At 45.5% G+C, this 57671-nt stretch carries 48 protein-coding genes and 1 pseudogene (2 of these 49 cut by a window edge); 17 read left to right on the top strand and 32 right to left on the bottom strand.

Annotation, left to right across the window (positions count from 1 at the left end):
* The 4 genes from KXJ80_RS13135 to KXJ80_RS13120 all read right to left on the bottom strand — a co-directional run.
* Positions 1–428 carry the 5' portion of a GIY-YIG nuclease family protein gene (locus KXJ80_RS13135; RefSeq protein ID WP_259474444.1) on the bottom strand. Its footprint begins 229 nt before the window's first position, so the window shows 428 of its 657 coding nt (coding positions 1–428); the start codon lies at positions 426–428; its stop codon lies beyond the left edge, outside the window.
* Between the two features lie 154 nt (positions 429–582).
* Positions 583–930, bottom strand: coding sequence for a hypothetical protein (locus tag KXJ80_RS13130; RefSeq protein WP_218738485.1), 348 nt, complete (start codon positions 928–930; stop codon positions 583–585).
* A gap of 94 nt (positions 931–1024) precedes the next feature.
* The gene (locus tag KXJ80_RS13125) at positions 1025–1402 is read right to left on the bottom strand and encodes a DUF6896 domain-containing protein (RefSeq protein ID WP_218738486.1); all 378 of its coding nucleotides are present in this window, start codon (positions 1400–1402) and stop codon (positions 1025–1027) included.
* 137 nt (positions 1403–1539) lie between these two features.
* A complete protein-coding gene (locus tag KXJ80_RS13120; protein ID WP_218738487.1) occupies positions 1540–1965 on the bottom strand; it encodes a DUF7832 domain-containing protein in 426 nt (141 codons plus the stop codon).
* A gap of 321 nt (positions 1966–2286) precedes the next feature.
* Between KXJ80_RS13120 and KXJ80_RS13115 the strand changes: the two are divergent.
* From KXJ80_RS13115 to emrD, 3 genes and pseudogenes are all read left to right on the top strand, one after another.
* Positions 2287–3246, top strand: a pseudogene (locus KXJ80_RS13115) (integron integrase).
* Positions 3247–3872: 626 nt separating this feature from the next.
* Positions 3873–5003: a class C beta-lactamase gene (gene ampC, locus KXJ80_RS13110; protein ID WP_256931133.1), complete on the top strand. Its 1131-nt coding sequence runs from the start codon at positions 3873–3875 to the stop codon at positions 5001–5003.
* A 339-nt stretch (positions 5004–5342) separates the two neighbouring features.
* The gene (emrD, locus tag KXJ80_RS13105; RefSeq protein ID WP_218738489.1) at positions 5343–6587 is read left to right on the top strand and encodes a multidrug efflux MFS transporter EmrD; all 1245 of its coding nucleotides are present in this window, start codon (positions 5343–5345) and stop codon (positions 6585–6587) included.
* Positions 6588–6649: 62 nt separating this feature from the next.
* Here emrD and pssA read toward each other — a convergent pair whose 3' ends face one another.
* Together pssA and KXJ80_RS13095 are read right to left on the bottom strand one after the other, a co-directional pair.
* The gene (pssA, locus tag KXJ80_RS13100; RefSeq protein WP_218738490.1) at positions 6650–7963 is read right to left on the bottom strand and encodes a CDP-diacylglycerol--serine O-phosphatidyltransferase; all 1314 of its coding nucleotides are present in this window, start codon (positions 7961–7963) and stop codon (positions 6650–6652) included.
* 11 nt (positions 7964–7974) lie between these two features.
* A complete protein-coding gene (locus KXJ80_RS13095; RefSeq protein ID WP_011072371.1) occupies positions 7975–8307 on the bottom strand; it encodes a tautomerase family protein in 333 nt (110 codons plus the stop codon).
* A gap of 378 nt (positions 8308–8685) precedes the next feature.
* On the opposite strand from KXJ80_RS13095, the gene KXJ80_RS13090 reads away from it, so the two are divergent.
* Positions 8686–8862, top strand: coding sequence for a hypothetical protein (locus KXJ80_RS13090; protein WP_037418920.1), 177 nt, complete (start codon positions 8686–8688; stop codon positions 8860–8862).
* Positions 8863–8887: 25 nt separating this feature from the next.
* Positions 8888–10408, top strand: coding sequence for a D-alanyl-D-alanine carboxypeptidase/D-alanyl-D-alanine endopeptidase (dacB, locus tag KXJ80_RS13085; protein ID WP_218738491.1), 1521 nt, complete (start codon positions 8888–8890; stop codon positions 10406–10408).
* Between the two features lie 61 nt (positions 10409–10469).
* Here dacB and KXJ80_RS13080 read toward each other — a convergent pair whose 3' ends face one another.
* The 10 genes from KXJ80_RS13080 to aroA form a co-directional block, all read right to left on the bottom strand.
* A complete protein-coding gene (locus KXJ80_RS13080) occupies positions 10470–12227 on the bottom strand; it encodes an acyl-CoA dehydrogenase family protein (RefSeq protein WP_037428085.1) in 1758 nt (585 codons plus the stop codon).
* Positions 12228–12450: 223 nt separating this feature from the next.
* Positions 12451–12993, bottom strand: a complete 543-nt coding sequence (locus KXJ80_RS13075) for a DUF2058 domain-containing protein (RefSeq protein ID WP_037428086.1) — start codon at positions 12991–12993, stop codon at positions 12451–12453.
* A gap of 48 nt (positions 12994–13041) precedes the next feature.
* Positions 13042–13866 (bottom strand): SDR family oxidoreductase, encoded by an 825-nt coding sequence (locus KXJ80_RS13070; RefSeq protein ID WP_259474443.1) that lies wholly within the window; start codon positions 13864–13866, stop codon positions 13042–13044.
* Positions 13867–13941: 75 nt separating this feature from the next.
* On the bottom strand, positions 13942–14637 hold the full coding sequence (gene pyrF / locus KXJ80_RS13065) for an orotidine-5'-phosphate decarboxylase (protein WP_259474821.1): 696 nt from the start codon (positions 14635–14637) through the stop codon (positions 13942–13944).
* A 42-nt stretch (positions 14638–14679) separates the two neighbouring features.
* Positions 14680–15840: a lipopolysaccharide assembly protein LapB gene (gene lapB, locus KXJ80_RS13060; protein ID WP_259474442.1), complete on the bottom strand. Its 1161-nt coding sequence runs from the start codon at positions 15838–15840 to the stop codon at positions 14680–14682.
* Position 15841: 1 nt separating this feature from the next.
* Positions 15842–16117 (bottom strand): LapA family protein, encoded by a 276-nt coding sequence (locus KXJ80_RS13055; RefSeq protein WP_037418900.1) that lies wholly within the window; start codon positions 16115–16117, stop codon positions 15842–15844.
* A 123-nt stretch (positions 16118–16240) separates the two neighbouring features.
* On the bottom strand, positions 16241–16528 hold the full coding sequence (gene ihfB, locus KXJ80_RS13050; protein WP_037418898.1) for an integration host factor subunit beta: 288 nt from the start codon (positions 16526–16528) through the stop codon (positions 16241–16243).
* Positions 16529–16600: 72 nt separating this feature from the next.
* Positions 16601–18268, bottom strand: coding sequence for a 30S ribosomal protein S1 (gene rpsA, locus KXJ80_RS13045; protein ID WP_011072381.1), 1668 nt, complete (start codon positions 18266–18268; stop codon positions 16601–16603).
* A 103-nt stretch (positions 18269–18371) separates the two neighbouring features.
* Positions 18372–19064, bottom strand: coding sequence for a (d)CMP kinase (gene cmk / locus KXJ80_RS13040; protein ID WP_037418896.1), 693 nt, complete (start codon positions 19062–19064; stop codon positions 18372–18374).
* Positions 19065–19247: 183 nt separating this feature from the next.
* Complete coding sequence (gene aroA, locus KXJ80_RS13035) at positions 19248–20528, bottom strand: 3-phosphoshikimate 1-carboxyvinyltransferase (RefSeq protein ID WP_047537813.1); 1281 nt, start codon at positions 20526–20528, stop codon at positions 19248–19250.
* A 433-nt stretch (positions 20529–20961) separates the two neighbouring features.
* Here aroA and KXJ80_RS13030 point away from each other — a divergent pair, with 433 nt between their 5' ends.
* The 3 genes from KXJ80_RS13030 to KXJ80_RS13020 all read left to right on the top strand — a co-directional run bounded on the left by KXJ80_RS13030 (position 20962) and on the right by KXJ80_RS13020 (position 24996).
* Positions 20962–22152, top strand: a complete 1191-nt coding sequence (locus KXJ80_RS13030; protein ID WP_259474441.1) for an amino acid aminotransferase — start codon at positions 20962–20964, stop codon at positions 22150–22152.
* A 401-nt stretch (positions 22153–22553) separates the two neighbouring features.
* The gene (locus KXJ80_RS13025; RefSeq protein ID WP_259474440.1) at positions 22554–24113 is read left to right on the top strand and encodes a YjjI family glycine radical enzyme; all 1560 of its coding nucleotides are present in this window, start codon (positions 22554–22556) and stop codon (positions 24111–24113) included.
* On the top strand, positions 24085–24996 hold the full coding sequence (locus tag KXJ80_RS13020) for a YjjW family glycine radical enzyme activase (RefSeq protein ID WP_170919386.1): 912 nt from the start codon (positions 24085–24087) through the stop codon (positions 24994–24996). Before KXJ80_RS13025 ends, KXJ80_RS13020 begins: the two co-directional genes overlap by 29 nt.
* Here KXJ80_RS13020 and KXJ80_RS13015 read toward each other — a convergent pair.
* The 3 genes from KXJ80_RS13015 to gyrA all read right to left on the bottom strand — a co-directional run bounded on the left by KXJ80_RS13015 (position 24993) and on the right by gyrA (position 30124).
* Complete coding sequence (locus KXJ80_RS13015) at positions 24993–25913, bottom strand: LysR family transcriptional regulator (protein WP_037418889.1); 921 nt, start codon at positions 25911–25913, stop codon at positions 24993–24995. The two genes, KXJ80_RS13020 and KXJ80_RS13015, sit on opposite strands and share 4 nt — an antisense overlap.
* A 245-nt stretch (positions 25914–26158) precedes the next feature.
* A complete protein-coding gene (gene serC / locus KXJ80_RS13010; protein ID WP_069454979.1) occupies positions 26159–27256 on the bottom strand; it encodes a 3-phosphoserine/phosphohydroxythreonine transaminase in 1098 nt (365 codons plus the stop codon).
* A gap of 105 nt (positions 27257–27361) precedes the next feature.
* Positions 27362–30124, bottom strand: coding sequence for a DNA gyrase subunit A (gene gyrA / locus KXJ80_RS13005; RefSeq protein ID WP_259474439.1), 2763 nt, complete (start codon positions 30122–30124; stop codon positions 27362–27364).
* 384 nt (positions 30125–30508) lie between these two features.
* On the opposite strand from gyrA, the gene ubiG reads away from it, so the two are divergent.
* From ubiG to KXJ80_RS12975, 6 genes are all read left to right on the top strand, one after another.
* Positions 30509–31219 (top strand): bifunctional 2-polyprenyl-6-hydroxyphenol methylase/3-demethylubiquinol 3-O-methyltransferase UbiG, encoded by a 711-nt coding sequence (gene ubiG / locus KXJ80_RS13000; protein ID WP_037418885.1) that lies wholly within the window; start codon positions 30509–30511, stop codon positions 31217–31219.
* A 1-nt stretch (position 31220) separates the two neighbouring features.
* Positions 31221–31895, top strand: a complete 675-nt coding sequence (locus KXJ80_RS12995) for an HAD family hydrolase (protein ID WP_055648352.1) — start codon at positions 31221–31223, stop codon at positions 31893–31895.
* Positions 31896–32340: 445 nt separating this feature from the next.
* Positions 32341–34629, top strand: a complete 2289-nt coding sequence (nrdA, locus tag KXJ80_RS12990) for a class 1a ribonucleoside-diphosphate reductase subunit alpha (protein ID WP_218738499.1) — start codon at positions 32341–32343, stop codon at positions 34627–34629.
* A 61-nt stretch (positions 34630–34690) separates the two neighbouring features.
* Positions 34691–35821 (top strand): class Ia ribonucleoside-diphosphate reductase subunit beta, encoded by a 1131-nt coding sequence (nrdB, locus tag KXJ80_RS12985; RefSeq protein ID WP_037418877.1) that lies wholly within the window; start codon positions 34691–34693, stop codon positions 35819–35821.
* A 33-nt stretch (positions 35822–35854) separates the two neighbouring features.
* Positions 35855–36274: a class I ribonucleotide reductase maintenance protein YfaE gene (gene yfaE, locus KXJ80_RS12980; protein WP_037428098.1), complete on the top strand. Its 420-nt coding sequence runs from the start codon at positions 35855–35857 to the stop codon at positions 36272–36274.
* Positions 36275–36471: 197 nt separating this feature from the next.
* Entirely contained in the window at positions 36472–36927 is a 456-nt protein-coding gene (locus tag KXJ80_RS12975) for a nuclear transport factor 2 family protein (RefSeq protein WP_256931102.1), read from the top strand.
* A gap of 100 nt (positions 36928–37027) precedes the next feature.
* Here the strand turns inward: KXJ80_RS12975 and KXJ80_RS12970 are convergent, their stop codons facing one another.
* Positions 37028–39046: an oxidoreductase gene (locus KXJ80_RS12970; protein WP_218738501.1), complete on the bottom strand. Its 2019-nt coding sequence runs from the start codon at positions 39044–39046 to the stop codon at positions 37028–37030.
* A 165-nt stretch (positions 39047–39211) separates the two neighbouring features.
* Between KXJ80_RS12970 and sppA the strand changes: the two genes are divergently transcribed.
* Positions 39212–41056 carry a signal peptide peptidase SppA gene (gene sppA, locus KXJ80_RS12965; protein ID WP_218738502.1) on the top strand — a complete coding sequence of 615 codons (1845 nt, stop codon included), beginning with the start codon at positions 39212–39214 and terminating at the stop codon, positions 41054–41056.
* A gap of 110 nt (positions 41057–41166) precedes the next feature.
* Positions 41167–42180, top strand: coding sequence for an asparaginase (gene ansA, locus KXJ80_RS12960; protein WP_218738503.1), 1014 nt, complete (start codon positions 41167–41169; stop codon positions 42178–42180).
* A gap of 68 nt (positions 42181–42248) precedes the next feature.
* Here ansA and KXJ80_RS12955 read toward each other — a convergent pair whose 3' ends face one another.
* The 12 genes from KXJ80_RS12955 to KXJ80_RS12900 form a co-directional block, all read right to left on the bottom strand.
* Positions 42249–42530, bottom strand: coding sequence for a YeaC family protein (locus KXJ80_RS12955; RefSeq protein WP_037418861.1), 282 nt, complete (start codon positions 42528–42530; stop codon positions 42249–42251).
* A complete protein-coding gene (locus KXJ80_RS12950; protein WP_037418858.1) occupies positions 42527–42844 on the bottom strand; it encodes a hypothetical protein in 318 nt (105 codons plus the stop codon). Before KXJ80_RS12950 ends, KXJ80_RS12955 begins: the two co-directional genes overlap by 4 nt.
* 8 nt (positions 42845–42852) lie before the next feature.
* Complete coding sequence (locus tag KXJ80_RS12945; RefSeq protein WP_047540009.1) at positions 42853–43980, bottom strand: M14 family metallopeptidase; 1128 nt, start codon at positions 43978–43980, stop codon at positions 42853–42855.
* Positions 43981–44160: 180 nt separating this feature from the next.
* The gene (ssoR, locus tag KXJ80_RS12940; RefSeq protein ID WP_218738504.1) at positions 44161–44844 is read right to left on the bottom strand and encodes a response regulator transcription factor SsoR; all 684 of its coding nucleotides are present in this window, start codon (positions 44842–44844) and stop codon (positions 44161–44163) included.
* A gap of 206 nt (positions 44845–45050) precedes the next feature.
* Positions 45051–45485, bottom strand: a complete 435-nt coding sequence (gene tnpA, locus KXJ80_RS12935) for an IS200/IS605-like element ISShes8 family transposase (RefSeq protein WP_039978090.1) — start codon at positions 45483–45485, stop codon at positions 45051–45053.
* A 165-nt stretch (positions 45486–45650) separates the two neighbouring features.
* Positions 45651–48158 (bottom strand): TonB-dependent receptor, encoded by a 2508-nt coding sequence (locus KXJ80_RS12930; protein ID WP_055648357.1) that lies wholly within the window; start codon positions 48156–48158, stop codon positions 45651–45653.
* 785 nt (positions 48159–48943) lie between these two features.
* Positions 48944–49948: a Holliday junction branch migration DNA helicase RuvB gene (gene ruvB / locus KXJ80_RS12925; RefSeq protein ID WP_037418848.1), complete on the bottom strand. Its 1005-nt coding sequence runs from the start codon at positions 49946–49948 to the stop codon at positions 48944–48946.
* A gap of 123 nt (positions 49949–50071) precedes the next feature.
* Positions 50072–50689, bottom strand: a complete 618-nt coding sequence (gene ruvA / locus KXJ80_RS12920) for a Holliday junction branch migration protein RuvA (RefSeq protein WP_218738505.1) — start codon at positions 50687–50689, stop codon at positions 50072–50074.
* Entirely contained in the window at positions 50686–51207 is a 522-nt protein-coding gene (gene ruvC / locus KXJ80_RS12915) for a crossover junction endodeoxyribonuclease RuvC (protein WP_037418845.1), read from the bottom strand. The genes ruvA and ruvC overlap by 4 nt, the downstream gene beginning before the upstream one ends.
* A 190-nt stretch (positions 51208–51397) precedes the next feature.
* A complete protein-coding gene (locus KXJ80_RS12910) occupies positions 51398–52144 on the bottom strand; it encodes a YebC/PmpR family DNA-binding transcriptional regulator (RefSeq protein ID WP_011622670.1) in 747 nt (248 codons plus the stop codon).
* A 216-nt stretch (positions 52145–52360) separates the two neighbouring features.
* On the bottom strand, positions 52361–54136 hold the full coding sequence (gene aspS, locus KXJ80_RS12905) for an aspartate--tRNA ligase (protein ID WP_144345025.1): 1776 nt from the start codon (positions 54134–54136) through the stop codon (positions 52361–52363).
* Positions 54137–54320: 184 nt separating this feature from the next.
* Positions 54321–57134 carry a transporter substrate-binding domain-containing protein gene (locus KXJ80_RS12900; RefSeq protein WP_218738506.1) on the bottom strand — a complete coding sequence of 938 codons (2814 nt, stop codon included), beginning with the start codon at positions 57132–57134 and terminating at the stop codon, positions 54321–54323.
* A 150-nt stretch (positions 57135–57284) separates the two neighbouring features.
* Here KXJ80_RS12900 and cmoA point away from each other — a divergent pair, with 150 nt between their 5' ends.
* Positions 57285–57671, top strand: partial view of a carboxy-S-adenosyl-L-methionine synthase CmoA gene (cmoA, locus tag KXJ80_RS12895; RefSeq protein ID WP_037418836.1) — the 5' portion only. It continues 345 nt past the right edge of the window; only the first 387 of its 732 coding nucleotides appear in the window; its start codon is at positions 57285–57287; its stop codon lies beyond the right edge, outside the window.

The raw sequence follows: 57671 nt of genomic DNA, 5'->3' as shown, positions 1-57671 counted from the left end.
TCTTTTTCCTGCGTTATCTCCAGCCAAACTCTTTCTTGTTGTTGAACTATGCGAACTGACACGATATCAGCTTTCATCCATTGAGAATATTTTGACATTAAGCCTTTGGTAATATCGATTGCAGCAAAGGTATCCTCTTCCAATGAGCTATTACCCAAATTTTGTAAAAGACTTATTGCTTTATCCAACGGAAACCTAAAAAATTCTCGATTATTATTTACTCGGAAATCTGAAAGTTCATCGTGAATTTGACACTCAGTGCGATCATAGTCATCACAAAACAATTCAAACGCGACTTGATAAGGTGTAGGCACTCCCGTTTTATACAACTCCCTAGCTCTTGAACGGCTATCCCTTCGTGTCTTGCCAATTTTTAACAGACCAGGCATGGACTCATTTATCAGGATATATACATAACCCGGATTCAAAGGCTTCTCCTTTTTCGCCTAACGCCCGCTTAAGGGGCAGCCAACGCTACTACCAAGCTTCTGCATAACACCGTAACCACAAAAACCAACGCATAATAAAAATGCCGCGCATTGGCTGTCCCTCTTGAAGCGTTTGTTAGCAATATTTGACTACTTATTCCCAATATTTTTCAACGTAACGAACTGGATTAGAGTTATTAAATTCTACATTTTCATATAGCAAGATAGGATCGATTTCCTTGTAATCTTTAAAATAAATGTCTATCCGTCCATCCATGTTCTGCTCAGTTTGGCGTGTTACTACATGCTCCGTTGCATGCGAAACCTTAGCTAATACAGCTCTATTATTAAACGTATTAGTCATCACAATATGGCTAATTTCAGAATTAACTCTGCTCAATGAAGCTTTAAATCCTGGAGCAAAACCCTGCTCCAACATTTGATCTATTACTTTTTTGTCTAAACTTTCATTCGCCCGAACAACTATTACCGACTTATACATGTTTTAATTCCAATTTACTCAACAATATTGCTAACGTTTGGTTAAGGGGCGGGCTTTAGCCCGTCCCAGTGAGCGAAGCGCTTGTTATAGGGCATCACCCCTCCAGCGCCATTTTTATGAAGCACTGGAGCAACCCTTCATCTTGATAAAGCTCTCGATACTCTGCGAAAGGCAGGTTTCCTTCGTTATATTGCTTTTCAAAGAATACTTGTAAGCGCCACTCATCTGGATCTATTTTATTGAAATCGAAGTCAATTCCGCCTACATCTGCGGTTCGATATATGTCTACACCAACCCCGTGAGTTCGATACATCCAGTTTGTCCCAGGAATTGGATTGTTTCCTCGGTTTTCTGGTTTTAGTATTTCTTCAGCGGATTTCAAATCAAATACACGGACAAGAAGCTCCTCGGCCCACTTTCTATGGGCATACCACAGCGGTATGAGTTTTCGAACCTTGTCGAGGTTATCCATGTTTGCCCTATAACGCCCGCATTTGGGGCCGTAGTGAAGGTGCTGGGTTTTGTGCCAGCGTAGCGATCGGCACAAAGCACCGTAACGGAGGTCCTAGGCTGCGCAGCAGCCGAACAAGATGCGATTGTTATGGGTGTTTAGCGCCAAAACTGCCACCACTTTTTGTCTTTAGCTTTTCGCCATTTTTTAAGTTTATCGTAATTATCCCAAGTATCCAGGACATGATAAAGCGTAGGCTCGGATGAAACTAAGGCGGCTTCGTAATCCCCATAGTACGCATTTGACTCATAGTAATGCTTGGCAAATTCTAAGCCTTCAGGATTTAGGTCATCTTCCCAGAACTTCTCATCACACTCTTTGATCAGAAACTCTGTACCTGTCATTTTCCGGGATTTAACTTTGGCAACGGATTCAACAGAGTCAGTTTGGTGCAACTCGCCTTCAAGATTGTTATTGATAACCCAAGCGATAAACATACCGATATGAGTTCCGCCAGCCTCAGGGGCAAGATCTTTTGGAAAATTATCAGCCCCGCTGTGCCAATCTATTCTATCTATCGCCAAACTCAGACTCTCCTATACCCATAACATTTTATTAGTGCGCATGCGCGTTTACCTCGTTTGACCAGTAAAAACGCGCACAGTTAACTACTTGTATTGCAAATAACTTATCAGCTTCTCTTCAAATATACTATCTGGAAAAACGCGCATGCGCGTTTTCCAAACCTATTATCTCAAATCGCAAGCACATAACTGATTGAAATAAAATAATTATATAAATTAGTCCGTGTACAAACGCGCAAAATTTTTCCACTATTTTCCTTGATATCCGGGAATTTTAAATAATACTGTATAAAATAACAGTATTTAAGAGCGAGGGTTATCATGAGTCTAAAAAGCCCATTTCTAAGCGGCCTTCAAGAAGAAATGCGTATGCGTGGTTACAGTATTAGAACGGAAAAAACCTATCTCTATTGGATCAAGGCCTTTATTAACTTTCACAACAAGCGTCACCCTGAAACAATGGGAACGGAAGAAGTTACACAATTTTTAACCTTCCTTGCCAATCAACGAAATGTGGCCATCAACACACAAAAAATTGCACTTAACGCATTAGCCTATTTGTATCAGAAGCATTTGCACCATGAGCTTGGGGATTTAGGTTTTTGCTATACCACTAAACAGAGACATTTACCGACAGTGTTATCCCCATCAGAAATCTCACTAATACTAAATGAACTTGATGGCCGCGATAGGCTAATAATATAACTACTCTATGGTAGTGGACTAAGAGTTTCAGAATGCCTCAGGTTACGTATCCAAGATATTGATATTGTGAGAGCTTCGCTGACCGTTAGAGACGGTAAAGGACATAAAGATAGGCAAACCATCCTCAGCCATAGATGCGCAGAAAAGCTCACTACATATATTGAAAAGGCTATTAAAATTCAACAGAATGATAACCAGCAAGGGATAGGTCCATCTCTGCCAAATGCATTAGAACGTAAGTATCCCAATGCGTTTAGGCAACACGGGTGGATGTTTATTTTTCCTTCCAGCACAACCTGTATCAATCCTTATACAGGAACACTTTGCAGGCATCATTTACATCAAAGTGTTATTCGTAAAGCGCTCGGGAATGCAGTGCGTAATATTCAAATGAATAAACGCGTCACCTGCCATACGTTTAGGCATAGCTTCGCAACCCATTTACTTCAAGCTGGTCGTGATATAAGAAGTGTTCAAGAGTTACTGGGCCACAATGACGTTAGTACCACACAAATCTATACACATGTACTTGGCCAACATTTTGCGGGAACAACTAGCCCGTTAGACACATTATAAATGTCAGAGTCCTTTTGTAACTCTGTAGCATTACTAAAATTGAGTCAACATACTGATGTTAAAGTGAGCTAGATACTACTTTGCTAACGAGGAATGGGGCATTAGCTTTTTAGCCAGATGAACAGTTCAATGGTCATTAAAATTGCCATTGTTGCAACAGTGACCGTTGGCGACATGGATGTCGCCGTCGAGCCTATAGGGATACTTCTTGTAAAATAAAAGGACGGCGTGTCACTGGGGAAACAGTGACAATTCATCCTACACACCTGACGACAAACTTATCTCGCTTTGGGGCATAAACATTGTAGAAAAAGCTGCGTACCGAAAAGAACGCTGCCATAGGCCAACTAATTGGTTACGCTTTGCTAAACGATCGCCGAAGATCAAAACCGCTTAGGCTAAATTTGTAGCCAATCTGATTTAAATCGTGCTAAAGCTTTCATCCATCAATCTATGTTGAATCAGTGCCATTTGCAGGCCCCAACAAAAATGCAAGGAATTATATGCCCACGTCTATCTTGCAAGCAGTAAAGCTCACCCGCTTCGCTTTGTTATCTATACCATTCAGTTCACACAACGTAGGCTCGATCATTTTTGGCGGAATATTGCTAGCAGTGACACCATTAATGGTAAATGCCGCGCCACAACGGGGCGTCAGCTTCCCTCCGAATGCCCAGGCTATAGAAGCCCTTATCGATTCTACTGTTAATCCTTTAATGAACGAATATGGGATCCCTGGGATTGCAATCGGGGTAAGTATCAATGGACAACAGTACTTCTTTTCTTATGGTGTCAGTTCAAAAAAGACAGGGGAAAAGGTGAATGAAAATACCCTATTTGAGATTGGTTCGATCAGTAAAACCTTTACCGCGACCCTCGCAACATACGCTCAACTTGAGGGTAAACTGACGCTAACAGATAAGGTAAGCCAATATCTGCCTGAATTAACCGGTAGCCATTTTGACCAGATCAATCTCATTCATTTAGCCACCCATACAGCGGGAAATCTGCCCATGCAGGCCCCTGATAATATAACCAATAATGCTGAGTTAATAAGCTATTTAAAAGCCTGGCAACCAGCTTATGCCGCAGGTACTCACCGCAATTATGCCAATCCCAGCATTGGTCTTCTCGGTGTGATCGCGGCAAAGCAGCTTGGTCAAGGTTTTCCTGAGGCCGTAGAGCAAACTCTCTTTCGACAACTTGGCATGACAAACAGCTATTTTATAGTTCCAACCAATAAAATGACTGACTACGCCCAAGGCTACAATAAGCAAGATCAGCCAGTACGCCTCAATCCCGGTGTGTTAGCCGATGAGGCCTACGGAATAAAAACGACGGTTGTAGATCTGCTCCGTTTTGTTGAAACCAATATGCAGCAGCATTCGGTGCCAGCAAGGTTGCAACGTGCCATTGATGCCACCCATACGGGCTATTTTGATGTCGGCATGATGACTCAAGCGATGATTTGGGAGCAATATCCGTATCCGATTGCCCTTGATAAGCTCCTCACTGGACATACTCAAGATGTAGTGTTTGGCAGTATGCCAGTGAAAGCCATTACACCACCTCAAGAGCCACAGCAAAATGTCTGGATAAATAAGACTGGCTCAACGGGTGGTTTTGCTGCGTATGTGGCATATATTCCAGCTAAAAAGCTGGCATTGGTGTTATTGAGTAATAAAAATTATCCCGTGCCGCCACGGGTAACCGCGGGTTACCAGATATTAACAGGCTTAGAAACACTGCAAAATTAATATCGCGTTATCATATTTCAGCCCAAAACCGCGCTTGCCAAAATGGAGAGGTTTTCTCTCCATTCAATTTCTCTGCTACGAATATCTCGTTATTGATCAAAACCCATGTTAACAAACGCGTTATATTGTTGACTTAAGAATCCACCCTTTATCAATTACAAAACCTGATTAACAAGATAAAAACCAAATGTAAGCTTAGTTTTACAGCCATAAAAGCATAGAAAAACTTATGGGTTGGATGAAAAAATATTCCTGAAAATCAAGACGATTAGCCATTGAACTACTCAATTTTGGGCGTAAGATGCGCGCCATTGTTCAACTGTGCTTTTTTACGGAATTATGATGTCAGGCGAAAAACCGTCTTTAATCTCATCAAAAGCGTCGGCTTCATCAGCAGGAAGTACCACTCGATTGCTCTTTATGCTGGTCTTTATGGTGGCCTGTGGACAGATGGCCCAAACGATTTTTGTGCCAGCACTCCCGCTGATTGCCCAAGGTTTAGCCGTCGATGCAAGCAAGCTACAAGCCGTCATGGCCTGTTATCTGCTCGCCTACGGTTTATGTCAATTTATCTATGGCCCATTATCTGACCGCTATGGGCGAAAACTCCCACTGTTGGTTGGTATTGGGATTTTTATGATCGGCGCGTTAATTGCCACACAAGCCACAAGCTTTAATCAGTTAATTTGCGCGAGTCTGCTTCAAGGCCTAGGCACAGCCAGTGCCGGCGCCCTGTGCCGCAGCATTCCTAGGGATCATTACTTTGGCGATAACTTAGTTAAATTTAATAGCTATGTGTCCATGGCGGTAGTGTTTTTACCCTTGGTGGCGCCCTTCTTAGGGAGCCTTGCTTCAGCCTACTTAGGTTGGCAAGCTGTTTACTGGGTGTTATTTGGGTTTGGTGTCTTTGTTTGGCTACTGCTTTGTTTTAGTTTTAAAGAGTCTTTACCAAAAGACAAACGAGAGCAACAACCAGTGTTAGCCTCCTATCGCCATGTGCTACGCCACCGCAGCTTTAGGGCATATCTATTTTCATTAATAGCCACCTTTGCGGGGATTGCCGCCTTTGAAGCCATTGCGGGTGTGCTCTATGGCCAATATTTGCAACTCTCATCTTTTATGGTGAGCTGTTATTTTGTGGCGCCTATCCCCGGCTATTTACTCGGTGCACTGGTAGCAGGAAGACAAAAACAAGCACAACGAACCGTATTTCAAGGTGTTGCCTTGCTCGGTGCTGGCGCATTGTTTATGTTGATCCCTGGGTTGTTTCAACTGGTTGTAGGCTGGAGTTTGTTGATAGGCTCAATTTTATTTTTCAGCGGCGCCGGCATGTTATTTCCGACATTAACCTCGGCTGCGTTAGAACCTTTTCCGCGTCAAGCGGGCATTGCGGGGGCTTTGCTCGGTGGTTTACAAAACTTTGGCGCAGGGCTGGCGGCATTAACCATGTCGCTCGTACCTATGGGAGGCCAGTTAAGTATCGGTTTACTGAACGCACTGATGGTGCTTTTAGTGATTGTGGCCTTACATTATGCCCGAGATCAAAATGATACCCATCAAACACTATTGCCGCAAAAAACCTGAGGTTCTCTATCAAAATAACAAAGCCCACTTACGTGGGCTTTAGTTTTTCTGATGTTTATCGATTACAGGATCCGTCTTAGTAAAAAATCTGCTTTTAATCTTCTAATACGATTCATAATCTTCTTCACCGGATCGGGATAGCTTTGCAAAGTATCCACTTGGCTATAGTGATATAACCTCTGTGTATGCTCAAGAATATGCGCTTGCTCGGCCTCAAATTGCGCCTTCCAGCTACCCGTTTCATCGTGGATCAAGAGCCCATTCTCTAAATCCAACGCCCATGCTCTAGGGTTTAGATTTGAGCCTGTGATCAAATGCTTACGCCCATCGGCACTGATACCTTTGAGGTGGTAACTGTTGATCCCATGCTTCCACAGGTGAATATTGAGCTGGCCATTATCAATCGCCCACTGCTGACGTTTGGCAAATTTACGCAGCGACTGTTCATATAAATACGGCAAGGCACCGATGGTGGAAAAATCTTGCTCAGGCGGAATATAAAAGTCATTCGCCGTTTTATCGCCGACGACAATATCAATCCGTTTGCCGTTGCGCAGATGTTTAGCTAAGGCACGGACCAAAATATAAGGAGGGTTAAAGTAAGGTGTGCAGATAAAGAGTCTATCTTTTGACTCCTCAACCATCGCAATAACCGCTTTATTCAATAAATTATGTTTACGGCCTAAGCCCAGTAATGGTGTTACCCGATTACCCGTTCGAGTTGCGTTAAACTCGTACTGTGCCTGTGACAAACGTAATTTAAAGCTGCGCACATCAGTTTTAGGCGGTAACACTTCCTGCTGCGCATCTTGAGTAAGCGATGTCACTGCTGGATCGGCAATGATATAACGTTGGATCATTGCGCGCATGCTGCGTGCAAGCTCTGCTGACTCAATCACATGGTAGCGGTCGAAACGGTATTTATCGTTTTGCTGTAGATAGATATTATTAAGACTTGCGCCGCTATAAATCACGGCATCATCAATTACAAAGCCTTTAAGGTGTAATACACCCATAAATTCACGGGATTTGACTGGTACGCCCATAATCTCGATAGGATATTCAGCTTCAGCCATCACTTTGCGGTACATCAAATAATTACCGCTATCACCCTTATGGCCAATCAAGCCACGTCTAGCACGGTGAAAATCGACCAAAATTTTGATATCCAACGTAGGATTTTTAGCCTTCGCCGTCATCAAGGCCTGTAAAATCTCCCGCCCTGCTTCATCATCTTCTAAATAGAGTGCAGCGATGTAGATGCTATTCTTGGCATTTTCGATGCGAGTAAGTAACTCTGCCTTAAATCGGCATGGCGTAAGCAACCACGTTAAAGCCTCGGGTTGAACGGCTATTCCACCAAGCTTATCTAGCAAGGCATCCTCCTTTAAACATGCTGACCACCCCGATAGGAAGCGCTTGGGGTCAGTGACAAAAACATCACAGCAATCTGTGTTAATTCTGGGTAGGCTTCTGTCACTGCCAGCCTGATTGTTTGTTCTACTTTAAGATGAATATCAGGGTCTACCGGAAACCAAAGCAATTCGATTTGGACAAAGCGCTGATCAATTCTACCATTACGGTAACTGATGCTGGGGATCCAATCTAATGTAAAACTCTCTGCTTTACCTTTACATATAGCCGCCAAAGACTGCAGTAATGTTTGGCTAAGCTCTGCAACGACTGCCTGGGGTAAGCCGCGCATACTAATATGAGGCATGGTTTTAGTGGTTACCTAAGATCCTAAAATCGTAAGGGGTAGAAATTACCGACTTCACTGCAACTCGGCAAGACTTTTCGATGAAAAGAGCGCGGCGTAACGCCTATTTTGCTGGTAATTTGAGCTGAAACAAGTCATTGGCAATAATAAGTGTAAAATTACGTCGGTTCAGCCTAAATATATACGAGCAGACATGCCGACTTCAACGACTAACCAAATACGCTTGCATTCTTTATCGGTTGTTCATTTTGCTTATCTACATAGGGTGCCCAAAATGGTAGTTTAATCACAAAATATTGGTTGCTACTAATGTAAGCGTGCCCGTTTTACGTGTTTTAGCGTAAACTAAAACGTCACCAGTCAACTCTGTAAAACGCTATGAATAAAAAAATCCTGTTAACCCTCGCACTGACTTTAGCTTTAGCGTGGGGCATTTTTCATTTTAAAGCGCAACTTGGATTACTCATTTTGCCACTTTTTATTGGCCTGGTTTTATTTGTTACCCTAAGGTTGTATCGTCTGATGGAAAAAGATGATGGCAGTCATGACCGCTAATTAAGAGAGTAAACATACAACAGACATGGAAACGTTCTCCCCATTATTCAATTTACAGCGTTCGGCAGGCATATTGCTAACGGTAGTCGCAACAGCCCTATTACCACATCAACTGTGGGCTACGACTGCAGATATTCAACATGCGATCTTGAGTCAACAAATTAATGATATTGCACCACGTCACTCGCAAATTGCGCTGCTAGCACTGGATATGGCGAACAGTAAACAGCTTTATAGCCAGCAAGCTGATACCTTGTTTATCCCCGCCAGCACACAAAAGGTCCTTACTGCCGTCACAGCATTGGCCAACCTTGGGGCCGATTTTCGTTATGTGACGGAGCTGTGGAGCGATGCACCCATTCGCCAAGGACATATTGCGGGAAGTGTCTATCTGCGCTTTAGTGGCGATCCTACCCTCACTCAAGACGATCTTAAGGCCTTGTTTGCCCACCTACAAAAACAGGGTATCAACAGTATTGACGGGCATCTTTATCTTATCGGTGATAAACAAGAGCAATTACAAGCTCCTGGCTGGGTGTGGGACGACCTCGGCATTTGTTTTGCGGCGCCGGTGTCGAGTTATATCATCAATCAAAACTGTGTTTATGGGCAATTCGTTCCAAGCTCGAGCAAGCATTCCTCTGAGGTCAAATTAAGGGTATCTAGTTTTGGGGTAAAGGTCAGCAGTGACGCGATATTCTCTCCCAAAGCTAGCCATGATTTTTGCCAGCTCGATTTAGTGCGACTTGGGCAAAATCAATATCACCTTCGGGGATGTTATCCGGGCAGTGAGGCTATTCCTCTCGCTATTGCAATAACCGATCCTGAAAAATTCGCCATGGATACGTTAACGGCCACACTCAAGGGGGAAATGTCGCTCTCGGGTAAAGTTAAAATTGGCAACGCAATACCTTCAAAGGCAAAACTTATCGCCAGTCACAGTAGTGCGCCTTTGCCGGAGTTGTTAAAGACTATGTTGCTTAAGTCGGATAATCTGATCGCCGACAGCCTGTTTAAGTTAGTCGGACAACGCTATTACAAAACCCAAGGAAATTTTACCAATGGTGCGGCGGCCATGCGCCATATCCTTAGCGATTTGGGAGTAGATTTAACCCACGCCAATATCATCGATGGTTCAGGGCTTTCTCGTTATAACTTATTGAGCGCAAGGCAATTAGCCAATGTGCTTACACTAATTTATCAAGATGCCCGCTTTCACAGCCTGATTGACAGTTTGCCCGAGGCGGGAGTCAGCGGTACGCTAAAATATCGACTGGGTTACACTCAACCACCGCTCAAAAACCGTGTTTTTGCCAAGACAGGTTCAATGCAAGGGGTTGCCAATTTAGCTGGTTTCATTCGAATACCACAGCGGGATATCTTATTTGTGGTGCTTGAGAATGGCATTAGTCCTGAAACGAAAAAACAACGCACGCCTGCGTTTAGCGCTGACTTTTTGACTCGTCTCATAACTACGGTTGAGCAACAGGCACAAACAAACCAAACATCGACTAAAGAACTCAACACGGTTAAATTAATTGACTGACAAAACTAAAAAGCACTGATAAATCAGTGCTTTTTACATCATTTATCTCACCAATCCAAACTTAGAATAATTCTGCTGGCATTGCCATAGTACTGGCATCACCCGCACGCACTTGCGCTAAATGATAATCGGCCTTAGGCAATAACTTATCAAAATAGAATTTAGCTAGGTAAGCTTTTTGCTCGGCAAAGTTTTTATCCTCTGCACTAGGGACCTTATCCAACATGGCTAGCCAATAAAAACCATATAAGCTGTAACCAAAGGCATCTAAAAAGTCGACTGCACAAGCATTGATTAACGCAGGTTGAGTCAGTTTTTGCTCATTGATCGATTCGGCCACATGGACTAAAGCATCTAAACGAGCACAAACGGCGGCAACTTTTACACCGTCGACCTGTGTAAATTCACGCATTTGTGCTTTTAATTCGGCCACAAACTCTTTTAGCGTCGCTAAGTTGTCGCCAGTGACTTTTCGACCAAGGAAGTCAATGGCTTGAATACCATTTGTACCTTCATAGATTTGCGCAATGCGGGTATCACGTACCAATTGCTCAATGCCTGTTTCACGAATATAACCATGTCCACCAAAGACTTGCTGCGCCATGATAGTCGCGTCTAAACCACGGTCAGTTAAAAACGCTTTAGCAACGGGTGTTAATAACCCCACGTAACGGGCAGCTTTAGCTTTAACCTCATCTTGGGCATATTTCGCCAAATCGAGCTGTTTGCCGGTAAATATGGATAAGGCACGTCCCGCTTCTGTCATCGCGCGGATAGTCAGTAGCATACGGCGCACATCGCCATGGACGATAATAGGATCAGAATCGCTCCCCGTGGGTGAGCCACCGGCTGCAACGCCTTGATTGCGCTCTTTAGCATAATCGGCGGCCATCTGATATGCGGCTTGTGCGCTGCCAAGCCCTTGAATACCAATAGCTAAACGTTCGTAGTTCATCATGGTGAACATACAAACCAAGCCACGATTAGGCTGGCCAATCAGATAACCCTTTGCTTCATCAAAATTCATCACGCAGGTTGCTGAGCCTTTAAGGCCCATTTTGTGCTCGATTGACCCCACGCTAACACCGTTAGCCTCACCTAAGCTGCCATCATCATTAACCGTGATTTTGGGTACGAGGAACAGTGAAATACCTTTGCTTTCTGGTAATTTTGCCAGCACTAAGTGAATGACGTTTTCAGTGAGATCGTGATCGCCACCAGTAATAAAAATTTTGCTGCCACTAATCGCATAACTGCCGTCCTCCAATGGAATAGCGCGAGTGCGAATATTACGCAGATCAGAGCCAGCTTGTGGCTCTGTCATATCCATCGCTCCAGCCCATTCACCAGAATATAACTTGGGTAAATAAGCTTGTTTTAATGCTTCGCTACCGTGGGCATTGATACACAAAGCTGCCCCCGCGGTTAATGAGCCATAAAGCGTAAACGCGTTGCAGGCACTGTAGGCCATTTCATCTACTAATACACCAAGCATTTTGGGCATGCCCATACCACCAAACTCAGGCTCACCACATAGGCCTACCCAACCACCTTCAGAATATTGCTTATATACGGCTTTATACCCCTCAGGGGTAATCACACCATTATCTTGGTGTAAAACGCCTTGCTCATCACCAGCACGGTTTAGCGGATGGATTAATTCAGCACTGATTTTTGCCGCTTCTTCAAGGATTGCATTGGCCGTATCCATATCAACCATTTCTGCAATCTCAGGTAATTGTGACCACGTATTTGGGGCATCAAAAACCTGTTCCAGTAAGAAACGCATATCTGCTAACGGGGCTTGGTAAGGATTCATTGGGAGACTCTTAAACGTAGGATTTAAACAGTTGTTTTAATTTATACCAGTTCTATACAGAAAACAATCTCATTACAAATTCACTTTGATGCTAAGCACTAATCTACGCAACATAACAGAGTGAAGAACAGGCAATAAAAAACCCTTAAGTGACCTTAAGGGTTATAGTGTAGCGAGAAGTAAACTTGGTTGTCGTCGGCTTAGCTCACGATTAACGTATTGATTACCACATTAAATCGTCAGGGATCGCATAATCAGCATAAGGGTCATCTTCGACTTCTACGGCCTTACCCGCATCCTGTTGCCACAAATAGCCGCACCATTGTGGCACCAATAGATTCACACGTTCGGCAAGCTTGTGGGGGACGAGGTAGCTCTTATCTTCGTATCGAACAATCCCTAATTGGCCTTTAAGCAATTCGGATTGAATTTTCTCATCGATATAGACAGAGTAAATTTTATTGTCGAGCGTATAGTTGAATTTGATCTCGGCATGACTTGGGATCTTGATAGCAAATTGCGTGAATTCACTCACTAATCCTCGCACTTGTCCTCGGGCCGTTGCCTCTGCAAAGCGTTGTTCATTGAGGGCTTTGTCTTTTTCAGCTTGTAAGCGTTTTTGCTCGGCAATCTCAAGTTTTAACGCGCTTGAGCCATCGTCAACCCGCGCCTTTTTATCGCGACGCTTTTGCGTTTTTACATCACGCACTTTTTGTTTACTGGCAAGTCCAGCTTTCAGTAGCTGCTCTTGTAATGCATTCGCCATGGATTTTCACCCGATTTTCTATTAAATAAATGAGTTATAACTATTTAGTTACTGCCCTTTGCTTGCTAATTCACCTAAGGCAGTCATCGCGATACTGGCACCGCCCAGTGACCAACCTCCATCGACGGGAAGGACAACACCCGTGATATAGGATGCCAGCTCAGAGCCTAAAAATAACGCTGCGTTGGCAATATCTTGCCCTTCCCCATTACGTTTTAACGGTACCGATTGTGCCACTTGTTGCTGTAGTGCAGCGCTCGGCGCTAAACGATTAAAGCCTTCGGTGCCTGTAATCGGGCCTGGAATAATGGAGTTAATTCGAATGCCTTCACAGCCCCATTCAATAGCTAAGGTTCGCGTCAGCATGTCAACCCCCGCTTTTACCGCACAAACATGGGCCTGCATTGGCATCGCAATCGATGCCTGTGGCGCAGAAATTTGAATAATATTCCCCTGTGGGCGACGCAGTAAAGGATAAGCTGTTTTCAGTACTTGGAAACTGCCCAATAAATCAATATCCATTACGGCTTTAAAACCATTCGCCGAAAGCTTAGCGGCAGTTGCAGGGAAATTGCCCGCAGCGCCGCTCACCAATACATCAATAAAACCAAATTCTGAGGCGATGGTTTCAAAGCCCAGTTCTACTGCGGCTAAATCCCTGACATCAAAACTCACCCCAAGATGGATCCCATCTGGATTCGCCTGTTTGAGCTGTAATACCGCAGCATCGACTTTATCTTTGCTTCGACTCGCCACCGCCACATTAGCTCCCGCATGGGCAAACGCAATGGCAATTGCGAGGTTTATACCACTGGTACCACCGACAACGACAACATTCTTACCCTGATAATTAAACATCGTAGTATTGAGCATGGACGTTCTCCGTGAACGGTTAAAGTTTGTCGCGAATACGAACCTTAACAGCTAAATAGTGTGCTGTTCAGTATACTAAAGCAAAGATTGGTGAATCGCCTGCAGCGCAGCCAGAGGATCTGTCGCCTTAGTGATCGGACGACCAATCACTAAATAATCAGAACCGGCAGCAAGCGCCTCAGGCGGCGTCATCACACGGTGTTGGTCGCCAACCTCACTACCCACAGGGCGAATGCCGGGTGTAATAAGTTTAAAGTCTTGACCTAATAAAGACTTAAGCACGCTCGCTTCTTGGGCTGAACAGACAACACCATCAAGTCCGGCCTGTTTAGTCAATTTAGCTAAACGCTGAACATGCTCAAATGCTGGCACATCAATGCCGACGAGCTTCAGATCGTCATCGCTCATAGAGGTTAATACCGTCACAGCAATCAGCATTGGCGCCTCGTTACCGTAAGGCTGCAAAGCCTTTTTCGCCGCTTCCATCATCGCTAAGCCGCCACTGGCATGGACATTCGTCATCCACACACCAAGTTCCGCTGCAGCAGCAACCGCTTTCGCAACCGTATTAGGGATATCGTGAAATTTTAAGTCGAGGAAAAGATCGAAGCCACGGTCATGGATGTCTTTAACTAACTGCGGGCCGAACAGGGTAAACATTTCTTTGCCAACTTTCAGGCGGCACATGTTGGGATCGAGTTGATCTATCAATTGTAAAGCGTGGTTTTTATTATCGTAATCAAGCGCTACGAGGATAGGTTTAGTCGTCATCATCTCTCCAACAGGGTTACACTAACTAGATATTTAAAGAAGTTATTCACCGTCCAAGCCTCTGATCCGTTTAATGGTGCCCCACTTTTTGCAAGAAGGACAATGCCAATATAGTGTATGGGATGGGAAACCACATTCTTTACAGCGGTAGCTTGGCCGGAATTTAATTTGTTGCTCAACAAGTTGCTCAAGCATCGTCAAACTTTGTTTAGCTTGCCCTTCTTCTGCTTGGCGTAGATGCATTTGCATTAAGTGCTGAAACCCCTTCATGGTCGGATGGCGATAAAGCGCATCGAGCACCATGTTTTCAGCAGCTTTAATCTCATCAAGGCTTATCATATGTTGGGCAAGCGCCACCACTACGGATGCGCCAGCACCTTCAGCCATAGCGCCAGCTAATAACTCTTGATAGCCCTCTTTATCTTGAGTATCGCGATATACTTCTTTAGCCGTCGGCAGTGCATCAGCAAAAAGCTCAATATCGGCCTTTTTTAATGCTATCAGCATGGATTTACACTGACTGTAATCCTTCGCATCGAGAAATTTTTTGGCAAGAGTCAATAAGGCTCGGCCACATTTGGGATCTTGTTTTAAGGCTTGTTGCAGTAGCTTGACCTTCTCAGAATCATCACTGGTTTCATCGGCAAGTTGGCAATAAAAATGGGCAGTTATCGGTTTGAGTACGAGTTGACGTTTACGGCTTAAACGTTTGGTGATATCGATGGCTTTTTGCCATTCCTTTATCACTTGGTAAATCGCAATCAGCTGAGTTTCAGACTCTTCACTGTGGTCATCTTGACTCACCAAATTCAGAAAAATTTCCTCGGCGCGGTCGTAAAATCCCGCGGCAAGATAGTCTTTGCCCAGCTCCATCATGGCGATATCGCGCTGCTCATTGGTGAGCGTAGGACGGGCAATTAAGTTTTGATGGATACGAATCGAGCGGTCAACCTCACCACGCTTACGGAATAAGGAACCGAGGGAAAGATGGGTGTCGATGGTTTCATCGTCTACATCAAGCATACTGATGAACAAGTCGACCGCTTTGTCCGACTCGTTAGACAATAAGTAATTTAAGCCGGTGAAGTAATCACGACTTAATTGTTTACGCTGATTGCTCTGATTTTGCCTTATGCTCCGCCGCCCCATATACCAACCGTAACCGGCAGCAATAGGAAGCAACAGGAAGAGGATCTCAAGCATATTAGGCGTCTACACCTTGAGGTTTTTTAGCAGTTTGAACCGTTAATTTCTTTTTCGTTGCCGCTAAAGCCAATTTAAGTTTAACAATATAATAGCTCGCTACCAGCCAACTAAGCATAAAGCCTGCAAAGAAAACAATCGCTAACACAACGGGTAAACGGTACTCCCCTTGTGCCACAAAGTAGCTGATTGTCACGACTTGTTCATTACGTGCGCCAAAAATCAAAGCCACTATAAATAACAGTGCCACTAGGACTGTCGCTACAAAAGATTTCACGTCGCACTCCCTTAAACGCCTTTCAATTTTCTGATTATCCAAGAAATTTACTGAGCTGACCAGCTTTGCCTTACATTAGATATAAAAAAGCCCCCTTGCGGAGGCTTTTTGCAATGCGGTCAATTAAACATTGACAGCGTCAACGCGTTCGCGCAGTTCTTTGCCTGGCTTAAAGTGCGGGACGTATTTGCCTTCCAATTCGACGGATGAACCCGTCTTTGGATTGCGGCCAGTACGCGGCGCACGATAATGAAGCGAGAAACTACCAAAGCCACGGATCTCAATACGATCACCGCTTTCTAATGTTGATGCCATTTGCTCCAACATCTCTTTGATTGCGCCTTCTACCTCTTTCGCCGACAGCTGCGACTGCCTGGTGGCGAGTTTTTCGATCAGTTCGGATTTTGTCATCCTAGCTATCCCCTATTATCAAGCCAAACACAGTCACCTAATGGGGAGAAAATCTCCCCATACAACAGGCGATTATTTGCGAGCTGCTTTAAACGCTTCAGCCATTGCATTACTAATAACAGCGTCTTCTTGTTTATTCAAGGTCGCCATTACTTCTTTTTCTTCAGCTTCGTCTTTCGCTTTGATTGACAGGCTGATAGAACGGTTCTTACGGTCAACACCCATGAACTTAGCTTCGATTGCGTCACCTACTGAGTAAACAGTAGATGCATCTTCGATGCGCTCACGGCTGATGTCAGCTACACGGATGTAACCTTCAACAGTGTCAGCCAGTTCAACAGTCACACCTTTAGCATCAACAGCAGAAACAGTACCGTGTACGATAGTACCTTTCTTCTTGTCAGCTAAGTAAGCGTTGAATGGGTCGTCTTCAGTTTGTTTAACACCTAAGCTGATACGCTCACGCTCTGGGTCAACAGACAGAACCACTGCGTGGATTTCGTCGCCTTTCTTGTACTCAGATACTGCGTCTTCACCAGTGCCGTTCCAAGAAATGTCAGACAAGTGAACTAAACCATCGATACCGCCGTCAAGACCGATGAAGATACCGAAGTCAGTGATTGACTTGATCTTACCAGAAACCTTGTCGCCTTTGTTGTAACGAGTTGCGAAGTCATCCCATGGGTTGGTCTTACATTGCTTCAGACCTAGAGAAATACGACGACGCTCTTCATCGATGTCCAGAACCAGAACTTCAACTTCATCACCTAAGTTAACCACTTTAGATGGGTGGATGTTCTTGTTAGTCCAATCCATTTCAGAAACGTGAACTAAACCTTCAACGCCTTCTTCGATTTCAACGAAACAACCGTAGTCAGTCAGGTTAGTTACGCGACCAGTTAACTTAGTGTTTTCTGGGTAGCGCTTGCTGATTTCTAACCATGGATCTTCGCCAAGTTGTTTCAGACCTAGAGACACACGAGTGCGCTCACGATCGTACTTCAGTACTTTAACGTTGATTTCGTCACCAACGTTGACGATTTCAGATGGGTGCTTAACGCGTTTCCATGCCATATCAGTGATATGTAACAGACCGTCAACGCCACCTAAATCTACGAATGCACCGTAGTCAGTCAGGTTCTTAACGATACCTTTAACTGCTTGACCTTCTTGCAGGTTTTCTAACAGTGCATCACGCTCAGCGCTGCTTTCTGATTCGATAACTGCACGACGAGAAACAACAACGTTGTTACGCTTCTGGTCTAGTTTGATAACTTTGAATTCTAATTCTTTGTACTCTAAGTGAGCGGTGTCGCGAACTGGGCGCACGTCAACTAGAGAACCTGGTAAGAAGGCACGGATACCGTTTAATTCAACAGTGAAACCGCCTTTCACTTTACCATTGATGATACCGATTACAGTTTCAGCATCTTCGTAAGCTTTTTCCAGAACGATCCAAGCTTCGTGACGTTTCGCTTTTTCGCGAGACAGTTGAGTCTCACCGAAGCCGTCTTCAACAGAGTCAAGAGCTACGTCAACTTCATCACCAACAGCGATTTCTAAAACACCTTGAGCGTTTTTGAATTGTTCAGCTGGGATTGGGCTTTCAGACTTCAGACCTGCATCAACCAGAACCATACCGTTTTCGATAGCAACTACAGTACCACGAACGATAGAGCCTGGACGGAATTCCAGAGTTTGAAGGGATTGTTCAAATAGATCAGCAAAAGATTCAGTCATGTTTAAGTTACTTTAATGTAATAAACCACAGTCAATCCTAGACGTGGAGTCAGTCAAATTATCCGTATCATCCTTAATACGAATACCTACCCGAGCAATAATTTTAGTTAGTGCTGGATAATTTTTGCTTGATAAAGTTGAGCGCAAGCTCCAGCACTTCATCAATACCTTTATCGCTTGTATCGATAACGAGCGCATCCTCGGCTGGGACCAATGGTGCCACAGGACGATTCATATCGCGGTCATCACGTTCGATAATTTCAGCTAAAAGGCGCTCGATATTAACATCGAAGCCCTTGTCCTGCAACTGATTATAGCGTCTTTGAGCCCGCTCTTGTGCAGATGCCGTTAAATATAATTTAGCCGATGCTGTTGGGAAAACTACCGTCCCCATATCGCGGCCATCGGCGATCAATCCCGGTGCCGTTCTAAAGGCTCGTTGGCGACGCAATAAGGCTTCCCTAACACGGGGAAACGCCGCCACTTTAGAGGCAGCATTTGAACATTCTTGGGTACGTATCGCTGTGGTGACGTCTTCACCTTCTAAGATCACTTGAACGGGGTCTTTCTCATTGCCCGTTAAAAATTTCACATCGAGGTGTGAAGCTAGCAAGGTGATGGACTCTTCATTTTCCAATTCTACGTCGTGATGAATGGCAGCTAGTGCAAGTACTCGATAAATTGCACCACTATCAAGCAGTTGCCAACCTAGATGCTTAGCCAATAATTGGCTAATTGTCCCTTTACCAGCACCACTTGGGCCGTCGATTGTGACTACAGGAGCCCGTTCAGACATACATTCCTCCGCAAAAAATAATCATCATCCGTGAGTTCATAAGTAGAGCCCCGAAAATGAGCGCGCCGCATTGTACAATAATATACAAATAAAATCCGTGGATTTTTTATGAAGTTTAGAAGCCGCTCAAATGCGGCTTCTTTTGTTTGATATGGTCAGAAGTCAATCTGTTAGCTGAAAACGTTAGGCCTTCAGACTGGCAAATTGAGCAAAATAGTCAGGGAAGGTTTTCGAGGTGCAGTCAGGATCGTTAATAGTGATCCCGCAATCGGCAAAGGCCAGCATGGAGAAGCACATGGCCATGCGGTGATCGTTATAAGTGTCAATCTCTGCGGTATTCAGTACTGCTGGCGGCGTGATTTGAATATAATCATGTCCCTCTTCGACTAACGCGCCGACTTTACGCAGCTCAGTTGCCATCGCCGCCAAACGGTCGGTCTCTTTAATGCGCCAGTTATAAATATTGCGAATGGTGGTCGTGCCCTTAGCAAACAAGGCGGCGGTAGCAATGGTCATCGCCGCATCGGGAATATGATTCATGTCTAAATCAACCGCAGTTAACGGCGCGCCACGGGCAATAATATAATCATCGCCCCACTCAATATCAGCGCCCATTTTTTCCAGCACATCGGCAAATTTCACATCGCCTTGAATGCTTAAACGGCCAACACCAGTGACTTTCACCTCACCGCCTTTGATGGCACCCGCCGCTAAAAAGTAAGATGCGGAAGAGGCATCCCCTTCTACTAACACTTTACCCGGTGACACATACTGCTGCCCGGCGGGGATTTCAAAGCGGGCATAGTCATGGTTAATCACCTGAACGCCAAACTGCGCCATCAAGGCTAAGGTAATGTCGATATAAGGTTTTGAAACCAGTTCTCCTTTGACATGAATATTCACACTGCCCTTAGCGAGGGGGGTAACCATTAACAGCGCCGTTAAGAATTGGCTAGACAGATCGCCAGCAATTTCTACATCGCCACCGTTAAGCCCGGTTGCATTGATGGTCAGAGGCGGAAACCCTTCATTCTTAAGGTACACAATATTCGCGCCCAATTGTTTTAGGGCATCGACCAAGTCACCAATGGGACGCTCTTCCATGCGGGGCTCGCCGGTTAAGGTAAATTCGCCACGCCCTAAGGTCAGCGCAGCGCACAATGGGCGCATAGCCGTGCCCGCATTGCCTAGAAACAGCGTTTGCGCAGTATCCGCCGAGATAGCACCACCTAAACCAATAAGCTCGCAGACAGTATTATTTTGCGATAAGCGGTATTCAACTCCCAACTGCTTTAAAGACGCCAACATATGACGAATATCATCGGAGTCGAGCAAATTGGTTAGCGTGGTGGTGCCTTTGGCTAAGGTCGCCAATAATAATGCGCGGTTAGAAATGCTTTTTGAGCCCGGAATGTTGATCTCACCGCGGACTTGCACAACAGGTTCAAGACGTAATTGCTTCATGAATAAATCTTCTTTCTCTTTGGGCGTGATTGATGTCATCACGCGAACTGAATAGGCTAATGGCAACTTCACGCTACAGAACGTCAAGTTTACGTTACTAATAAAAGGAGATTGGGGACCTTGTTGGTGCTTCGTCGTTATAAAATTACCGATAGTGACGCAGGATTCAACCGTTTTTTACTAAAAAATGGCTTTTGAAACCGGAAATTTACTCAAGTCAGCCTAAAAATAACAAAAATACTAAATATAATGGGTGAAATTGTGATCTAAACGGTTTTTCGGCAGGCTTTTTTGCCAGACTAATTGGTCTCTAAACACCATTTTTACTTTAAAGTTTTCATCTATTCACGTTATCCTAGGTTTCAATCGATAAATCACGCACATCCTATGTGATTCATGCTGTCGCTTAATAACTAGAAAGGTAGATGGAGCTATGTTTAACTCACTCATCGCAATGCCTGCGGATCCGATCCTCGGCTTGTTGACCCAGTACCGCGAAGACACACATCCACAGAAAGTAGACTTAGGTGTCGGTGTTTATAAAGACCCCGCGGGAAACACCCCCATTCTCAATTGTGTAAAAAAAGCCGAGAAATTTCGTTTAGAAACGGAGACGACAAAGGTCTATATCGGTCCAACCGGCTCGCCTCAGTTTAATACCCTGATGACAGAGTTAGCCTTTGGCAGTGATCATAGCGCGATTATCGCTAACCGTATTCGTACTGTTTCAACGCCTGGCGGTACGGGTGCTCTGCGTGTTGCGGGTGACTTTATTAAGCGCTGCAATCCGAATGCGGTATTGTGGGTAAGCGATCCTACATGGGCTAACCATACCGGTTTATTCGAAGCTGCTGGGATCACAGTTAAAACTTATCCCTATTATGACTACGATAGTAAATCATTGAAATTTGGTGAGATGCTTGCTGCATTATCGCAAGTGAGTCCTGATGATGTAGTGTTATTTCACGCCTGCTGCCATAACCCAAGTGGGATGGATTTGACCACTGAGCAATGGGACAAAGTGGTTGCCCTCACCAAGGAGCAAGGTTTTACCCCGCTTATCGACATGGCCTACCAAGGTTTTGGCGATGGTGTTGATATTGATGCCTACGGCGTGCGTAAAATGGCTGCAGCCGTTGATAATATGATCCTGTGTAGTTCATGCTCGAAAAACTTCGGTCTGTACCGTGAGCGTATTGGTTCCTGCTCTGTGATTGCCAAAGATGCCAATACCGCCAATATCACGCAATCTGTACTGCTTTATGTGGTTCGCTGCCTCTACTCCATGCCGCCAGCCCACGGCGCGGCGATTGTTGAGACGATTTTAGGATCAAAAGAATTAACTCAAGAATGGCTTGATGAGCTCAAAGTGATGCGCGATCGCATCAATGGTAACCGCGCGATTTTAGTTGAAAAACTCAAAGCCAATGGCGTTGAGCGCGATTTTAGCTTTATCGCTCGCCAAAAAGGCATGTTTTCCTTCCTTGGAGTTAATCCTGAGCAAGTGGCGCGTCTACAGAAAGAATTTAGCATTTATATGGTAGGGTCAAGCCGCATTAGCATAGCAGGCATTAGCGAAGACAATGTGGATTACTTAGCTAAGTCGATTGCCAAAGTGCTTTAAATACAAGTGCTTTAAATACAAGTGCTTTAAATACAAGCGATTTAGTACTTTTTAACCATCTAGTTACTCTGCTGTATTCTCTATCTAGGATCCAGCAGAGTTATCTATCGCTTGTAAATATTACACTCGTCTATTTAGTTTGGATTGACGAGTCTTCCTTTTTCGTTCCCCCTAAAAAACCTCATAAGCCACGTCATCCTCACCCTTTAAGCATTTATTTTCAATCGTAAAACCCTATTTGAATGATGTTGACTCCACGGTCTTATCACAATAAACCGCACGTTGTGATCTCAATCGGCGGATTTCCATTTTATCAATCGGGGCTACGGTAATTTTCACTTTTTAAAGCCAAATCTGCTGAGTAGATTAATCGTCATTATTGAACTTGTGGGTATTCCGCCATGTTATTACAAGATAAATTAATACAAATCGTCACGAGCCCGCAGCTTTCACCTAAGCAAAAATCTAACTATTTAGCGTTGGAGGCTGAGGCAAGTTTGCCCTATATGCCGATATCGACTGAGGTTAACGCGGCAATGAATGACGGCGTGATCTGCGATATGTTTGAAGGCCATGCACCGTTTAAACCGCGTTATGTATTGCCAGATTATGCCCGTTATCTTCAGCAAGGCTCAGAATATTTAGAGCTTTCACCTGCACAGGATTTAGATGAAGCCCTCAATGCCTTAACGATTCTGTATCACCATGTGCCATCGGTGACCAATATCCCCGTGTATTTAGGTCAGTTGGACGACATTTTGATGCCTTTCGTGGAAGGAATGGATGCGGATGTCCTTTATCGTAAACTAAAGCTGTTCTGGATAATGCTCGACAGAACCCTGCCCGACGCCTTTATGCACGTTAATATTGGCCCAACAGACAACATTGTTTGCCGTACCCTACTGCGCATTGATGCCGAGCTCAAACAAGTTGCCCCCAATTTGACCTTTATGTATGACCCCGCCGTCACGCCGGATGAATTATTGCAGATTGCGGCCACCAATATTTGTCAGTGCAGTAAACCGCATATCGCCAACTATCCTCTGCATGCCAGTGTATTTGACAAGCGCGGCTTTGGTATTGTGAGTTGCTACAATGCCTTACCATTAGCAGGCGGCGCTAATACCTTGGTTAGACTCAATCTGAAAGAAGTGGCATTAAAAGCCACATCAATCAATGACTTTTTTGAGCGTGTTTTGCCCTATTACTGCTCACTCACCTTCGAACTTATCGAGGCGCGCTCAGCATTTTTACATCAAGAGTCGCACTTCTTTGATAGCTTTTTAGTTAAAGAACAATTGATTGATGAATCGCGCTTTGCACCCATGTTTGGTATTTATGGTATGGCTGAAGCGGTGAATATTCTGCAAGCTCTGATGACAAGTGAGACAGACAAATCATCTGAATCAAACAAACCCACAGGCTATGGGCATAGCATGGATGCAAACCAACTTGGCTACCGTATTTCTGCCGCCCTCGATACCATAGTAAAATCCACGCCCGTCACCTATGGCTATCATGGACGAGCGCTGCTGCATTCACAGGGCGGTATTAGTCTCGATAAGGACGTGACACCCGGCGTTCGTATTCCCTATGGTACAGAACCCAATCCCATCGCTCATATTCAAGCCCTCGCGCAGCATCACCAGTATTATACGGCGGGGATTAGCGATATTTTGACTATCGATGAAACTGTCAAATCGAATCCTCAAGCCATGTTCCAACTGTGTAAAGCGGCACTGGAGTTAGGCTTTAGGGAATTTACTGCCAATGTGGCCTCTAACGATTTAATGCGCGTCACTGGCTATATGGTAAAACGCTCAGATATTGAAGCATTTAAACAATGCGGATCGCGCCTTAATACCACGGGTTTAGGAGCAGAAGCCGCACAGAATACCGGCATATTGCAACGCCAAGCACGCGTTGTTGCCCATGAGCACTCTCCCTGTGTTGTTAACTAAACCGGTCATAAATAAACAGGCAATTGTCAGCCAACTATTGCCGTTTTCCTGCGTCGACGGGCCTGGCAGCAGGCTCGTGTTATTCTTGCAGGGCTGCAACTATCAATGTAAGAACTGCCATAACCCACATACCATCGGCTTATGCGATGGCTGTGGCGATTGCATTGCCACCTGCCCTGACAAGGCACTGACATTGATAAACGCTAACAATAAGCATCAGATCCATTGGGATAAAGACCGTTGTAGCCAGTGCGATACTTGTCTTGCTGTGTGTCCAAAACAAGCCAATCCCAAAGTCACCCGATATACTGTTGAAGAAATCTTGGCGATTCTTCACCATCAGCGTCACTTTATTAATGGCATCACGGTGAGCGGCGGCGAAGCAAGTCTACAACTGCCATTTATTATTGAATTATTTAAAGCGATTAAGGCCTCAACGTCGTTATCACAGTTAACCTGTATGCTTGATACCAATGGCAGTTTGAGCCTCACTGGCTGGCATAAACTGCTGCCATTTTTAGACGGCGCTATGGTGGATCTTAAAGCGTGGCAACGAGATACCCATAGATACATTACCGGGCGAGATAACCATACGGTGTTCAAATCCATTGAACTCTTGGCGCAGCAGCAAAAACTGTATGAAGTAAGGTTGCTGCATATCCCAGGTATTACGGATTTTGAACAGGAGATAGACGCGCTATCTTGCTATTTACTGACACTCGGTGCCGATACGCGGGTGAAATTAAACGCCTTTCACCACCATGGCGTGGTTGATGAGGCGTTAACTTGGCCAAGTTGCACTCAAACCGATATTGAAGCCTTAGCAGGCTCCCTTGCCCAGCGAGGCTTAACAAATATCGTGTTACCGTCCATCTACCTTTAACGGCTACAAAGCAGGATCTGCTCGTACAGCCAGCGTAGCGCGGGATCCTTCTTACTTTGTTTATGCCAAACGAGACTATAAGCCACTTTTCCATATTCGATGGGTAACGGTTTCACGGTTAAGCCTTTGGCTTGGCTCGCGATAGATGCCCAGCGGCGCGAGCAGGTAAACAGCAGCTCACTGTGGTGACACATTAACGCCGCGCTGCCAAAGTCTGGCACTGAAATCGGTACCGCACGTTTTTTAGATTGCTGAGCGAGTAAAATATCAAAATAGGGCGTGCTTAGGTCCGTATCTGTGATGCCTATATGGCTGTAGCTTAGGTAGTCATCAAAGCTGATATGCGATTGTTTTGCCAAGGGATGTGATGAGTTCATTAGGCAAATCATTTCATCGCTAAACAAGGTTTCCCACACTAGATCATCTTGCGAAGGATTAGGCTGACTCAAATCATGGGGTAACAGTACAAAATCTAACGAGCCATTAATGAGTCCATCAAAACCAATATTGTCTTTGCTGTAAATATCGAGATGAATATGGGGCGCCAAACTCAAAATATGGGCGCTAAGTTTGGCGGCCAGCAGTTCAAAGGTGCTTTCACGCATTGCAAACGAAAAACGCCCTTCATAGTTTATTGGGGTAAACGCATCTTGACTCATGATCTGATTCATATCATTGATCATTTGTTGCACGCTTGGGCCTAATCGTTTGGCTAAAGGTGTTGCAACCAGTGAATTACCATTACGGTAAAACAGTTCATCATTCAAACTGTCTCGAAGCTGACTTAAGGTTTTACTGACAGATGAAGGGCTTAAGCATAAGCGCTCAGCGCTGGCGGTAACGCTCAGAGTATCGAGCATCACATGTAAAGTGATTAAGTGCTTCATACTAATACGCGAAAGCTTGGCTAAATCCATCAGTGGTTTCCTGCTAATTTATCTTATGGTAAAAATCAAAATATCAATTTTTAATCATGATAAACAATAAGATAAAACTTACCCAATAGATAGCTAAGTATATTGGCCTGTTATGCGTGCCGGCTCACAGGCTTGCTCGGTACAAGTGCCTAACCAAATCCTGCCAACAAAAAAGCGAATGCATATGTGCATTCGCTTTTTGCGTATAACAGCTTAAAACTTATGTGCTCTAGGGTGAGCGCGGACTACATCTTGTGATGTTTAGCTGCAAACTCATTCATAAATGTCACCAGCGCGGCAACACCTTCCAGTGGCATTGCATTGTATAAGCTTGCACGCATACCACCGACAATTCGGTGTCCTTTTAAAGCCACTAAGCCCGCCGCTTCGGCCTCTTTTAAGAAGGCGCCATCGAGGGATTCATCCGCCAGTTGGAAAGTCACGTTCATTTGTGAGCGGTTCGCCGCGACGACACCATTTTTATAGAAAGGATTGGCATCGATACAGGCATACAGCATTTGCGCTTTTTGCTGATTGATTTTCGCGATACTGGCCACACCACCTAAGGATTTGAGCCAGGCAAACACTTCAGCCGCTAAGTACCAGGCAAATGTTGGTGGCGTATTGAACATAGAATCATGCTCTACCGCTAAACGATAATCCATAATGGATGATTGAGTTAAACTCGGCAGTTTCAACATATCATCACGCACGATCACAATGGATAAGCCCGAAGGACCAATGTTTTTCTGTGCGCCAGCATAGATTAAGCCATAACGGCTGACATCAATTTCACGAGACATAATGGTAGATGATAGGTCGGCGACAATCGGCCATGGACTGTCTAACTCATCAAAAATTTCGATACCATCAACTGTCTCATTTGGGCAGTAGTGCACATAACGGTAATCGGCATCAATGTTATGCAGATCAGGCAGCACTACTGCATTGAGTCCATTATGTTTTTCAACAATGTTAAGGCTATCAATTTGCGCGTCGCCCGCCAGCTTTTGGGCTTCGGCTAATGCCGCAGAAGACCATTGACCACTGACTAAATACAGGGCTCGGCCTTGATTGCCTAAAAAATTATTCACAACGGCAGAGAACTGACCGCGACCACCGCCGTGCATAAACAACACATGATAGTTTTGTGGAATGTGCATCAGCTCGCGTAAATCTGCCTCAGCTTGCTTGGTCAGCGCGATAAATTCCTTACCTCTGTGGCTGACTTCCATCACGGAGACACCTAGCCCATTCCAATCGAGTAATTCCTGTTGTGCTTTTTTCATTACCGCTGCGGGTAACATCGCAGGACCTGCACAGAAATTATAAATCGCGCTCACTGCCACTCTCCTTATTTACAAACCATGATATTAGAATTCATAAAATAAAACGTTGCCATGAAAAAAACGAGCGTCCAATTGGACGCTCGTTTTTATGCTTTCGAATTAGTCTTCGTCTTGCTCGTCGTCAAGCTCTTCATCTTCGTCTAATTCTTCTTCCAGTTCATCCTCTTCCTCTAAAGGCCCTTGTTGAACAGAGTCACCTTCAGCGACAACTGGGACGATTGGCATACCGTTTTCATCCAGCTCGACGTCATCTTCGTCGCCTTGGATCTCATCAATACGTTGCAGACCAACCACTTTCTCATCACTTGCAGTACGGATAATGGTCACACCTTGCGTATTACGGCCGATGATAGACACACCGTTCGCCGGCGTACGGACTAAGGTACCTTTGTCGCTGATCAGCATGATTTCATCATTGCCGCCAACTTGTACCGCGCCAACAACTGCACCGTTACGCTCACTCACCTTGATCGATACCACACCTTTGGTCGCGCGGCTCTTAGATGGGTATTCAGACAGTTCAGTACGTTTACCATAGCCGTTTTCAGTCACGGTTAAGATAGCGCCATCGCCCTTAGGTACGATGAGAGACACCACTTTTTGGCCTTCTTCAAGCTTGATACCGCGAACACCGGTCGCACCGCGGCCCATTGGACGCACGCCCTTGAAGTTGATTTGTGGATTGCCTTCTTCATCCAGCACTGGGTTGCCGTTTTCATCGAGTACGGCAACTTCTTCGCCTTCTTTAAAGCGAACCACTTTACCTTCGTTCGAGAACAGCATGATCTCATCATCACCATTGGTGATATCGACACCGATCAGTTGGTCACCGTCTTTGAGGTTAACAGCGATAATGCCGTTAGCACGTGGGTTGCTGTAAGCTGTCAGCGCAGTCTTCTTCACGGTACCGTTAGAGGTCGCCATGATAATGTACTTATCTTCGGCGTATTCACGCACTGGCAGAATCGCCGTAATGCGTTCGCCATCGGCCAGTGGCAGCAAGTTAACAATCGGACGACCGCGCGATGTCCGGCTCGCCAGCGGTAACTGATAGACCTTGAGCCAGTACATCTTACCGAAGTCTGAGAAGCACAGAATCGTATCGTGGGTGTTGGCAACCAGCAGTTTTTCAACGAAATCTTCGTCTTTCACCTTAGTGGCGGCCTTACCCTTACCACCACGGCGCTGGGCTTGGTAATCGCTAAGCGGTTGGTACTTGGCGTAACCTAAGTGTGACAGAGTCACAACCACGTCTTCTTCGTTGATTAAGTCTTCAAGACTCATATCAATTTCGTTGGCGTTGATCACCGTGCGGCGGGCATCGCCATATTCAGCAAGAATTTCTTCCAGCTCTTCTTTGATCACTTCCATCAAACGCTCAGGGCTGCGCAAAATAAACAGCAGACCTGCGATGAACTCGAGCAGCTCTTCGTATTCAGCGATGATCTTATCGTGCTCAAGACCGGTTAAACGGTGTAAACGCAGCTCTAGAATCGCCTGAGCCTGTTGCTCAGTCAGATAATATAAGCCGTCACGGATACCGAATTCTGGCTCTAACCATTCAGGACGCGCCGCATCATCACCCGCTTTTTCAAGCATGCCCTGTACATGACCGAGCGCCCAGCCCTGCTCAACCAGTTTGACTTTAGCGTCTGCTGGCGTTGGCGAAGCTTTGATCAGCGCAATAATCGGGTCGATGTTGGCCAGCGCGACCGCTAATGCCTCAAGAATATGGGCGCGTTCGCGCGCTTTACGCAGTTCGAATACGGTACGGCGAGTCACCACTTCACGGCGGTGCAGGATAAAGCATTCGAGCATTTCTTTTAAGTTGAACAACTTAGGCTGACCATTGGTCAAAGCCACCATGTTGATACCAAAAGAACATTGCATTTGTGTCTGGGCATAGAGGTTGTTCAGAACAACTTCGCCCACTTCGCCACGCTTGATTTCGATAACGATGCGCATACCGTCTTTGTCAGACTCATCGCGCAGGCCGCTAATACCTTCAATCTTCTTATCTTTAACTAGCTCAGCGATTTTCTCGATGAGTTTCGCCTTGTTCACCTGATAAGGAATTTCGGTGACGATAATACGTTCACGGCCATTGTCTTCGGTTTCGACTTCAGCCAGCGCACGCATAACGGCGCGGCCGCGGCCCGTTTTATACGCATCGATAATGCCCTTACGGCCATTGATGATCGCCGCCGTTGGGAAATCAGGGCCAGGAATATATTCCATGAGCTGTTCAATCGACAGCGCAGGATCGGCGATCAGCGCTAAACAGCCTTTAACCACTTCAGTTAAGTTGTGTGGTGGGATGTTCGTCGCCATACCCACCGCAATACCCGATGAACCGTTAATCAACAGGTTAGGTACGCGTGTCGGTAATACCGCAGGAATTTGTTCTGTGCCGTCGTAGTTTGGCACATAGTCAACGGTTTCTTTTTCAAGATCGGCGAGGAGCTGGTGCGCTAACTTATCCATGCGGATTTCGGTATAACGCATTGCCGCGGCAGAGTCACCGTCAACCGAACCGAAGTTTCCTTGACCGTCGACTAAGGTGTAACGCAGTGAGAAAGGCTGAGCCATACGCACGATAGTGTCGTATACCGCCGAGTCACCATGGGGGTGATATTTACCGATCACGTCACCGACCACACGGGCAGACTTTTTGTACGGCTTGTTCCAATCGTTCTTCAATTCACTCATGGCAAACAGCACGCGGCGATGTACAGGCTTAAGGCCATCACGCACGTCTGGTAATGCACGTCCTACGATGACGCTCATGGCGTAATCAAGGTACGAATTCTTTAGTTCGTCTTCGATATTAATTGGCGAAATAGATGATGCCAGATCAGTCATAAACTGCTCGTTCCCCTGAAAATTAGCCGACAACGCATAATCCGTATCATTGAGCGGCCCAAAAACGTGATTTGGCATTCTAACACAGTTATTTAATGTCGCCAGACCTATCCTGCGCGAATTGAGAAGGATGTGGCTTAATAGATGAAAACACTGTCAATTTGCACTTTTAAACCCGATAAAATCGGTTGTTAATGGCGAAATTGAGTCCAAGACTTGATTAATATCCGAGCAGAAAAACCGCTCCGCTTCACAAAGTGTTTAAGAATTAATGATAATTGCTGAAATTTCACTCAACCACAAAGACTTAGAATCAGCCAATACTGTGTTTATCCACCATTGTCGTTATAATAGCCGCACTATTCAGCCGCTTTAGGTAATCGCATGCAACAGAATACCAACGTAGACCCACAGGAAATCGCAAAGTTTGAACGTATGGCCGAAACCTGGTGGGATCTCAATGGCGAGTTTAAACCGCTGCATCTATTAAATCCCCTTCGCTTAAACTATATCGATCAAACTGCTGGCGGGATTTTTGGTAAAAAAGTGCTCGACGTCGGTTGCGGCGGTGGCATTTTATCCGAAAGCATGGCGCGCATCGGTGCAGTGGTTGATGGTCTTGATATGGGTGAAGAACCGTTAGAAGTTGCACGCTTGCATGCGCTGGAAACCGGTGTGAGCATCAATTACGTGAAAAACACCGCCGAGGCTCATAGGGAAGATCACCGCGAATACTATGATGTGGTGACCTGCATGGAGATGCTCGAACACGTACCCAATCCCCAATCAGTGATCCAAGCCTGCTGCGATATGGTAAAACCCGGTGGTTTTGTGTTTTTTTCCACGATTAATCGCAATGTTAAATCCTTTGTCGAAACCATTATCGGTGCTGAATATCTACTGAAGATGTTACCGATTGGCACTCATGATCATAATAAGTTTATTAAACCTTCCGAATTGATTGAGTTAGTCGATAACACCGACCTCATCTGTAAAGACGCCCTTGGGATCACTTATAACCCGTTAACAGGGATTTTTAAGTACACATCTAAGGTCGATGTAAACTATATGATTGCAACGCAAAAGGCAGATTAAGATGAGTTTAGCTGAGGTTAAAGGGGTCTTATTCGACCTTGATGGTACCCTTGCCGATACCGCGCCGGATCTGGTTCAGGCCCTTAACCTCAGTTTGTCTGATGTCGGTATTGCAGCAAAACCCTTTGCAGACATGCGTAGCGCCGCCTCCCATGGCAGCTTTGCCTTAGTCGATGCGGCCATTCCAGGCGCAGATGAGGTGCTACGCACCCAAGTCCAGCAAGGACTCCTTGCCCACTATCAAAGGATCAATGGCGACCATTGCCAATTGTTTGAAGGTATTTCCCCACTGCTTGACTGGCTCGAGTTATGCCGCGTGCCATTTGGAGTCATCACCAATAAACCTGCCCGTTTTACTCGTCCCCTGTTACATAAGCTTAAGCTCAGCTCGCGTATGCCGGTAATGATCAGCGGCGATTCGACCCGTTACCCTAAGCCCCATACCGCACCTATGCTATTGGGCGCGCAGCAGTTGCAGTGCAAGCCACAGCAAATCCTTTACTTAGGTGATGCTGAGCGGGATTTACTGGCGGCTCAAGCGGCGGGCATGCTCGGCGGTGTAGCGCTGTGGGGATATTTGGGCGAGGACGATACACCCGATGCATGGCCTGCCTATGCACAGTTTACGACGCCTTCGAATTTACATTCGGCACTAAGCCAAGCGTTAACAAAATAAGCACGAATCAGGATTCGTGCTGATAGCTATTAATAGAATTAACGCTATGGGTCAATCCCCGCGATCGTGATCGCTGCTTATTTTAGCGATCGATCACACTGCGGGATCGGAATAAAAATTCGCCATATCAGACGCACGCTAATCTCAATTTGAGCTACAGGGTTAGTCATTACTAACGCATTTTTTTATCCTCAAGATATCCACAAGATACCCCCTAAATTGAGACTTGCAAATAATAGCAAACCTCACTATCTTGTATCTCAGATTATTTAAAACACCATATCTTGTGTATAGGTAGCAATCAGACACACTAGAAGTTCCCCGCTAAATCGACTATTTTCACCATAGTCAACAGTATTAAGGGTTTTCAGGTTGATTGTTTTACAAGGAAACGTACGGTGACTTAGTTCACCTGAACAGATATCAGAACCAAGGCCTCTCTTCAATGAATAGCAATATGACAGTTACAAAACGCTGTGGTGCACGTGAGACAATTGATCTCGACAAAATACACCGCGTAATTACTTGGGCAGCCAAGGGATTAAAAAACGTTTCTGTTTCTGAAGTTGAACTTCGCACGCATTTACAGTTTTTCGATGGGATCCCAACCGAAGCTATCCACGAAACGATCATCAAATCTGCGGCGGATTTAATTTCCCCTGAGTCACCCGATTATCAGTTTCTGGCTGCGCGTTTAGCCGTATTCCATTTGCGTAAGAAGGCTTTTGGTCAGTTCGAGCCGCCCAAGTTATATGACCATGTCACTAAGCTGGTAGAGCTGGGTAAGTATGATATGCATATTCTGCAGGATTACACCCGCGAAGAACTCGATATTATGGATGCTTATATCGACCATTGGCGCGATATGAACTTCTCCTACGCAGCCGTTAAACAGCTTGAAGGTAAATATCTGGTTCAAAACCGCGTCACCCACGAGATTTATGAGAGCGCCCAGTTCCTCTATATTCTGGTGGCGGCCTGTTTGTTTGCCCGCTATCCAAAGGCAACGCGTCTGCAATACGTCAAAGATTTTTACGATGCGGTATCGACTTTTAAGATTTCACTGCCAACGCCTATCATGGCGGGAGTGCGTACGCCGACTCGTCAGTTTAGCTCATGCGTACTGATTGAATGTGGCGATAGCTTGGATTCAATCAACGCGACAGCATCATCTATCGTAAAATACGTGAGCCAACGCGCTGGTATCGGTATCAACGCTGGTCGTATCCGTGCATTAGGAAGCCCAATCCGTGGTGGCGAAGCCTTCCACACGGGTTGCTTACCTTTCTACAAGTATTTCCAAACTGCGGTGAAATCGTGCTCGCAAGGCGGCGTGCGCGGCGGTGCAGCTACCCTCTTCTATCCTATTTGGCACTTAGAAGTTGAATCGCTGCTAGTACTGAAAAATAACCGTGGCGTTGAAGATAACCGTATCCGCCACTTAGACTACGGCGTGCAGCTCAACAAACTGATGTACCAACGTCTGATCAAAGGCGAAAATATCAGCCTGTTCAGCCCATCGGACGTACCCGGTCTTTACGATGCCTTCTTTGAAGATCAAGCCGAATTTGAGCGTTTATATCTGCAATATGAGCAAGACAGCAGCATTCGCAAAAAGACATTAAAAGCGGTGGATCTGTTCTCACTGATGATGCAAGAACGTGCTTCAACGGGCCGTATCTACATTCAAAACGTGGATCACTGTAACACCCACAGTCCATTTGACTCAAAAGTTGCACCGATCAGACAGTCTAACCTCTGCCTTGAAATCGCGCTGCCGACTAAGCCATTGAATAACATTGACGATCCAAACGGCGAAATCGCCCTTTGTACACTGTCGGCATTAAACCTGGGGACAATTACCGATTTAGCGGAACTGGAGCCATTAGCTGATTTAGCCGTGCGAGCCTTAGATAACCTGCTGGATTACCAAGATTATCCAATCAAAGCGGCGCAAATTTCGTCGATGAACCGTCGTACCTTAGGGATTGGTGTTATCAACTTCGCTAACTATTTAGCGAAGAATGGTATGAAGTACTCCGATGGTAGCGCGAACAATCTGACTCACAAGACCTTTGAAGCGATTCAGTTTTATCTGCTCAAAGCGTCAATGAATCTGGCGAAAGAAAAAGGTGCGTGCCCATTATTTAATGAGACCACTTACGCTCAAGGTATTTTACCTATCGATACCTACAAACGTGACCTAGATAAGATTTGCAGTGAGCCATTGCATTTAGACTGGGAAACACTACGTCAAGATATCAAAGAATACGGTTTACGTAACTCGACATTGTCTGCACTGATGCCGTCTGAGACTTCATCACAGATCTCAAACGCCACCAACGGTATCGAACCGCCACGCGGCTTGATCAGTGTGAAAGCCAGTAAAGATGGCCAGTTAAAACAAGTAGTGCCTGATTTCGATGAGCTGAAATACAACTACGAGCTGTTATGGCAAATGCCAAGCAACGAAGGTTACTTACAGCTTGTGGGTATCATGCAAAAGTTCGTTGACCAAGCGATTTCGGCCAACACAAACTATGATCCAGCGCGTTTTGAGGGCCGTAAAGTCCCAATGCAGACCCTGCTAAAAGACTTACTCAATGCCTACAAGTTAGGTGTAAAAACGCTGTACTACCATAACACTCGCGATGGTGCATCGGATCAACACGATGACATTACCAACATAGAGAAAGAAGATGACGGCTGTGCTGGCGGCGCTTGCAAAATCTAATCTTCAATGTTAACGGTTGCGGGATCCCAATGGGATCCCGACTTATTGGAATACTCGTACCATGACCTACTCTACTTTTTGCCAAACACCCAACGATGCCACCCGTGAACCCATGTTTTTCGGACAATCGGTAAACGTCGCACGTTATGACCAACAAAAATATGAAGTGTTTGAAAAACTAATTGAAAAGCAGCTGTCTTTCTTCTGGCGCCCAGAGGAAGTCGATGTGAGCCGCGATAAAATCGACTACAACTCACTACCCGATCATGAAAAGCATATTTTTATTTCGAACCTGAAATACCAAACGCTGCTCGATTCAATTCAAGGTCGCTCGCCTAACGTAGCTTTTTTGCCATTGGTGTCACTGCCTGAGTTAGAAACCTGGATTGAAACCTGGTCATTCTCCGAGACCATTCATTCGCGCTCATACACTCACATTATTCGCAATATCGTCAACGATCCTTCAGTGATTTTTGACGATATCGTGGTGAACCATGAGATCCTGCGCCGTGCCACAGACATTGCAGAGTTCTACGATCACCTCATCAAATTAACCCAGACATATCATTTACTCGGTGAAGGCACCCATGTGATTGATGGTGAGCCTTTAGAGGTAAATACCCGCACCCTGAAAAAAGCGCTGTACCTGTGCATGATGTCAGTTAACGCGCTCGAAGCCATTCGCTTCTACGTGAGCTTTGCCTGCTCATTTGCCTTCGCTGAGCGTAAACTTATGGAAGGTAACGCGAAAATTATTCGTCTTATCGCCCGTGACGAGGCGCTGCACTTAAACAGCACTCAGCATATCTTAACCATTATGCAGGGCGGCAAAGACGATCCTGAGATGGCCGAGATTGCCGCAGAATGCCAACAGGAAGCCTATAACCTGTTCCTAAAAGCCGCCGAACAAGAAAAAGAATGGGCAAAATACCTGTTCAAAGACGGCTCAATGATCGGTCTAAACGAGCAGATCCTCTGCCAATATGTTGAGTACATTACTAACCAACGGATGAAGTCAGTTAACCTGCCGCTACCTTACGCAGAACAAACTAACCCACTGCCATGGATGAAAAACTGGCTAGAGAGTGACGCAGTGCAAGTGGCCCCACAAGAAGTGGAAGTGTCATCCTATCTGGTTGGCCAAATCGATGCAGCCGTCGACAGTGATGAATTTCTTGATTTCGATCTCTAATCACTTTTGATTGTGAAATGACTAGATTACGAAATGACTAAGTCGAACCAGCTAAAGAGCCATCCATTGAATAATCCCTTTGCCAAGGCGCCCATTGTGCGCCTGCAAGGGCAACCTGTGCTGCTATTTACCCCGCAGCACGGCTCTTTACTGCAAGCTCTTGAGGCCAAAAAAGTCAGAATTTTCTCTGAATGTCGTAGTGGCTTTTGTGGTGCCTGTAAAACAAAAGTGCTTAGTGGTCGTGTCAGCTATTTAACCGAGCCTCTAGCCGATCTCAATGCCGACGAATGTCTGCCCTGCTGCTGTATACCCAGCGAAGATTTAGAACTCGACTTATCGCCCGAAGGCGCTGCCGTGGTGACCTATTCTTGCCACACCCGCGCTCAGTCTACATCTACACGTAAAACCGCCAACCTCAAAGCCGTGCCACAGCAAGAAGTGGTCGAAGACTAGCAGAGTCGTCTACTATTGGTTGTTATTGACAAACATCCTCCTGCATAACACCTACTGATTAGCAAAAAACAACATCTTTACAGCTTCCCAAACGCTTTATCGCTCACCCTTGTTAGCTTGCCAAAAGATCATTATGTTATTGCTTTCCACTTATTTTTACTTTGTATTAGGTGGACCAGTTTATGCCAAGGAGAGCTATGGATAAGTTAATCGCAATCAGCTTGCTGCTTGTGTCAATGAGTGCATTTTCGAGTGAAGATAACCTCGTTGCCGAAATGAAAGACATGGATAGTAAGGTATTTGATTCATTTAATCGTTGTGCCGATGAGCAACAACTCAAGCTGCACGAAAGTTACTTTGCAGATAAGGTCGAGTTTTACCATGACAACGGTGGTGTCACTTGGGATCGCAAGTCGATGATCAACAACACTAAAAACTATGCCTGTGGTAAATACACCCGCTCACTGGTTGAAGAGAGCTTTCAAGCCTATCCCATCAAGGACTTTGGCGCGATAACAGAGGGTGTACATAAATTTTGCAGCCAAGAAACTGGCAGTTGTGACGGCAAAGCCAAATTTTTAATGGTCTGGCAACACACCAATGGCCAATGGCAAGTCACTAGAGTCGTCAGTTATGGGCATTTACCCAACTAAGCAAATGGCCCACTCATATAGATAAGCGCTTATCTTCATATCAATCAACAAAAAAGCCTGAGTCTGACTCAGGCATTTTTTAGGATAAACCGCTTAAAAACTACAGCCGCATAGCAAGCTCAGCGCCTTGACGAATGGCGCGTTTTGCATCGAGCTCGGCGGCCACATCGACACCGCCAATCAAGTGCACAGGAATGCCCGTTGCTTTCATCTCATCGACTAAGGTGCGGTTAGATTCTTGTCCGGCGCAGAGGATAACATTATCCACGGCCAATACTTCGGTTTGCTCACCAACGCGGATATGCAGGCCCGCATCATCAAACTTTTCATAGTTGACGCCGGTTTTCATTTTCACATTGTGCTGTTTTAACACTAAACGGTGGATCCAACCGGTGGTTTTACCTAAACCTTGGCCCATCTTAGAAGTCTTGCGTTGTAACAGATAGACTTGTCTATGATCGCTATTATCGACTTCAGGCTCGGCTAACCCGCCCGCATGCTGATATTGCTTGTCTATACCCCACTGCTTTAACCATTTTTCAGGATTGAGGGTGCTAGACTCAGATTCGCAGAGGTAATGCGCCATATCAAAGCCAATACCGCCAGCACCAATCAGCGCGACTTTGTCACCAATCGCAGTTTGGCCCGTCAGTACCTGCTGATAATCGACCACTTTGGGGCTATCAAATCCTGGCAAGCTCAACTCGCGCGGGACCACGCCGGAAGCAATAACAATTTCATCAAACGTTTCGGTTTCCAGTACCTTAGCATCCAAGCGGGTATTTAAGCGCAGATCAATTTTATACAGTTTAATTTGATTGAGGAAATAACGAATTGTCTCGTTAAACTCTTCTTTTCCTGGGATTTTACGTGCCAGATTAAACTGACCACCCACCTCGGATTTCGCCTCAAAAAGCACGACTTCATGGCCGCGCATCGCTGCATACACAGAGAATGCCATCCCAGCGGGGCCCGCGCCCATCACTGCGATACGCTTCTTTTTATTGGTAGGTAAAAAGTTAATTTCGGTCTCATAACAGGCACGAGGATTGACCAAGCAGGTGGCACGTTTCAGAGAGAAGGTATGATCTAAACAGGCCTGATTACAGCCGATACAGGTATTGATAAGCTCTGGCGTATTGGCCGCCGCTTTATTCACAAACTCAGGATCGGCTAGGAACGGCCTAGCCATAGACACCATATCCGCTTGACCAGAGGCAATAATTTGCTCGCCAATCTCAGGCGTATTAATACGGTTTGTGGCAATCAAGGGCACTGAAACCGACTTCTTAAGTTTTTCGGTCACCCAAGCAAAGGCGCCGCGGGGCACGCTAGTCGCAATGGTTGGCACACGGGCCTCATGCCAGCCAATCCCAGTATTGATAATAGACACTCCCGCATGTTCAAGCCATTTGGCCAGTTGCACAACTTCGTCCCAAGTGGAGCCGTTATCGACTAAGTCGAGCATAGATAAACGGAAAATAATGATGAAGTCTTTGCCCACTTTGGCACGAATGGCATTCACAATCTCTAGCGGAAATTGCGCGCGTTTTTCAAAACTGCCGCCCCACTCATCGGTGCGCGTATTAGTTCGCAAACTGATAAATTGGTTGATCAAATACCCCTCAGAGCCCATCACTTCAACGCCATCGTATCCCGCTCTTTTCGCTAAAGCGGCTGAACTGGCGTAATCCTTAATGGTGGCGCGTACCTGACGGCTTGACATGGCCGAAGGCGTAAAGGGAGTAATCGGCGATTTGATTTTACTCGGTGCCTGCGAAAAAGGATGATAACCATAGCGGCCAGCATGCAGGATTTGCATACAGATTTTACCACCGGCCTCATGCACCGCGTGAGTCACAATGCGGTGCTTGCCCACTTGCCAAGGGAAACTCAGCTGACAAGCATGGGGAGTCAATCGACCACGTAGGTTTGGTGAAATTCCGCCAGTGACGATCAATCCTACGCCGCCTAACGCGCGCTCTTTATAAAACGCTGCCAGTTTCTCAAATCCGCCCTTTTCTTCTTCTAACCCCGTGTGCATGGAGCCCATCAACACACGGTTTTTGAGCTGGGTAAATCCCAGATCTAAGGGTTCTAATAAATGGGGAAACGACATTCAAACATCCTTTTTAAACAAGTGATTTAAATGAGCATACCTTGAGTCAAATGTAAGCTCAACTGTTGCTAACGGGTTAAAAGTTAAAAACCTTTACAATTGTGTTTAGCCAGTGAAGAGATTTTCAGTTAGCATTGGCACATTCGATATGCAAAGGAGTGGCTAATGTCCGCTAACCCATCGTTTTTCAAGAGAATATGCTTATTCATTTGGAACGCCCTTAACGGGATCCGTAAATTCATACTCAACCTGATCTTTTTTGGCCTCCTCGCCATGATTCTGATTGTCATTGGCAGTAGTGAAGATATTCAGGTCGAAGATAATTCGGCACTGGTACTTAATCTTGCGGGATCGATTGTTGATCAAAAACAACAGGTCGACCCGCTTGAAGCCGCACTCAAGCAAGGTAATAACGGCAGCAGCGATGGCGAAATCCTACTGGCGGATATTATCTATGTGATTGATAATGCGGCGCACGATAACAGGATCAGCACTATAGTCTTAGACTTGGCAGAGCTAAAACGTGCGGGGATCAGCAAATTACAATCCATTGGCGACGCCTTAAATCGTTTTAAAGAAAGCGGCAAAAAGGTTGTAGCGATTGGTAACTATTACGAACAAAACCAATATTTTCTTGCCAGTTTTGCCGATACCATCTATCTCAACCCTCAAGGTAGCGTCTCACTTGAGGGATTAAGTATGTATAACCAATACTTCAAATCCGCCCTCGAAAAACTCAAGATAAAAGCACATATTTTCCGTGTTGGGACGTTTAAATCCGCAGTAGAACCTTATATGCGTGACGATATGTCAGATGCGGCCAGAGAGGCTAGCAGCGTCCTACTTGCTGATGTTTGGCAAAGTTACACTCAAACTGTGGCGACAAATCGCCAAATTGATACCAAAGCCTTGGTTTTGGACTCGGCAAACTACCTTGCACAACTCGATAAGGCTGAGGGCGATTCTGCGACTATGGCCCTCAATATGAAATGGGTCGATACCCTAGCGACCGATGAAGATTTCCGCAAAGTTATGCTCGATACCGTGGGTAAAGAAAAGTCGGGTGACAGCTTTAAGCAAGTCAGCTTTTACGACTATTTAACCCTAGTGACACCTCTGCCAAGCTTTGTTGAGCAAGACAGTGTTGGTATTATCGTTGCAAGCGGCACTATTTTAAATGGCAGCCAACCCGCCGGCCAGATTGGTGGCGATAGCACGGCTGAACTCATTCGTAAGGCGCGATTTGATAAACATATTAAAGCACTGGTGTTACGAGTTGACAGCCCTGGCGGTAGCGCCTTTGCCTCGGAGCAAATCCGCCAAGAATTACTCGCCCTCAAAGCGGCGGGTAAACCTGTAGTCGTGAGTATGGGTAGCCTTGCGGCATCGGGCGGTTATTGGATTTCGGCCAGCGCCGATTATATCTTCGCGACACCAACAACACTGACGGGCTCTATCGGCATCTTCGGGATGATCACCACCTTCGAAGATTCACTCGCCAGTTTAGGCATCCATACCGACGGCGTATCAACCTCTGAATGGGCGGGTTTATCAGTGACTCGCACCCTCTCCCCACAAATTGAATCGGTAATCCAGCGCCATATTGAGCGTGGCTACTTAGACTTTATTTCACTGGTGGCTAAGGAACGAAAAATGACCTTAGAACAAGTGGATAACATCGCCCAAGGCCGTGTGTGGAGTGGTAAAAAAGCTCTAGAATTAGGCTTAGTTGACGAACTAGGTGATATAGACCAAGCTGTCGCGAAAGCAGCAAAACTGGCGGATTTAAGCCTGTTCGATACCCGTGTGATTGAGCAAGAACTCACGCCTGAGCAGCGTTTTGTGCAGCAAATGTTTGCTTCAGTGTCGGCTTATTTACCCGCTTCACTCAGCCATTCAACGCTGCTTGAGCAAATGCTGAGCCAATGGACCGGTAGCTTAAAGACTATCGTGGCCTTTAATGACCCTAACCATGTGTATGTATATTGTGACAGCTGTGCGATAAACTAGCGCAGACTCAAGATGAAAGACACAAAAGCCCGATACCTCGGGCTTTTTTATTGGGTTTATGTCAGCAAAATCGTATAATTAGCCCACGTGAAGCTAAGATAACGACAAGAATGACTAAACGCTCCATTTATGTCGCCTACACGGGCGGCACCATAGGCATGCAAAAAACCGATAATGGCTTTGCACCAGTAGCAGGATTTTTGACCCAATGCGTCCAATCCATGCCCGAGTTTTACCATGCTGAAATGCCTGAGTTTGTGATCCACGAGTACTGCCCGCTCATCGACTCATCAAACATGGCACCGACCGACTGGCAAATGATTGCCGATGATATCAAGGCAAATTACGACAAGTACGATGGCTTTGTGATCCTCCACGGCACAGATACCATGGCCTATACCGCATCGGCCTTATCCTTTATGCTTCAAGGTCTGTCAAAGCCTGTTATTGTCACCGGCTCTCAAATTCCTTTAGCACAGCTGAGATCCGACGGTCAAACCAACCTACTCAACTCTTTGTATATCGCCGCCAATTATCCGGTGGCTGAAGTGTGTTTATTCTTTAATAACAAACTGTTCCGCGGCAATCGTTCCACCAAAGCCCATGCCGATGGCTTCGATGCCTTTGCCTCACCAAACTTCCCCTTACTGCTTGAAGCGGGGATTAAAATTAATCTGCGTGCAGGTAAAATTGCCACGCCAAGTGATAAACCGTTGGAAGTGGCGAATATCAGCCCACAGCCCGTCGGTGTAGTGACTCTCTACCCTGGTATTTCGACACAAATTTTTGAGAACATTCTGCAGCAACCCGTTAAGGCACTGATTTTGCTGACCTTTGGCGTGGGCAATGCACCGCAGGATGCGGCATTACTCGATACCCTAAAGCAAGCGGATGAACGGGGGATTGTGTTAGTAAACCTAACTCAGTGTTTCCAAGGCAAAGTGAATATGGGCGGTTACGCTACGGGCAATGCCCTCGCCAAAGCGGGGGTGATCAGTGGTGCAGACATGACCATTGAAGCCGCGCTGGCTAAGTTGCATTATCTGCTGTCGAAAAACTTAAAACCTAGCGAAATTAAAGCTGCCATGTTGCAAAACTTGGTTGGTGAACTCAGCCCCGATTAAGGATCGCAACTTTGCGTATTAAAAAGCCCACATTAGTGGGCTTTTTTACTACGTTGCGTCAACTGAGATTACAGGTCGTCAGCTTTAAACTCGGCTATCGACTCGCCACGGAATTGTTTCTTCAACTCCGCCTTTGACAGCTCATTTAATTTTCCGCCAGCACCTATGGTGAAATGCTCCGTTTGATCTAAGCGGCGCGCCTGATAGAGCATCACCACTTGAAGAGTCGATTCACGCTGGGCTTCGGTCAATACTGTGCCATCTTCCCATTTGCCTAATTCAGCAGCGCTACGCAGCCTTTCATAGACTTCTTCAGGCATTTGGTCGATTACTTGATTAATGTCGGTCATACACTCTTTCGCTTATGTAATACGATTCTAACGCGGGTAATTAAATAGCCCACAAAACCAAAGACAAAACAGATGGCACCAATGGTTGCGCGTACGCCTTCGGCGGGCTCTCCACCCCAAAACCAAATCACCACCCCCGCAATAAACAGCGTCATGGCAACAAAGCTTTGGTTCATTAAGCTGCTGGATTTTTGGATATGACTGATCCGTACGAGCGAGCTATTATCACCATTGGTTTTTGCCTCACAATGCGGGCAAGCTGGCGCTTTGCTCGACATCCGTTTACGGCAGATTGGACATTCGATTAATGCCATAGTCGCACCTATCTTAACTTATCAACCACGGCGAGCATGGCAATCAATGACGCTTCGCCTAAATAAATACTGCGCTCTGGTGACCAACCCACAAAGGGATCCTGCAGGTTGTTGTTGTCTTTAAAAGGCATTTCTAAGGTGTTAGACAAGCAATCGAAGGTTTGCGCCACCCAATTAGACGCCACGGTCAAGTTGGCTTGACCAGGCTCGTCTTTAGCGTACCCAAACTCGGTTTGGAAATCGGCACTGGCCAAGGTTAATGCCTGACTAAAGTCCGCTTGTAGCTGCGCCAATCGCTCATTGTAAGCTGGTACACCCTCACAACCCGCGAGGAAAACATAGGGAAGACCTTCATCACCATGAACATCGTAAAATAAATCCACGCCCGTTTGTTGCATTTTATGCACTACATGGTAAACCTCTGGGCTTCTTTCTAAGCTTGGAGTTTGCCATTCACGATTAAGGTTTACCCCAATCGCATTGGTACGCAGATGGCCTCTTACGCTGCCATCGGGGTTCATATTAGGCACGATGTAGAAGTTTGCTTTATCGAGCAGTGCTTTTGCGGTTGGGCAATCATTATCCAGCAGACGATTCACTAAGCCTTCGACTAACCATTCCGCCATGGTTTCACCGGGATGTTGCCTTGCGGTGATCCAAATATTGCGTTTATCAGGATTGCCATCGCCCACTTTCATCAGGGTAATATCACGTCCATCTAAGGTCAGACCTAAATGCTCAAGATTTACATCGGGATGCAATTGTGCGTTGCTGAGAAGATCTAAATGACGCTCGTAGCTGTAGGGCGCAAAGTAGGCGATTTGAATCGCATCACAATCAAGTTCAAGCTGGATAATGAGTTTGCCATCAATATATTGAGTTGGTACACGGAACCAATGCTGACGATCGTAACTGGCGACTGCGTGGTAATCCTGCCAGCCCTTAGGATAGGAAGCGGTGCCCGCATTGATAATATTTAAGGTGTACTGGTTTCCCACCTCACCTTCGAATCGGAAGTTGAACCATTGATAAAACTCACCGCCCGCATCGGGACGGATAGCCAGTTGAATATCGTCTTTATTATCAAGATTAATGACTTGGATATTTCCGCCATCAAAATTGGCACTGATCCGCATACTGATTCCTACTTAGTTATTCATGTGAGGGTAATGATGCAAAATACGCATCTACTATAATGCCCGTTAGAATAAACCAAATCCGTATCAGGGGAAAATGAAAGCGAGTAAAATTGCCTAAGAAGCCATCAGTCACGCTTTAATTAATCAGTGCCTAGTTTGTTAGCCCCTCACAACTCATCAAGCGGAAAAACTGTATCCTTGACCACGTACCGTATTAATTAATGTCCGCGGTAAACGAGTATTTGCCAGTTTGCGCCTTGTATTACTGATATGCATATCCAAGTTACGATCAAACCGCCCTAAGTCCTTCTGCAAAACTGACTTTTGCAGCTCTTGCTTAGTGATCACTTGCCCTTTTCGTTCAAACAGGTACTTAAATAACCTAAACTCAGTTTGGGTTAACTCCACGGCATGCTTGTCGATGGTTATCCTGTAGGCGGTTTCGTCAAACTTAATCGATTGAATGGCGGCGGTTTGATCTATCGCCATTAGTGGCTTATGCCGCTGCACTAACCGTCGCTCAATCGCCTGCAAACGTACCAATAACTCTTTAATACTAAAGGGTTTAGCTAAGAAGTCATCCGCCCCGAGTTCATAGCTTCTGATCCTGTCTTCTTCATTATCGCGGGCTGACAACATCATTATCGGCGTCAGACAATTCCTTGCTTGTAAAAGCTCAAAACCATCCATTTGCGGCATCACCAGATCGAGCATAACAATCTCGGGCGCAAAGGAGCGAATGCGTGAAAGCCCATCAACACCGTTAACGGCACATTCAACCTCATGTCCTTGTGCTCGGAGCACATCAGTTAACCACAATCGGAATAATGGATCATCATCGACTAACAGTATTCTACTCATCTCAAAACACCAAACGATAATCAATATCATTTATGTTACCATGCCTAGATGTTTGGCTCTAGTATAAGAAGAAGATTAAAAATCAGTATTTACTTAATTGTGATCAAGTTAGCAGCGATAGATAACGCTTGTAACCTTTTGCACCAAAGTAAAGAATCCACCTTCTAAAGAAGGTGGCTTTGTTTTAACCCCCTAAAAGGGGGCCTTTATTCAAGAGCAAGTTGACCCTGCTCTTGCCGCTCTACTTTCTCTTGATGCCTAACGTATCTACGGATTATTTCCTCGTTAATTCCAATCGAATCGACGAAGTATCCTCTCTGCCAAAAATGATTTCCCCAAAGTTTATTCTTACGTAGGTAAGGAAATTTACTGAATATTTTCAAAGCTATCTTACCTTTTAACGCCCCCATTAAATTCGATATAGATATCTTCGGAGGTACCTTCACCACTAAATGAACATGGTCAACTTGAACATTTAGCTCCATGACTATGCATCCCATTTGATGGCAATAAACCTGAATGCATCGATAAACCTCTTTTCCGACATTACCTTTCAATATCCGAAAGCGGTACTTTGGTGTCCAGACTATATGATATTGACATCGCCAGAACACATGCGATGCTTGCTCGTATCTACTCATGTTATTTGCCTCTTTTGACTTCGCTAAAAATCAAAGATGCATTTAACATGGGTAGGTATACAGGCAAAGCCTCAAATGATGATAACCACCTACTGAAGTAGGTGGTTTTGGGCTAAAAACAAAAAAGCGCCCGAAGGCGCTTTTTAGAGTGGGTTCAAATTAAAATTAGAACTTAACAGTCACACCGCCGTAAATGGTACGGCCGATAGTGTCGTAAACTTCTGGAACAGTACCACCATCACTACCGTTAGATACAGTCAATGGTTTTTCATCGGTAAAGTTCTTCACACCTAAGCTAACTGCAGTGCTGTCGTTAACGTGATAGGTACCAGAAATGTTATGATAAACGATATCACCCACTTTGTTACCACCTTCAAGATCACGCATATCACCAATGTAACGGTTGAAGTACATGACACTCCAATCGTCTTGACCAGCACTGATGCTGAAGTTGTTACGTACGCGAGAGTATGCACCGAAGTTACCGTCAATAGTGCCAGTGTAATCAACACCGTCCTGCTCGAATTGCACTAAGTAGGTTGTATCGTTGCTTACTTTCCAATCTAAACCAATTAACTCAAAGCTATAGGCTAAGTTAAAGTCAATACCGCTTGTATCTTGAGAGCCTACGTTTGTCAGCGCATTTGACAGATTGGTTAAATCGCCACCGGCACCAATATTAAACTTGTCACAAGCTGCTGTATCTCCCGCGAAACACGCATCTAAACCGTCTTGAGTATTAGCGCGAGCAATTGCATCACTTACCTTGAAACGCCAGTAGTCTAATGTCACAGACATACCGTCGATATAGCTAGGAGAGTACACTAAACCAGCAGTATATGACTCTGACTCTTCTGGCTTCAGGTTTGGATCTGAAGTACGGTTTACAAGGATCTGTGCATCCTTAATATTACCCCATGGATCCGTTAAGTAATCAAATGAACCAGAGTTACCACCATACAATTCTGCAACGCTTGGTGCACGGAAGCCCGTAGCAGCCACAGTACGAACCATCAATTCATCAGTCGCAGTGTAAGTTAAACCAACTTTCCAAGTAGTCGCTTTACCGAAGGTTGAGTAATCGTCTAAACGCAGCGCGAATTCACCTGTCAGTTTTTCCGTAAATGGTACGCTCACTTCTTGGAAGAAAGATACTACGTTGTAGTTACCGTTAGTTGGGTCTTGCTGAGCTGAAGTACTTTCACCAGCGATAACCACTTCGTCTGGCGTGTAGAAACCACTTTCACGACGGTACTCAGCACCGATAGCGAAACCTACAGCACCTGCACTCAAGTCGAATAACTCACCGTTTAAGCCAGCAGATAGCGTTTGTTGCTCGTTACCCCCTTTAGCTTCTTCAGTGTAGCTAATCGCGTCAATCATTTGCTGAGTTAATGGAGCACCACTGAACCATGCAGCTTGATTTGCCAGCACTGAAGCTTTCATATCAGAACCGTTGATTGAGTTTTCTACTGCGGTTTTAGCTTGGTTCTTACCATAGGTGTAAGTCACATCCCAGTTCATACCAGTATGTACATCTAGAGTACCCGCTAAACCACCAGATAAACGCCAAGTATCAGTATCTTGAGTGTAAATACGTGGACCAACGTCATTAGTACGGCGACGGTAACTAACTTGATCATCTTTATTTGCAGTGATACCACCGGCGATCATTGCTTGATCAAGGGTTAAACAATCCTTTTGACCTGCCGTTTTACAAACATCTAAGAAAACTTCAGCAGGTTGTGCGGCCATTTGCTGATTAGATCGACGGTTAGTGTAGATAGCGTCAGCAGTTAATACCACATCATTACCTAACTCTTGGGTCATGTTTGCAAATAAACTACGACGCTCATTTGGAGTTTGATAGTAACTATCTTGTGTAAAATCATAACCATAAGTACGGTCAACCCAGTTGCCATTTGCATCTTGAACTTTACCGCCTAAGGTGCCTGTTGGGATATAAGAACTTGCACCTGGCTCAGTCCAATCGCGGTCACCTTGGATTACACCACGACGGTCTGCATATGCTGCACCAAATGTATAGTTACCACCATCGGTGTTAAAGCCATACAGTGCGCTCACATCACCGTTTTCGCCGTCACCCTTGTCGGTGCCGCTACCGTTGAAGTCTAATTGGAAACCTTCAAAATCTTTTTTGGTGATGATGTTCACTACACCAGCAATCGCATCAGAACCGTATACCGCTGAAGCACCGTCTTTCAGGATTTCAACGCGAGCGATCATCGCAACAGGGATAGAGTTTAAATCCACAGAACTGTTAGCGCCTGAACCTGAGTTCACCATGCGACGGCCATTTAATAGTACGAGAGTACGTTGCGAGCCCATACCACGTAAGTCAACTTGGGCAACACCATCAGCACCGTTGTTAGTGGTTGAACCTACCGCAGCACCTGCCATTGAGGTTTGTACTTGTAGCATTTGGTCTACAGAGGTAAAGCCTTCGGCTTTGATTGCAGCAGCATCAATAACGGTAACAGGAGAAGCTGTTTCCATATCTTGACGTTGAATACGTGAACCCGTGACTTCAATACGCTCGACTTTTGCAGTCTCTTCAGCTGCAAATGCGCTTGATACCACGAAGGTACCAGCAGCAATTGAGCTAACGACAGCTAAATTGATAGCCGACGCAACTTTGGTTCTTTTAATCATGAATGAATGCTCCCTAGATCTTACTATTATTTTTATGCTTACAGTATGTACAACTATTGCTGTACGACTGTTGCGCTTGATACTGAGGATTCACTTTCATTCAGTCAACGTTCATTTTTTTAACTTTAAAAATCAAAATGTTTAATTTATTTAGTTACTTTGTTTTTTATTTGTTTCAAAAAGATCGTGCGCACTTTCTTTTAGATTTATTCAGCATAAAACACCAGCATAACCGATATAAAACAGGCACAAAAACTGTTACCAACGCAACATTTTAAAAACATTTAAACACTTCAAAAGTGTGACACACATCACACTTTACCAAAGGTAAACCGTCTTGCGCACAGAATAATGTATCGATTAATTATGAGAAAATATGCATATTAGCAATCTTTGCAATACTAAGAATTGAGAAAACATAAGTGGTTTTGGTGAGTTAGTAGATACAAAATGAATAATATGTGGTTTTTATGCAAACCCAGGAAAATTTAAACATAAACGCAACAATTGGTTGTCAATTTAAAAATTGAGAACTAATTTGCTATTGGGTCAATCGTTAAGGGACAAAAATGCATTAAGATAACGAAAATACGAAGAAGATAGATGATATACGATCAAACAACACTCAATAACGCAGCACTTAAATTACTAGCAGAGATTACGTAAAAAGCTAATAAAAACAATAAGGATTAAATTAAATCCAGCTTTCATCTATTTCTATTCAAAAAATATAAAAGCGACCTAAGTCGCTTTTATATTAAGCAATAGATAACACTATTTAGCGATCACTCTGGTTTTATCATTCCAAAGTGTAAATACGCTCTGGCCGTTGCGATCCTGCCACGGGGAGTGCGTTGGATAAAACCTTGTTGAATAAGGAAAGGTTCGAGCACATCTTCAATGGTTTCGCGCTCCTCACCAATTGCTGCCGCAAGGTTATCAAGGCCCACTGGGCCGCCCATAAACTTATCGATAATCGCGAGCAACAATTTGCGGTCCATATAATCGAAGCCTTCGCCATCGACATCGAGTAAATTGAGCGCCAGCTCAGCAACATGTTGAGTCACAGCACCATCGTGTTGCACTTCAGCATAATCACGCACCCGCCGGAGTAATCGATTGGCAATCCTTGGTGTACCGCGCGAACGTTTGGCAATTTCAGTTGCGCCCTCACTATCAATGGCTAATCCCATCACTTGGGCAGAACGGGTCACAATGGTGCTTAAATCTTTGACATTATAAAACTCAAGTCGCAATGGAATGCCAAAACGCGCCCTTAGCGGAGAGGTTAAGGCCCCCGCCCGCGTGGTCGCGCCGACTAAAGTAAAAGGTGGTAAATCGAGCTTAATGGAACGCGCCGCAGGTCCTTCACCTATCATGATATCCAGTTGATAGTCTTCCATCGCCGGATACAAGATCTCCTCAACCACTGGACTTAATCGATGGATTTCATCGATGAAGAGTACATCACCTGCTTCGAGGTTAGTCAGCAGCGCCGCTAAATCCCCGGCTTTTTCCAGCACGGGACCCGAGGTCGATTTGATATTCACGCCCATTTCATTGGCAACAATCATCGCCAAGGTGGTTTTACCTAAACCTGGCGGACCGTATATCAACATATGATCTAAGGCTTCTTCGCGATTCTTGGCCGCTTGAATGAATACCTTTAATTGAGCGCGCGTATCATCCTGCCCAGTGTATTCATCGAGCAATTTAGGGCGCATTGCCCTATCGATAACATCATCTTGACCTTGCAGCTGTGGCTGTATCAGTCTATCTGCTTCAATCATTTACCTATTCCTGTTACCGCATTGCATTCTTGACATACGGCACTTGCTATTTTGCTGCAGTTGCAGCCTGCTTGGCTGCAAAAATCGCGCACCGCAATAAACTGCCTCAATCAAAACCATGCATTAGAGCATCGATTTTAACGCGGCCTTAATTAAGGTCTCACTGTCCATGCCTTCTTTAAAGGCTGCTGAAACCGCTTTGCTCGCCTGTGGCGGTTTATAGCCGAGGGAGATCAACGCTGAAATGGCATCCTCTTCAGCACTGTTGACCATAGGTGCAGGTGAATAATTCGACTGCAGTACAAACTCACGCTCGGAGCCCTCTGACGCCTCCATCAGAGTCTTGAGTTTATCGCGCATTTCTACCAATAACCGCTCGGCGGTCTTTTTACCAACACCGGGTAATTTTACCAGTGTCACTATATCATCGCGCTCAACACAGCCCACAAATTCACTGGCCGTCATGCCAGAAAGAATTGTTAATGCGAGTTTTGGGCCAACACCGTTAGCCTTAATCAATAAGCGAAACAGTGAACGCTCTTGTTTGGTGATAAAACCATACAGCAGCTGGGCATCTTCACGCACCACAAAATGGGTATAAACCGTGGTCGGTTGATTGAGCTCTGGGAGCTCATAAAAGCTGGTCAGCGGCATTTGTAATTCGTAACCGACCCCATTCACATCAATCAACACCTCTGGCGCTTGTTTTTCAATTAATACGCCACGTAAACGACCTATCATCTGTACCGTCCATATGTTCTCGTTGTCGCTCGGCCGCTTAAGGCAACCAAACTTTGATTGGTGTGATAATGACATACTGCAACGCCAAGCGCATCCGCGGCGTCTGCCTGTGGTGCAGCTGGGAGCTTTAGCAATTGCTGGATCATATGTTGAACCTGCTCTTTCTTGGCACGTCCCGTCCCTACCACCGCATTTTTTATCTGTGTTGCGCTGTATTCTGCAACAGGTAAATTCGCCACGGTTGCTGCGACAATTGCTGCGCCACGGGCTTGACCCAATTTCAAGGCTGAGTCGGCATTTTTAGCCAAAAATACCCGCTCAATCGCAAACTCATCGGGTTGATATTGGCGAATAATTTCACTGATCCCATCAAAGATCTGCTTTAATCTTAACGGCAAATCATCACCCGAGGTACGAATGCAGCCACTGCCTAAATAAAGTTGCTGTCGCCCTTGGCATTGGATAACACCGTAACCTGTGATCCGCGAACCTGGGTCTACACCTAAAATAATTGCCATTGTTTCCTTATGCGTGCGCCTTACGTAAATCGGTCGATTTGCGTCTTAACAGCGCCTCAACCAAATCATGACTGATTAAAGAACCATTAAAGAACCACTCAAAACCTGCTCGCGTTCATTCAACCAAAGGAGACACGTTGTCTTTTACTCAGCATCTAGCTTGCAAACACTTGTACCTCCCCAAGTTGGCTTAACCCAAACTTTCCATAATCTCATCAGAAATTTCGGCATTATGATACACCTCTTGCACATCATCGTGCTCTTCGAGGGTATCGATAAGGCGCATAAACTTCTCGGCAGTCTCGGCATCTAACTCGGCTTTGGTCGAGGCTATCATCGCGATTTCGGCGTTATCACTGACAAACCCTGCGGCATCGAGGGCATCTTTCACCCCATAAAACTCGGTCGGTTCAGTAAATACATCAATCGCGCCATCATCGTAACTCACCACATCTTCAGCGCCCGCTTCCAGCGCCGCATCCATCAAGGCATCTTCATCGGTGCCAGGCGCATAGGACAATACTCCGCGTTTAGTGAACAAATAGGCAACCGAACCATCGGTACCTAAGTTACCGCCCGATTTGCTAAAGGCATTACGTACGCCGCTGACGGTACGGTTACGGTTATCTGTCATGGTTTCCACCATCACCGCGGTGCCGCCTGGGCCGTAACCTTCGTAAATAATGGTTTCAAGCTGCTGACCTTCAAGCTCGCCAGCACCGCGCTTAATCGCGCGCTCAATGGTATCGCGGGTCATATTGCCACCCAGCGCCTTATCGATGGCGATTCGCAGACGCGGATTTGAATCGGGATCTGAGCCGCCTTCGCGGGCTGAAACCGTTAACTCACGGATAAATTTGGTAAAGAGTTTACCGCGCTTGGCATCTTGCGCTGCTTTGCGGTGCTTAATATTGGCCCACTTACTATGACCAGCCATGGGAGTTCTCCTCTACATGTAGCCATTGCACATCTTATCAATAGCCTAAGGTAACCTTGACGGTGCCTCGAATAAGGCGCCTTTACTCAATGTTCCTTTACACAGTGAATGACGGCAAGTTCAGTGACGTCGATAACGCAGATATTGATAAGAAATGAAATGACGGGGTAAAAATAGACCGAGGCTTGCGCCTCGGTACTCGATAATCACTAAAGATTAGTCTTCAGTCTTCGCGGCTTTCACCACGGAAATACCTAGTTCAGCTAATTGTTGTGGATTAGCAAAACCTGGCGCATTGGTTAATGGGCACGCCGCTGTGGTGGTTTTCGGGAATGCCATCACATCACGGATTGAGCTTGCGCCCGTCATCAGCATGATGATGCGGTCTAAACCAAAGGCTAAACCTGCATGTGGTGGCGTACCGTAGCGTAGCGCTTCGAGTAAGAAGCCGAATTTCTCTTTCGCTTCTTCATCGGTAATGCCCAGAATGCGGAATACCGCAGACTGCATCTCTTGGTTGTGGATACGTACCGAACCACCACCTAATTCACAGCCGTTTAATACCATGTCGTAGGCATCGGACACACGGTTAGCCGGATTGGCTTCCAGCTCTTGTGGTGTCACGCCGCGTGGCGCAGTAAACGGATGGTGAACCGCGTGGAAGCTACCGTTGATCTTCTCAAACATTGGGAAGTCAACCACCCACAATGGACGCCATTGACCTTCAAGCAGATTAAAGTCTTCACCGGCTTTAAGACGCAGTGCGCCCATAGATTCGGCAACCACGGTCGCTTGGTCTGCACCAAACAGGATAATATCGCCAGTTTGTGCGCCAGTGCGGCTGATGATTTCGTTCACAATGCCTTCGTTCAAGAACTTCAGCACAGGCGATTGGATGCCTTCTAACCCTTGAGTCAGATCGTTTAGCTTCATCCACGCTAAACCTTTAGCACCGTAGATACCCACAAACTTAGTATAATCATCGATTTGCTTACGGGATAAGCTCGCGCCACCAGGAATACGCAGCGCCGCAACACGGCCTTCTTCATCATTGGCAGGACCTGAGAATACTGCAAATTCTACTTCTTTGAGCAAGTCAGCCACGTCCACCAGCTCTAATGGGTTACGTAAATCGGGCTTATCTGAACCGAAACGACGCATGGCTTCGTTGTAGGTCATGCGTGGGAATTCGCCTAAATCGACGTTCAGCATCTCAAGGAACAGGCCACGCATCATTTCTTCAGTCTTAGCCATTACCTGCTCAGACGTCATAAATGAGGTTTCGATATCGATTTGAGTAAATTCTGGCTGACGGTCAGCACGTAAGTCTTCATCACGGAAGCATTTTACGATTTGATAGTAACGGTCAAAACCTGACATCATCAGCAGCTGTTTAAATAGCTGTGGTGATTGTGGCAGTGCGAAGAATTGGCCCTTGTAAGTGCGGCTTGGCACTAAGTAATCGCGCGCGCCTTCTGGCGTTGCCTTGGTCAGGATCGGCGTTTCAATATCTAAGAAACCGTTTGAGTCGAGGAAACGACGCACTGCACTGGTCACTTTCGCGCGGAACATTAACCGCTGTGCCATTTCTGGGCGACGTAAATCTAAATAACGATATTTTAAACGCTGCTCTTCACTGTTGTTTTGATAGTTATCTAAGCTCAGCGGCAGTGGCTCAGAACTGTTGATAATAGTTAGTGCTTTACCCAACACTTCAATTTCGCCAGTTTTCATTTGTGCGTTAACTTGGCTATCAGGACGTGCACGAACCACGCCTTTTACCTGCACACAAAACTCAGCGCGCAGTGTGCTAGCCACATTGAACACTTCAGGTAAATCTGGATCGTAAACCACTTGGACCAGACCTTCTCTGTCTCTTAAATCTAAAAAGACAACGCCACCCAAATCACGGCTACGATTAACCCAACCTACCAAGGTAACTTCTTGTCCAACGTGAGACTTATTGACGTCTCCACAATAATGACTGCGCATCTAACTCTATCCTTTATCCGGAAACCGGTGCTTTGGAAATAATCAAAACGAGATAAAAGCGGCATTATAGTCAAATAATGCCGATTACCAAAGTACTTCACTTTTAGGCGGTGAAGTATCAAACAGTTTTACGCCCTTGACTAGAGGCGAACGCACTATCTATGCATAAACGTACAAAAAAACATCAAGCCACGCGGTAGCAACGCCCACCCGCCGTTTTGGCTTGATACATTAATTGATCCGCTTTTTTTAATAATTCAATCGCCGTATCACCATCGCGGGGATAAATCACCACACCGATACTCACAGCAATTTCTACCTTTACGCCTTCAAAAGTGAAGGGCGATGAAAGCGAGTGCAGAATATTATCAGCAACTTGGGTCGCGGCATCGAGATCTTGCACACGATTTAGCAGGATAACAAACTCATCGCCGCCAAATCGAGCCACAGTATCAGAATGGCGAACGGCTTGCGTCAGTAATCCCGCCACCCGTAGAAGCAAGGCATCACCTATTGGATGTCCATGCTGATCATTGATTTGTTTGAATCCATCTAAATCAATAAACAGCAGCGCAAAATGGCTCTGATCGCGACGATGGGCTAATAGTGCCTGCGATAATCGATCATCGAGTAAGCCTCGATTAGGTAACTGGGTTAATGCATCATGGCTCGCAACATATTGCAGACGTTTTTCCGCCGCAATACGGCGCGTGATCTCACGATTTAGACGACGATTAACCACTAATACCGCGATCATCACCACCGATAAACTCAACGCTCCAAGCAATAAATAGCGGATCCAACGCAAGTATTGCCCATCGTCAGTGGCAATCGCGAAATTCACCCAATGGGAATAGATTTGTTGCTGCTTTTGCTGATCGATCTGCGCTAATACTCGGTTGATTAATGGTGCCAATGGGGTAAATTGCGGGTTTATGCCAAAATGACTATGTTGATCGGCTAAATCGCTTAAGAGTGACATTTTAAGTAAAGGATACTGGCCCGTTTTTAACTCAGAGGCTAGCGTCACCACCTTATCAATAAACACATCGGCATTACCTTCATTTACCGCTAAAAGCCCTGAGTGCGTATCGGGTACCAACACGAGCTTCAGCGAAGGTTGTAGCATCATTAGTTGAGCGACAAGATGATAGCCTTCAACCACGGCCACTCTCTGACCTGCCAATTGTGCCAAATTAAAAACAGAGACTTGTTCAAGCTGCGATACTAGCCCCCATGGCGATGGCCAATAGGCATCACTAAAAACTACATGCTGTTGCCGCTCAGCGGTTTTAGCAATACTGCCCGCCAGTGCAATCTCTCCTGTTCGCAATGCGCGAATAAGCGACTGCCAATCATCAAACGCAACGGGTTGGATCTTAAGATGCAATTGCTGGGCGAACATATTTACGATATCACTATTAATGCCCGCGAATTGGCCTTGTTCATCGCTAAATTCCATGGGCGGCCACTGCTTAAGATAACCCAGTTTGAGTTCACCCAATTGTGAAAGATAGTTTTGTTCACTGCTTGAGAGTTGGATACTGCGTAAGCCTGCCTGATTAAAAATACGGTCTTTAGGGTTAAGCATCCATTTTTGTTCAACATCAGCAAATTCCTGCATGCTAATGCTGTGAAATCCATTGCTGATCCGTTGAGTCAGTCCAGGATCATCGCTTCGAGTTAATACATAGATATCGGTAGGAAATTCCAGCTCAGGGTATTGATTAAAATCGGCCCATGCTTTGTTTTGCAGAAGATAATGGGTAGTCCATGCTCCCGCAGCAACAAACCCAACAATCTCCCCCGCTCTTGCACCGGCGACCATCGCATCCATACTGTCATAGTAACGCAATGACACATCCGGCAGTGCTTTGCGTAACTGGACTAAATATGGCGCCGTTGGCACAACACCAATACGTTTACCTTTTAAGCGATGTAAATCAGTTAATTGCTGTTGATACAAAAACAGTCGACTCTTTACCGTATACAAGTGCCACGCGCGAGTTAACCCCGTTTTCATGTCATCACTCTCTGGATAACCAATATGAGCATCGGCTAACCCTTGACGTACATCGTTAACACTGCCGTTCATATCGCCTGAGATAAAATCGACATCAATCCCCGTTTTAGCCGACCATAGTCGCCAAAGATCCACATAAAAACCATGGGGTAAACCATCAACACCTAAATCAACAAAAGGCTCAACCCCCAGTTGCATCGCGACTATCAGTCCCGCTTTTTGGCCGTGGTAACCCAACCAGCGACGCTCAGTTTGTTGGATAAATTTAGGGTCAAGAGCATTAAAGCCCGCCTTAATTTTATTCAGTAAGGCGGTATTGTGCTTCATCACCGCAGGCACAAATTGCATCGCTTTAATGGGGATACGAATATTGAGAGGAAAATTTGCTGCGATCGTTTGGTTAGAGGAAGGGTCGCGAAGATAACCGTCGAGCCCAGCAAACACCACAGTGTCACCCGCCGCCACACCTGCAAGTAGCTTTTCACGGCTTTCATAATATTTAAATACTAACGCAGGTTCGATACGGCGTAATTCCGCTTCATGGGAAGAACCGGACACAATTCCAATCTGGTAAGGCACCAATTCTTTAATGTTTTTTTTGCCCTGCAAGGATTTATGTAAATACAAATAGGTGCGAACATCAGCAATCGGATCGGCAAAATCAAATAGTTGTTCACGCTCCGGGGTTTTACCCATGCCAATATGCACTTGGGCGTTTCCCTGTTGTAACTGTGCGAGGGATTCATTCCAGTGTCTCGCAACAAAAACAAGTGAGGTATCGGTACGTTTACCCCACTCCTTCCAAAGATCGACTAGTAACCCCGAGGCTTCGCCCTCGTTATCCACAAATTGATAGGGAAAGCTGTCTTCCCCCATCACCACGATAAGCGAATCAGTCGGTCCTTGACTGGCATTAACTGTGTTGTTCGAAAAAACACAACACAGGATCACAATAAGCTGGAACACTAACTTCAACTGGGGTCCCTAGTACCTGATGTACAATGTAAATACTTTGTTATTTATCGCATATTAGACAGAAATTTCTGGCAAATTACTAGCCCGAGACTTGCTGCTAGTGAACGGGATTCGTTAAAATGCGGGGTTGAACTTTCGAGACATTCCCAAATGAACGCTTCCCAAGATACTATCTACGCTCAAGCGAGCGAGCACATTAGCGATTTCCAGTTTGATAGCCGTGTTGCGGGTGTCTTTAGTGACATGATCCGCCGCTCAGTGCCTGGTTACACCCAAATTATCAATACTATCGGCGATTTTGCGGATCGTTTTGTTAAACCTAATACCCAGATTTACGACTTAGGATGCTCTTTAGGCGCAGCAACATTGAGCATTCGCCGCCAGATCCAAGGCCGTGACTGCCGAATTGTTGCCGTAGACAATAGTGAGTCTATGGTGACGCGCTGCCAAGAAAACCTCAATGCCTATGTCAGTGATACTGAAGTTGAGCTGATCTGCGGTGATATTCGCGATATTCACATCGAAAACGCCTCCTTA

Source organism: Shewanella xiamenensis (genome assembly GCF_024971755.1).
In the GTDB taxonomy this organism is placed as follows: Bacteria; Pseudomonadota; Gammaproteobacteria; order Enterobacterales; family Shewanellaceae; genus Shewanella; species Shewanella xiamenensis.
Note: the sequence above shows the minus strand (reverse complement) of the source record. Positions and strands in the feature narration are given on the sequence as shown.

What these genes read in the sequence shown, in the direction of transcription:
- KXJ80_RS13130 (WP_218738485.1), bottom strand. Translation starts at nt 930, where the DNA reads ATGTATAAGTCGGTAATAGTTGTTCGGGCGAATGAAAGTTTAGACAAA.
- KXJ80_RS13125 (WP_218738486.1), bottom strand. Translation starts at nt 1,402, where the DNA reads ATGGATAACCTCGACAAGGTTCGAAAACTCATACCGCTGTGGTATGCC.
- ampC (WP_256931133.1), top strand. Translation starts at nt 3,873, where the DNA reads ATGGTAAATGCCGCGCCACAACGGGGCGTCAGCTTCCCTCCGAATGCC.
- emrD (WP_218738489.1), top strand. Translation starts at nt 5,343, where the DNA reads ATGATGTCAGGCGAAAAACCGTCTTTAATCTCATCAAAAGCGTCGGCT.
- KXJ80_RS13095 (WP_011072371.1), bottom strand. Translation starts at nt 8,307, where the DNA reads ATGCCTCATATTAGTATGCGCGGCTTACCCCAGGCAGTCGTTGCAGAG.
- KXJ80_RS13090 (WP_037418920.1), top strand. Translation starts at nt 8,686, where the DNA reads ATGAATAAAAAAATCCTGTTAACCCTCGCACTGACTTTAGCTTTAGCG.
- dacB (WP_218738491.1), top strand. Translation starts at nt 8,888, where the DNA reads ATGGAAACGTTCTCCCCATTATTCAATTTACAGCGTTCGGCAGGCATA.
- KXJ80_RS13080 (WP_037428085.1), bottom strand. Translation starts at nt 12,227, where the DNA reads ATGAATCCTTACCAAGCCCCGTTAGCAGATATGCGTTTCTTACTGGAA.
- KXJ80_RS13075 (WP_037428086.1), bottom strand. Translation starts at nt 12,993, where the DNA reads ATGGCGAATGCATTACAAGAGCAGCTACTGAAAGCTGGACTTGCCAGT.
- KXJ80_RS13070 (WP_259474443.1), bottom strand. Translation starts at nt 13,866, where the DNA reads ATGCTCAATACTACGATGTTTAATTATCAGGGTAAGAATGTTGTCGTT.
- pyrF (WP_259474821.1), bottom strand. Translation starts at nt 14,637, where the DNA reads ATGACGACTAAACCTATCCTCGTAGCGCTTGATTACGATAATAAAAAC.
- lapB (WP_259474442.1), bottom strand. Translation starts at nt 15,840, where the DNA reads ATGCTTGAGATCCTCTTCCTGTTGCTTCCTATTGCTGCCGGTTACGGT.
- ihfB (WP_037418898.1), bottom strand. Translation starts at nt 16,528, where the DNA reads ATGACAAAATCCGAACTGATCGAAAAACTCGCCACCAGGCAGTCGCAG.
- rpsA (WP_011072381.1), bottom strand. Translation starts at nt 18,268, where the DNA reads ATGACTGAATCTTTTGCTGATCTATTTGAACAATCCCTTCAAACTCTG.
- cmk (WP_037418896.1), bottom strand. Translation starts at nt 19,064, where the DNA reads ATGTCTGAACGGGCTCCTGTAGTCACAATCGACGGCCCAAGTGGTGCT.
- aroA (WP_047537813.1), bottom strand. Translation starts at nt 20,528, where the DNA reads ATGAAGCAATTACGTCTTGAACCTGTTGTGCAAGTCCGCGGTGAGATC.
- KXJ80_RS13030 (WP_259474441.1), top strand. Translation starts at nt 20,962, where the DNA reads ATGTTTAACTCACTCATCGCAATGCCTGCGGATCCGATCCTCGGCTTG.
- KXJ80_RS13025 (WP_259474440.1), top strand. Translation starts at nt 22,554, where the DNA reads ATGTTATTACAAGATAAATTAATACAAATCGTCACGAGCCCGCAGCTT.
- KXJ80_RS13020 (WP_170919386.1), top strand. Translation starts at nt 24,085, where the DNA reads ATGAGCACTCTCCCTGTGTTGTTAACTAAACCGGTCATAAATAAACAG.
- KXJ80_RS13015 (WP_037418889.1), bottom strand. Translation starts at nt 25,913, where the DNA reads ATGGATTTAGCCAAGCTTTCGCGTATTAGTATGAAGCACTTAATCACT.
- gyrA (WP_259474439.1), bottom strand. Translation starts at nt 30,124, where the DNA reads ATGACTGATCTGGCATCATCTATTTCGCCAATTAATATCGAAGACGAA.
- ubiG (WP_037418885.1), top strand. Translation starts at nt 30,509, where the DNA reads ATGCAACAGAATACCAACGTAGACCCACAGGAAATCGCAAAGTTTGAA.
- KXJ80_RS12995 (WP_055648352.1), top strand. Translation starts at nt 31,221, where the DNA reads ATGAGTTTAGCTGAGGTTAAAGGGGTCTTATTCGACCTTGATGGTACC.
- nrdA (WP_218738499.1), top strand. Translation starts at nt 32,341, where the DNA reads ATGAATAGCAATATGACAGTTACAAAACGCTGTGGTGCACGTGAGACA.
- nrdB (WP_037418877.1), top strand. Translation starts at nt 34,691, where the DNA reads ATGACCTACTCTACTTTTTGCCAAACACCCAACGATGCCACCCGTGAA.
- yfaE (WP_037428098.1), top strand. Translation starts at nt 35,855, where the DNA reads ATGACTAAGTCGAACCAGCTAAAGAGCCATCCATTGAATAATCCCTTT.
- KXJ80_RS12975 (WP_256931102.1), top strand. Translation starts at nt 36,472, where the DNA reads ATGGATAAGTTAATCGCAATCAGCTTGCTGCTTGTGTCAATGAGTGCA.
- KXJ80_RS12970 (WP_218738501.1), bottom strand. Translation starts at nt 39,046, where the DNA reads ATGTCGTTTCCCCATTTATTAGAACCCTTAGATCTGGGATTTACCCAG.
- sppA (WP_218738502.1), top strand. Translation starts at nt 39,212, where the DNA reads ATGTCCGCTAACCCATCGTTTTTCAAGAGAATATGCTTATTCATTTGG.
- ansA (WP_218738503.1), top strand. Translation starts at nt 41,167, where the DNA reads ATGACTAAACGCTCCATTTATGTCGCCTACACGGGCGGCACCATAGGC.
- KXJ80_RS12955 (WP_037418861.1), bottom strand. Translation starts at nt 42,530, where the DNA reads ATGACCGACATTAATCAAGTAATCGACCAAATGCCTGAAGAAGTCTAT.
- KXJ80_RS12950 (WP_037418858.1), bottom strand. Translation starts at nt 42,844, where the DNA reads ATGGCATTAATCGAATGTCCAATCTGCCGTAAACGGATGTCGAGCAAA.
- KXJ80_RS12945 (WP_047540009.1), bottom strand. Translation starts at nt 43,980, where the DNA reads ATGCGGATCAGTGCCAATTTTGATGGCGGAAATATCCAAGTCATTAAT.
- ssoR (WP_218738504.1), bottom strand. Translation starts at nt 44,844, where the DNA reads ATGAGTAGAATACTGTTAGTCGATGATGATCCATTATTCCGATTGTGG.
- tnpA (WP_039978090.1), bottom strand. Translation starts at nt 45,485, where the DNA reads ATGAGTAGATACGAGCAAGCATCGCATGTGTTCTGGCGATGTCAATAT.
- KXJ80_RS12930 (WP_055648357.1), bottom strand. Translation starts at nt 48,158, where the DNA reads ATGATTAAAAGAACCAAAGTTGCGTCGGCTATCAATTTAGCTGTCGTT.
- ruvB (WP_037418848.1), bottom strand. Translation starts at nt 49,948, where the DNA reads ATGATTGAAGCAGATAGACTGATACAGCCACAGCTGCAAGGTCAAGAT.
- ruvA (WP_218738505.1), bottom strand. Translation starts at nt 50,689, where the DNA reads ATGATAGGTCGTTTACGTGGCGTATTAATTGAAAAACAAGCGCCAGAG.
- ruvC (WP_037418845.1), bottom strand. Translation starts at nt 51,207, where the DNA reads ATGGCAATTATTTTAGGTGTAGACCCAGGTTCGCGGATCACAGGTTAC.
- KXJ80_RS12910 (WP_011622670.1), bottom strand. Translation starts at nt 52,144, where the DNA reads ATGGCTGGTCATAGTAAGTGGGCCAATATTAAGCACCGCAAAGCAGCG.
- aspS (WP_144345025.1), bottom strand. Translation starts at nt 54,136, where the DNA reads ATGCGCAGTCATTATTGTGGAGACGTCAATAAGTCTCACGTTGGACAA.